Here is a 57,671-nt window from a genome sequence, read left to right on the forward strand (position 1 = left end):
CGGCGAAGACGGCAACTCCGAAGTCGAAGCCCGCGTCCGCGCCCAGGTCGCAGATCTCTGCAACCGCTTCCCCATCTACCCGAACCTGTAAGCCGAAAGGTCCCAACCATGAGCTTTCACCCAATTGAACAAGCCCCCGCCCGCCTGAACCGCAGCGAGCTTGCCGTGCCCGGCAGCCAGCCCGGAATGTTTGAGAAGGCCGCGAAATCGGACGTGGATGTCATCTTTCTCGATCTGGAAGACGCCGTCGCGCCCGATGAAAAGGAACAGGCGCGCAGGAACATCATTCAGGCGCTGAACGAAATCGACTGGGGCAACAAGACCATGTCGGTGCGGATCAATGGTCTGGACACCCATTACATGTACCGGGACGTCGTGGATGTTGTCGAACAGGCGGGCCAGCGTCTGGACCTGATCATGATCCCAAAAGTCGGGACAGCCGCAGATGTGTATGCGGTCGACATGCTGGTGACCCAGATCGAAGACGCCAAGGGATACAAGAAACGGATCGGGTTCGAACACATCATCGAAACCGCGCTTGGTATGCAGAATGTCAGCGAGATCGCGGCGGCATCAAAGCGCAATGAAAGCCTTCATTTTGGTGTCGCGGATTATGCGGCCTCGACGCGCGCGCGAACCACAATCATCGGGGGCGTGAACCCGGACTATTCGGTTCTGACCGACCCGGATGCCGACGGAGGCCGCCTGACCCACTGGGGCGACATGTGGCACTATGCACTTGCCCGCATGGTGGTTGCGGCGCGCGCCAATGGATTGCGTCCCATCGACGGGCCGTTCGGTGATTTTCAGGACCCCGACGGCTATAAGGCCGCGGCCAAACGTGCCGCTGTTTTGGGATGCGAAGGAAAATGGGCCATCCACCCCAGCCAGATCGCGCTGGCCAACGAGGTGATGTCGCCCTCGGATGCCGAAGTTACCAAGGCACGGCGTATCCTTGTCGCCATGGCCGAGGCCGAGGCGGATGGGAAAGGTGCCGTGTCTCTGGATGGCCGTCTGATCGACTATGCCTCGATCCGTCAGGCCGAAGTGCTGGTTGAAAAGGCAAGCCAGATCGCTGCGGCCTGATCGCCCGCACCAAACCTGACTTGCGTGGGCGCACTGTCCACGCATATTCTCCAGCGCTTTGACGGGCGGACTACGGCGCTAACGTAAATCAGCTGTCCGCGTTTCGCGAAAATTGCCTCCCTAAAACGTTTGTCACATTTTGACCAGCAAACGGATGCTGCCTTAAATCGCTACGACAAAAGCAAGGGATGTTTCCGAGTTCAACACCTGAAACCGGAACCCTGCCAATCCCGGTTCACTGCCCCGACAGGTTTCCGTTCCGAAATGCGGTCGGCGTCTGACCGAACTCGGCCTTGAACGCACGGGTCATGGCACTGGCGTTTTCGTATCCACAGCGCCCCGCGATCTCGGCGATGGATTGTTCCGTATCCTCGGCCAGATTACGCGCGCGGTTCAGGCGCAGACGCCGGTACAGCGCTTGCGGAGTTGTTTTCAGTTCCGCCTGAACACGCGTTTCGAGCCTTTTCTGTGAACATCCGATTTTCCGGGCCACGCTTCGGACTGACAGCGGAGCTTCAAGATGCGCCTGCATGACGGTCAGTGCGCGATTGACCAGCGTGTCCTCGGATTTCAGAGGCAGGTCATAATGACCACGCCCGTTCCGGCTCATGAACAGGTGCTCGACCTCCATCGCCAGCAGCGGGCCGTGATCCCGGCGGATAAGGGTCAGGGCCAGATCGAAGGCTGCCATGGCCCCGGAACAGGTCAGCCGGTTGCCATCAATGACAAACCTTTCCCGCACGGCCTCCACCGCCGGAAACCTTTCCTCGAACCGCGAAAACTCGTCCCAATGAATGGTCGCCCTGTGGTCATCCAGCAATCCGGCACTGGCAAGCAGCCAGCTTCCCGTATCCAGCCCGGCCAGATGCTTGTGTTTCTTGGCCGCTGCCAGCACGGCACGCATGGTCGACCGCGTATCCAGCTTCAGGTATCCATATGACGGCATGACAACAAGAAAATCCCCCTGTTGATCGCCGATGGCCCCGTTCGGGGTGACGACAAGGCCGCTTGAGCTTTGAACAGGGTTGCCGTCAAGCGAACAGAAGCGCCACGCATATAACGCCTGCCGCGACAGGGTGTTCGCCGCCCGCAACGGTTCGACCATGTTCGCAAGGCAATGGTTCGAGAACCCGTTGAACAGAAGGACATTGTACTGCTGCGATAATATTTTCGAATTTAGCATGAAACTGATCTATCTCTGCATGTCGTGACCATGAGCGATGGCGTTTGGTTGGTCAACCACCGATCCAGGGAACACGCGCCATGCAGTTTGGTCTGACAGAAGAACAGGACATGATCGTCTCGACGGTCCGCAGCTTTGTAGAAAAAGAAATCTACCCGCATGAAGACGCGGTCGAACGCAGCGGAACGGTCCCGCTGGAGCTTGGCAATGAGATCAAGCAGAAATGTATCGATCTTGGGTTCTATGCCTGCAACTTCCCCGAAGAAGTGGGCGGCGCGGGCCTGTCGCATCTGGATTTTACGCTGGTCGAGCGTGAACTGGGCCGTGGGTCGATGGCGCTGACGCATTTCTTTGGCCGCCCGCAGAACATCCTCATGGCCTGCAACGACGAACAGCGCGAACGCTATCTGCTGCCCGCGGTGCGCGGGGAAAAGATGGACGCGCTGGCGATGACCGAACCGGATGCCGGATCGGACGTGCGCGGCATGAAATGTCAGGCAGTGCGCGACGGTGGCGACTGGGTCGTCAACGGTTCGAAACATTTCATCTCGGGCGCGGAACACGCGGATTTCTTCATTGTCTTCGTTGCCACCGGCGTGGATGAGACCCCGAAAGGCCCCAAAAAACGCATCACCACCTTCCTGGTGGATCGCGGCACACCGGGCTTTGAAGTGCGCGACGGCTACAAATCCGTCAGCCACAGGGGTTATAAAAACTGTATCCTGTATTTCGATAATTGTCGCCTGTCTGATGCGCAGGTTCTGGGCGAGGTCGATGGCGGCTTTGCCGTGATGAACGAATGGCTCTACGCGACCCGGCTGACGGTTGCGGCCTTTTCGGTCGGGCGCGCGCGGCGCTGCTTTGATTATGCGCTGAACTACGCCGCCGAGCGCAAGCAATTCGGCCAGCCCATCGGCAAGTTTCAGGGTGTGGGCTTTCAGATTGCCGACATGATCACCGAGATTGACGCCGCCGACTGGCTGACCCTTGCCGCCGCTTGGCGCCTGGACCAGAACCTGCCCGCAAACCGCGAGATCGCCTCGGCCAAGCTCTATGCCTCCGAGGCATTGGCGCGGGTCACCGACACGACGCTGCAAATCTTCGGCGGCATGGGCCTGATGGATGATTTCCCGATCGAACGGTTTTGGCGCGACGCCCGGGTCGAACGGATCTGGGACGGCACCAGCGAGATTCAGCGCCACATCATCAGCCGCGATCTTCTGCGTCCGCTGGGCGCCTGACCATGACCAAAGACCTGACCCGGCTGCTGCGCCCGAAATCCATCGCTGTCATTGGCGGCGGTGCATGGTGCCAACAGGTTATTCTGCAATCCGAACGCATGGGATATGCTGGTCAGATCTGGCCGGTCCATCCCAAGGCTTCTGACATTGCGGGCCACAAGGTTTATGGCCATATCGAAGACCTGCCCGACGCACCTGACGCGGTTTTCATCGGCATCAACCGCCACGCCACAGTTGAAGCGGTTCAAGTCCTGTCCAGCATGGGTGCGGGTGGCGCTGTCTGCTTCGCCTCGGGCTTTTCCGAAGCCGTGGCCGAGGACGACACCGGCGGGGATTTGCAGGATCAACTGATCAACGCGGCCGGCGACATGCCCATTCTGGGCCCGAACTGCTATGGCTTCATCAACGCGCTGGACGGGGCATTGCTGTGGCCGGATCAGCACGGGGTTGTGCCCGTCGACAAGGGCGTGGCGATCCTGACGCAAAGCTCGAACATCTCGATCAACCTGACCATGCAGAAACGCGGGCTGCCGATTGCCTATATGGTGACCTGCGGAAATATGGCTCAGACCAGTCAGGCGCAGATCGCCTCGGCCCTGATCGATGACCCGCGCGTGACCGCAGTGGGCCTGCATATCGAAGGCTTCAAGAACATCCGCGAGTGGGAGGCGCTGGCCGCCAAAGCCCATGCAAAAGGCGTCCCGCTGGTCGCCCTCAAGGTCGGCGCATCGGAACAGGCGCAGGCGGCAACCGTTTCCCATACCGCGTCACTGGCGGGCAGCGATGCCGGGGCGCAGGCGCTGCTTGACCGGCTTGGCATTCCACGCCTTTCGGCGCTGCCTGACTTCCTTGAAACACTCAAACTGTTGCACTGCTACGGGCCGCTGCCGGGGGGCAACATCGCCTCGATCAGCTGTTCGGGGGGCGAGGCGAGCCTGATTGCCGATATGGCCGTTGGCACTGGGCTGCAATTTCCACGGCTGAGCGGTGAAAAGCTGACCCGCCTGCGCGGCGCGCTCGGGCCCATGGTCGCGCTGAACAACCCGCTGGATTATCACACCTATATCTGGCGTGACGAACTGGCGATGACGCGGGCTTGGTCGGGCATGACAGGCGACGATATCGACATGACATTCTCGATCGTCGACTACCCGACCACCGACTCCACCGATTGGGCCTGCGCAACGCAGGCAGCGTTGAACGTACGGGCAGAAACCGGCGCCCGGTTCGCGATTGTCGCCACCTTGCCGGAGCTTTTACCGGAAGACATCGCACAACAGCTGATGGCCGGGGGTGTTGTACCCTTGATGGGCCTGCGCGAGGCGCTGTCTGCGACCCGCGCCGCAGGGCAGGTCAAGGCCCCATCCGCAACGCCCGTTTTGCAGCCGGGTATGATGGAACCAACCCAAATCCTGACTGAAGGCGCCTCGAAGGCGGCGCTGGCGGAATGCGGCCTGCGCGTCCCGCAAAACCGGACGGTGCGGGGCGCGGAAGCTGCCCGTGCCGCAGCGGACCAGATGGAAGGCCCCTTTGCCGTCAAGGGTGTCGGGCTTGCGCATAAATCCGAACACAGCGCCGTTCGGCTGGGCATCCGGGCCGGCGACGTCGCGGCTGTCGCGGCTGATATCGGCACCGAAGACATCCTGATCGAAGAGATGGTCACCGGAACCGTTGCCGAGCTTCTGATTGGCGTGGTGCGTGACCCTGCGCATGGGTTTGTTCTGACCCTTGGGGCAGGGGGCGTGCTGACCGAACTGCTGCGCGACACGGTATCCTTGCTGGTGCCCAGCCCGCCCGGAGACATCCGCTCCGCCCTCGGTCAATTGAAGATCGCCCCACTGCTGGCGGGCTATCGCGGCCAACCGGCGGCTGATATGGATGCGATTGTTGCCGCGGTCGAGGCCGTTCAGACCTATGTCATGCAAAATGCCGACACGCTTGGCGAGGTCGAGATTAACCCGCTCCTGTGCACGCCGGATAAGGCTGTTGCCGTGGACGCCCTGATAAGAAAGGCCTGAGATATGGACCCGATCAAAACCCGCCGCGATGGTTCAATCCTCGAGGTCACGCTGGACCGCCCCAAGGCAAACGCGATTGATCTGATCACCAGCCGCAGAATGGGCGAGGTCTTTGCTGAATTCCGCGACGACCCGGACCTGCGCGTGGCCATCCTGACCGGTGCGGGCGAAAAATTCTTTTGCCCCGGCTGGGATCTGAAAGCTGCCGCCGACGGCGACGCGGTGGACGGAGATTACGGCGTCGGTGGGTTCGGAGGCCTGCAAGAGCTGCGCGACCTGAACAAGCCCGTGATTGCCGCCGTCAACGGTATCGCCTGCGGTGGCGGGCTGGAGCTGGCCTTGTCCGCGGACATGATTCTTGCCGCTGATCACGCCACTTTTGCCTTGCCGGAAATCCGCTCGGGCACTGTTGCGGATGCCGCCAGCGTCAGGTTGCCCAAGCGCATCCCCTATCACATCGCGATGGAGCTGCTGCTGACAGGCCGCTGGTTTGATGCCGAAGAAGCCAACCGCTGGGGTCTGGTGAATGAGATTATTGCCGCTGATCAGCTGATGGACCGCACGTGGGAACTCGCCCGCCTGCTGGCGTCAGGGCCGCCGCTGGTCTATGCGGCCATCAAGGAAATCGTGCGCGATGCTGAAGACGCCAAGTTTCAGGACGCCATGAACCGCATCACCAAACGGCAATTGCGCAGCGTGGATGTCCTCTATTCCAGTGAGGACCAGCTTGAAGGCGCGCGTGCATTTGCTGAAAAACGTGACCCGGTCTGGAAAGGTAAATAGAAACACGGTGTGTTTGTCGCGCGGATCCTGTAAATTTCCCATTTACTGATCCGCGCCACAGGTGCACAGTTGGGTATGCCTTATTTCGAACGAAAACCATACGTTAGCACGCCGCTTCCGGTCAGCCCGATCGCTCCGCAGCCGGACGCGCAACCGATCTCGGATATCGCACGCCGCGTGCTTGGGGCTGAACGGGGCACGAAACAGCCGCTTGAGGGGCCATTTGCGTGCCGCAAAACTTGCCACCCCGGCGGCACCGCGACCATATTGCTGTCCTTTGACGCACCAAACGGTGGCGGGCCTGTCGCATTACAGTTCGAACCGGGTGACCTGATCAACCGGAACGGCGACACTCTTCCAGCAAACCGGGTTAATGTTGTCCCCCCGCAAATCCAGCTAAACCCCGGCGAGTCAACGGATGTTGCCGTCATTGTAACCGTGCCGGACCTTGCCGATCCCGGCGAATATCACGGCCGGATTGCCTGCACGGGTACAGTGCAAACTTCGATCCTCGTGATGTATGAGGTCGCGAACGCTCAAACCTGACGGGTTACGAGGTAGTCCATGAAATGGCCCAGAAACGCGCGGGGTACTTCTTCGGTGGCCGCAAAAACCTGCGCAAACTCCTGACGGGCCGAGGCCAGCAAGTCATTGGCCGCGTCCTGTGCATATCTGATGCAGCCATAGTGATCCATGCGATCCAGAACCCAGCCCACATCCTGCGTCGAGCGGCTGTCGCGCGGGTTTGACAGCATATCCGACAGGCGTGCTTTTTCGGGCTCGTCCGCCTGAAAGCTAAGCCGCCCCAGCATCAGCGTGCGTTTGCCTTCGTAAATGTCCCCGCCGATCTCTTTGCCATATTTGTCCTGCGAGCCCACGAGGTTCAGAACGTCATCCTGTATCTGAAACGCGGCGCCCAGAAAAAACCCAAACGCGTTGAAATCGTCCAGGTTCAACACCCCGGACGCGACATCATGCGGTCGGGCAATCAGCGCCCCGATGCGCATGGGGTGAATGAAGCTGTACCAACAGGTCTTTTTCAGACACATCATCAGATAATCCGATGCATCCACGTTCAGCCGGTTGTCCCGTATCCAGCCAAGCTCCAGTGCCTGACCTTCAATGGACTGCTGCAACAGATGATCAAACTCGTCCACCACGCGCATGCCGGTTTCAGGGCCAAGTGGCCCAAGGTTCTGGCGCAACAGGCGCAGGGCCAGCGATTGCATCCCGTCACCGGTATTGATGGCCAAAGGGACCCCAAGACGCTTGTGCATACACGCGCGCCCGCGCCTGAAATCGCTTTGATCCTCGATATCGTCATGGATCAGAAACGCGTTGTGCAGCAGTTCAAGAACAGCGGCTGACACCCTCGCGGTCTCGCTGTCACCGCCGAAAGCCTCGCAGGTGGCCAGCAACAGTGCGGGCCGCAACCCCTTGCCCGAGGTTTCAATGTAATCTCGCATCGGCCCGTACAAATAGGCCTGCGGCTCGCCCGTCGGCAACAGCTGCAAAAGCGTCTCACGGGCCCGATCCCCGTAAGAGGTCAGCGTTTTTAGAAAATCCTGCTGTGCCGCAGGATCCAAATGTGCTGTGCCAGTGGCCACAAGGTCATCCCTTCTGGGTGATGATCACACGGGTTTTGGTCTCGTTCCTGCCCGTCTCGGCAAGGTTGGGTCCGGCCGCCGAAAAAGGTGCATCCGTCAGCGGCAAGGCTTTGGACAACACCCCCGACTGGCCGCTGTCCCGGCCCAGATCAAAGGCAACATCCTCTGCAATCTCCTCTCCGGGGATCGGAAGATCAGCCGTCGGCTCGTAGGCCACCATCAGGTCAAGCAGCTCTTTCGGAGGGCAGATCATACGCAACGCGTCTGCAATCGCAGGGTCTTCGGTAATCCCGCCGGGTTTTGAGTATTCCGTAGCCGGTTTCGCAATGACGGCAAGCGGCCCTTCGCCGCCACGCTCAACACCCACTGCATCCTGTCCCATCCTCAGCGCCGCCTCGACCGCAACCGCAAACCGGTTGTCCCAGGGTAGGCCGGCCTGATAGCGGGCAAAATCATAGGCGCGCAGCGGTTTCAGGATATCCGGTTCGTGCAGGTCCCAGATTTGGCAGGGCTCTGCTTTTGATCCGCCGCGTTGCAGGATGGCATTGACCGCCCGACGTGCCGCTTCGTTTGCTCCTTCCATGGTGGCAAGGTCGGTGTAGGTGCGTACATAATCCGACGCCAGCATGAAGTTCGGGATCAACGTGGCCGCCTCAGGGCGCAACCGCCAGCTGTTGATGCGGTTGACCAACAGCGGCTCCACATTGGTTTGGCGCTTGGGGTCGTTGGGATCCTGCACAATATCCGGATCAAGGAACCAGTAATGCATGTCCTCGTCGCGCAGGACGGTCTGGCCATCCACGTTGACGCTGCGCTTGAGCTGTTCCCAAACCTCGTGCGCAATCTCCTCGCGGCTACAATCACGCGCGGTTTTTCCGTTCAGCCCCGGCTTGTCCCATTCCGAGATATCTATTGAAAGCAGGCCCTTGGTCTTGCCTTCTGCCCAGTTTTCAAAGTTGATGGCCGACCAGAACTGCTTTTGTGAAACCGCGGTCAGGGCCCAGGGGCTGTCAATGAAAATGACATGGCCATGGGTCAGTTCAACATCCTTGGTCAGATAGAACTGAATTCCGTTCATCCATTGCACGTCTTCGGCCAGCAGGGGCAGCTTGGCCAGAGACGGGTCGATTGCCGTCATCGCAGGGGTGATGAGGGGCGCGATCCGTTCGATCGGCATCGCACTGATGAACCAATCCCCGGTGACCTGCTTTTCTTCGCCATCCTGTTCAACCGTCGCGCTGACGATGCGGCCATCCTGGCAGTCGATGCCCGTGACCTTTGAGTTGAACTTGTACACGACCCCCTTGCTTTTGAGGTAATCCAGCCACGGCTGTATCCACACAAGGTTTGTTGGGCCGTTCAACAACCGGTTGCCATGCGGCTCGGGCGTCGCGATACCAAGCTGAAGTTGAACCGCAATGTCGCCCACGGTCTTTGTACTGGCAGTTGTCGCCTTCGCGGCCACCAGCGAACGGGTCAGGCCAATGGCCAGAAACTTCTGATACGCTTCCGAGCGCTGCTCGGCACCGATGAAATCCCACCACCCGATGCGTTCATATTCATCGAACCGGCGCTCCTTGCAGGATGTCGCGATGCGCCACATGCAGGCGATGAAATGTTCGACATCCTCATAGGCGATCTGGTCCCGTGGCGAGAGCGTGAATGCAACCGTCTTGAGCACGTCGGCCACGTCTTTCAGCGTGCGGGGAAACCGTTCGGGAACGATGATGCCTGGGTCATCGAACTGGCTGACCAGAACCTGAGTGGTGGACACCAGATTATCGTAACAGGTGCCTTTGCCATAATAGGGCGTGCGCGCCATCGTATCGGTGATATGGCGGTAGAAATTCGGAAAGAACCGGAACCCGTGCTCGCCGGGCAGCCAGGGGCGTTTCACACCGGGGGGATAACTGGCGCCGTCCATCTCGGCCCATTGTTCAAGCGCCTTGATGTGTTTCGCCTTGGACCCGTGATCGCCTTCGCCCTTCATCACGGGGATGCTGCGTGCCTTGCCGCCGGGGATCAGCTGGCGCTCGTGAATCTCGACCTCGTACCCACGCTCGATCAGCTCATGCGCCGCGCTCATTCCGGCCACGCCACCGCCCAGTATGACAACCTTTTCAGCCATCGGATGTTCCTTTCGCGGAATAGACGTCAAAGCGCAGGGTGATATCGGACAGGCTGGCTTCGCCGATGCCGAACCCCTGCAACCTGTTCATCCAGGCATAATTCGGGTTTGATGTCAGGTATCGCGGTGCCAGCCGGACCGGGGCCGAGGCGGGCAGATTGCCCTTCGCCAGCCCGGCATACCCATCCGGCCCAAAGTCACATACGCCGGTATCTTCAAACAGGATCGGCGCACCCCCTTCAACCGGTTGAATAAGCGCTCGGGCGTGCAAAAGCCCCACACCGTCGGACCGCACGCGCATCCAATCGCCCCCCAGCGGATCGATCGTCCCCTTCAGATGAGGCCCGTCAACTGTTCCGCCGTTTTTGATCCCGAAATGCAGCCAGATACCGTCGGGCGTTTCACCCGAAGGATAGAACTCGTCGTTGAACGGCACCACAAACCTGCCCACATGTTCCAGCGCGGGCACTTGCGTGATTGCCTTTGCCGGGCGTGGCGGCGCAGGTTCGGGGGCCTTTCCGCGGCCGGGATCATATTCGCGACCACCGGTCGTCAGCACCGGTCGCCAGGTCAATGTCTTTTCTTGGGTCACAGATGGCAGCATGGCTGCAAACTGCTGAAACCCGGTCTTGGGGTCGCATTGCAAGGGCCAGCCGCGAATGGCGCGCTCGGGGCCGCCATCTTCGGAACAGATCACGCGCACCACGTCATGCGAAGACACGGCGGGTCCGGCTTCGATCAGCACCCGATTAAGCCCATTTTCGTTGATCAGCTCGGACCAACGCAATGTCACGCCCCGGTCTGTAAACTCCCCCATGACCAGATCTCCGGTCAGCACGTGATGGTGCAGATCGCCTGTGCTTCCTTGATCCTCAGATGGAATTTCTGCTGCACGCGGAAGATATGTTCGCCGTCAGACGAGGTTTGCAGATATTTCACCGCGATATCCGAAGGCACGACAATCTCGACCGGCGCACCTTGCAGTGATACAAGTGCCGCCTTGTTTGCGGGCAGGGTCCCCGATCGCAGCAACGGGCCGTCAAGGAACGGAAGAATACTGTCACGCGGCAGCACCATCGAGTTCTCAATCGGCGTGGTCACGGCCTGAAACAGCCCATTGCCCATCACGCAGGCAAAAGGCCCAAGGTATCCGTGCGCTTCCAGTTTATTGATGCCCGCGACCACGGCCTCGAAAACCTCGGGGCCGGAACAGGGCTTTCTCTTCCCGTTGATCGAAATGGACTGACCTTCACCAGCCTCCAGCAGCCCCGGGTATTTGCCGCCACCGCTGACGGTATAGATCGGCGGCAGATCGGCAGGTGCGCCACCGGCATGTCTGGGGGCTTCGCCGGTGCCCGGCTGGCCGTTGAAAATGATGTCATCCTCAACCTTGGCCACGACGGCGGCGGCCCGGCGGAACATGATCATGGCCGCGGCCAGTTCCGGATCAGCCACCTGCGCGCCTTTCAGGTAGACGTTGACGGAAACCGTCGTCAGCCGCAGGGTGTCATAATCATTTACTTCCAGACGTTTGGCCGCGCCTGACGCGTTGTCAATCAGACCCAGCTTGTTCAGGGGAACAGATTGCGTGTCCGCTGGCAGCGGCCCATAAAGCGGCAGAAAACTCGCAGCCACCCGCGCGCGCAGCGCCTCATCATGGACGGCCTTGTTAACGGCATTCCACTGTTCGGTGTTCCAATCCAATGCATCGGTCATTGTAAATCCCTCTTGGTGATGCTGCCCTGTTTGGCCGGGCAGTCCGTCTCGTTCATTCGGCTTTCGTCAAACTGTCCAGTAGTGCCCCGGCGCGTTGTTCCTGAACAACGGCACCACATTCGCGGGCAAGCGCCAATGCCAGTTCAACCTCGGCAATCGCGCTGTCCCGATCACCCTTGGCAGCAAAGGCCTTGGCCCGCACGCGGTGATATTCCGGTTTGTTCAGCGTTTCTCCTCGTTCCCAACCGGGGGCACACACGGTTTCCAGCCGGTCCAGGGCCTGATCAATATCCCCCTGATCGATCATCAACTCAGACAGAACAATCTGATTCTGCGGAAAAGTAAAGTTTCCACCAGACTTTGAGATCAGGTTCATGCACGCTTCGGTATGGGCCGGAACGCCCTCGATGTCGCCTTTTCCCGCCTGCGCAAGACCCATGTAGATATCCTGCATGGCGTGAAGATACAGGAACCCTTCCTCGTCGGCGATCTTGCGGGCTTCCTTCATGGTCACGTCCAGCCGGTCCCATTCGCCTGCGTAGGGCAGGAACATGCTGCACGCGCCCATGATGTAGACAAGGTTGGGCGCGTGGTTCAGTGCCCGGCTGACGTCGATGGCTTTCAAGCGCGCGGCCTCCGCCTCATCGAACTTGCCCTGCTGCCACAGAAGGCACCCCTGAATGGCCAGCAATGACGCCGTGGTCGAGGACTGGGTCATCGGCATCATGGCCATGTCCAGCTCGGGCGTGATCAGGGCAAAGGCACGGTCAAGCTGCTGCTCGCAATCCGCGAATTCCCCACGGAAGTAATGCGTGAAACTCAGCGCGCGGGCTGCCAGCACGTTGGGAACAGTGTCGCCGCTCATACCGGCCATCGCGTCCAGGGCTTGTCCCATCTCCATTGCGCGGTTCATCTGGCCCGCGACAAAGAAATTGGTCCAGCGGCAGAAGGTGGCCGCAAAAAGGGTTTCGCCATCGCCCAAAGCATGGGCAAGCTCCATCGCGCGGGCGGCTGTCTCTCCGACCTGATCGGAGGACCATCCATAAATCGCCATGTAAGCCGGCAGGATATTCATCTGCACCCGAAGCTCGAACCCATCACGCTCGGCATTGGCGGGCATCGTTCCGATATTGCGCAGGGCCGCGCGAAAGGCCGAGATCGCAGGCAGGTTCGCCAACCGCGACAGGGCTTGTTCGCCTGCCGTAAACCAGTTGGACACCGCCTCATCCTTCAACCCGCCATGGTCGCAGTGATGCGCCACGGTATCGGGGGCGGGGCTTCCGAATGCGTTATGTCCGGCCAGCAAGGCCCGTGCGATTTTCAGGTGAACCTTCTGCCGGTCTTCGCGCAGCAGCGAGTTATAGGCCGTATCCTGAACCAGCGCGTGGTTGAACGTATAGGTGGCCGTTCCGGCTTCGCCCGTGATCAGCACAACGCCAGCCGCCATCAGCTGCATCAGCGCGCTTTCCACATCCATGTCTTCCTGCGCCACCGCCTGGATCATCGCCGAGGTGAAACTGCGCCCGATAACAGACCCAAGCTGCGCAATGGGCTTGGCGTTTTCCATCCGGTCAAGACGCGACATCAACGAATCCTGAAGGGTTGCGGGGATACTCAGGGCATCCAGAACCTCGGCGTTGATCGGCGCATCTTGCGGCAGCTGGTCCAGAACCGCCTTGGTCATCTCTTCGATGTAAAGCGGCACGCCATCGGCTTTCTCGACAATCTGCCTGATCAGGATGACCGGCAAACTGTACGGCTCAGCCACGCGCCGGACCAGTTCCGAGGCTTCACTGCTGGCCAGAGGCGTCAGATCGATGCGCGCCGCGCGGCCTTCGTAATGTTCTGGCGGCTCATATTCAGGGCGATGCGACAGGACCACCAGTATCGGGAACCCGTCCAGTCCTGATGCCAGCGCCTCCAGCACGTCCAGCGTGGTTGCGTCAGCCCAGTGCACGTCCTCCACCACCAGCAGCAAGGTGCCGCGCCTGTCGCACAGGCTGCCAATGCTGCGCAACAACACGTCCAGCGACTTGCGGGCCTTCTTCAGGGGGTCCGGATCCGGCGCTGCGCCCGTTTCGACCCCGGCCATATCCAGAAGAACAGGCAAATCCGCGTCGCTCAGACGAGAGGCGGCCTGAACAAAGTCGGAAATCGCGCCTCGGATGCTATCATCGGACTTGTCTCCTGAAACCCGCCTCAACTCTCCCACGATCGGATGAAGCGGAAGGCTGGCCAGATGCGGAATACACTGCAACGTAAAGGGTTTGACGCCAATTGTTTCAGACAGGGACTTGATCAGCCGCGACTTGCCAATGCCTGCGGCGCCGCCGACAAACGCGAACCTGCCGGACCCCGCCTGTGCATCTTTCCAAAGCTGCGTTAGGACTGAAAGATCGTCGCCCCGGGCGACAAGATCAACAGCTGACTGTCCGACACGCGCATCGAACCGGCTGGTCGCGACGCTTTCGGAAATGGCGCGATAGACAGTGCGCTGATTGTCAAATCCTTTCAGGTTGTGGCTGCCACGGGGCTCGAATTCGAATGCGCCTTGTGTCAACCGCCACGTCTCTGCGGAAACGACCACCTCGCCCGGCTCGGCCAGACCTTGCAGGCGGGATGCGAGGTTCGCGGTTTCACCGACCAGAAAGTCCTGCGACCCAAGACTTGTTGACGAGACCACCCCCACAACGACCATACCGGTGGCAATTCCCGCCCGCAGATCCAGTTTTTCGCCAAACCTGTTTTCAAGGTTTTGTACGGCTTCAATGGTCTCCAGCACGGCGCGAACGGCGCGTTCGGCATCGTCCTCCATGGCTTTGGGATATCCGAAATAGACCATGATCCCGTCGCCCTGCCTGTAGGCCAGGTGACAGCCATGCTGTTTCAGGGTGCCGATCGCCGTATCCAGATACAGGTTCATAATCTGCATCAGGTCTTCCGGGTCATACCGCTGAGCCAGCTGCGTGGACCCCACTAGATCGCAGAAAACCAGCGTAAGCTGTCGCCGCTCGGCTTCGGACCTAAGCTCCTGCCGGGTCGATGCCTCCTCAGATTTCAGACGGGCCTGCGCCTTGCGAAACCGCTTTCTTTCGCCAACCGTCAGCCCCAGATCGCGCAGTTCGGGATCTGTCAACTCGTCCAGAATATCATCATCCACGCCTTCCTGCCGAAACAGGGTGGCATGGTTTTCCAGATCAGCCAGTCGAAGAACTTTTGAGATACGCGGCGATGCCTCAAGGACCCCCGTCATCGTTCTGCGCCCCCGCCCATTTTCCTTCTCCCCTTATTCCCCTCAAAACATATTGTATTTGTATAAGCAAAAATAGAGAGGAATTTACGTTCAATCCACATGACGCAGGGACACCATTGTTAACTTGTTATCTGCTGTGACAGATGTAGGGTTGAATTTCCACTCCACTTTGAGTTTTTCGTGTCAAATCATTGGCTTTCAGTTTCATATTGATTTTTCACGCGCAAAACTGGGCCCGGCATGCTGCCTTGCCGCGCGTAATGGGGAAGGGTGTTTTCCCATAGGCGCTAGGGCCTCGTGCGCTTTTATCGAAGTTGTGGAAATGCGAAAATCAGACCCTGCCGATTTTCGACACTGCCGCGCGCTTTTACCGCTTCCCCCTACGTCAATAGTCGCGTCGCGTGCGACACAAGCACCCGCTTTGGCGCTGGAAACGTGACCCGGCAGGATACCGGTTCCACCAAATGGGCAGAACCGGTGTCTTCTTCAGACGGTTGCGCCTTTCAGGCGGATGGCAGTGCCAAGGCTGCCCGCGCAAAGCCCGACCAGAACCGAGATGCCCAGTTCCACCGCTTCCACATGAGCAAACTGAAAGCCCGCAAAAACCAGCGTTTCCAGCATGCCGACAACGGCCCCCAGTGCCGCGCCCAACCACAGCTTGCGGGTCATCATTCCAAGCGCCAGCCCTAGTATGCCGGGCAGGCCCAGGACATTGGCGCCGATTGTTCCAAGTAAGTCTAGCATGTCCGTCCCCACATCAATTCGAGCTGTTGTTCAGAAACGCGCGAATGTCGTCGCCAGAGGCGAATGCATGTTCCTGCAGAACCTCGCCCTCCACGGCCTCGCTTATTTTCTGGTACTGTTCCAGATAGTTTGCGGGCAGATTATGCGCGATGCCCTGATGGCAGTCGATACATGTCATGCCGGTGTCAATGGCGCGCTGGTGTTCCGACGCGGCCCGTGTTTCCTGAATGGTAAAGTCCATGTAGTCGAAGTTATGACAGTTGCGGCATTCACGGCTGTCCGATTCCTTCATCTTCTTCCACACGGCCGAAGCCATGCTCAGGCGATGCGCCTCGTATTGCTCGGGTGTGCTGATGGTTCCGGCCAGCTCATGATAGACGTCTTTGACGGCCATGATCTTGGCTTTGATCTTGTGGCTCCATTCATCCGGCACGTGGCAGTCGGAACAGATCGCACGAACGCCGGAATGGTTGTTGTAATGGACCGTTTCGCGATATTCGCCCAGGTTCGTTTCCATCGTGTGGCACGAAGTACAGAATTCTTCGGTATTCGTCAGCTCAAGGGTCCAGTGAAATCCACCCCAGAACAGGATACCGGCCAGAAATCCGGCCAGGACCAGAAAGCCTGAACTGAACAGCACCGTCGGCGTCCAGATCGCGTTCCAGAGGCGACCAAGCAAGCCGCGGTTTTCAGGGGAGTCGGCCATGTCGGTGCTCCTTTCAGTCTTGCGTTGGATCAATTGCCGGCGGAGGGCTGGAACACGTTGTCGACCAGCGGCGGGGCGTCGGCCTGCGGTACGTGGCACTGGTTGCAGAAATACCGGGTTCCGGCGATCCGATCCAGTTCGCGGCCTTCGCGGTCCAGATAATGGGTCATCGACAGCGTTGGTGCGTTGCGGTCACCGGCTTTGGTCCAGTCATGGCAGGACAGGCACTGGTTGGTACGGATGTCGATCTGGTACTGTTCGACCGAATGCGGGATCAATGGCGGCTGCTGTCGGTAATTGCGCTGCTGCCGCCCTTCGACATTGCGGTGGATCTGGTCCAGCGGCACCGGCTCATCCACGTCCGCACCACGCAGGGATTCAACCTGAGCAGATTGCGCGACGGCCCAACCGCTCAGCAATAATACGGGTAGAAGGGCAATTCCGCCTGTAACGATCGATTTTTTCATCTTGGCACTCCCCTAGATAGGTCTGGCGGCGCGCGGCTCGGGCGCGGCAACTGGATCGAAAGGTTGGACGACGTGGTCGTCGAACCGGTGAGTAAAGGTAAAGACGTCGACCGCGCAGACATCGATGCAGCGGCCACAATTCGTGCAGTCGGGTGACAGGATCAGCGGGGTACTTCCCGGTTTGCCCTTCAGCGCGGGCGAGATCACCTGATTTTCCGGGCAGATCGCGTAACAATCCATGCAGTCATCGCAGGCGGCGCGGTTTGCGGCGCTGATCCGCAGCAGGCTTTTTGCTCCGATCAGGCCATAGAACGCGCCCACCGGACACAGGTGCCCGCACCATCCGTGGCGCGAGACGAAGACGTCAAAGACAAAGATGGCGGCGATCAGGGCCCAGACAAAGCCCATTCCAAAGACCAGCCCGCGATGCAGCATGGTGATCGGGTTGATCAGTTCCCACGCGATCATGCCGCTCAGACCCGAAACAAGCAGGACGGTTGCCAGAATCCACAGGCGCGTGCCGCGCTTTGGTTGCCAGCCCTTCGGCAGGTCCAGCTTGCGATGCAGCCAGTTGGCCGCATCCGTCACCGGATTGATCGGGCAGACCCAGGAACAATAGACCCGCCCGCCGATCAGCGCGTAGATCACCAGAACGATCGCCCCGCCGATCAGTGCCGTCACCTCGGGCCAGTGGCCTGCAACCATGCTCTGCAACAGGATGAACGGATCGGTCAAAGGCAGCACGTCCAGCGTCAGCGACCCGGCCAGCGTGCCCTGAACGATCCAGATGCCGAACCATGGGCCCAGCAGAAACAGAACCAGAAAGAACAGCTGGCTTGCACGGCGCAGCAGCAGATAGCGATGCGCGCCGATCCAGCCCTTGCTGGCGATGGCCTCGTGACCTGTGGGCATATCTGTGCGGGCGCTCATTGTCCCACCCCCGGCAGATCATATCCCGGCGCAAAGCCGCCGGGCGTGACCAGATTGTCCGTGCCCGGTCCGGGCAAACGGTCCGGCAGATCGATGATCCCCTCGACCACCGGCGCGCCTTTCGCGGCCTTTTCTTCCCAGCCCTTGCGGTAGTGCTCTGCCGAACTGCCCCGCGCCAGCCGGGCAGGCAGCACCTTGATGGCGGCCTCGGGCAGAACACAGCTTTTCTCGCACATGCCGCAACCGGTGCAGCGGTCGGCGTGGACGGTCGGGATGAACATCGCGTGATGGCCCGACCGCGTGTTGTGCGTGGTGTCCAGCGTGATCGCCTCGTCGATGACGGGGCAGACGCGGTAACAGACATCGCAGCGCAACCCGAGGAAGTTCAGGCAGTTCTCCTGATCGACCAGAACCGCGACCCCCATCTTCGCATCGTCGATATTGTCCAACGCGGGATCCAGTGCCCCGGTCGGACATGCGGCGACACATGGGATGTCGTCGCACATCTCGCAGGGAATATCCCGAGCGGTGAAAAAGGGTGTTCCCGTCGCCACCGCGTCCGAGCCCAACTCGGCCAGTTTCAGGGTATCGTATGGGCAATCCCGCACGCATAATCCGCAGCGGATGCAGGCCGACAGAAACTCCTTTTCCGGCAGCGCGCCGGGCGGGCGCAAAGCCTCGGCTGGCAGGGCGCGGGCGTCGCGGGCCAGATAGGCCAGCACCGTCCCGGCGACCACGCAGCCGCCCGCCGCCCGCGCCGAATCCTGCAGGAACCGGCGCCGCTGCGGCGAAAGGGGTTTGTCGGCAAAAGACATGAGGATTTACCCGTACGATCCTTGTTGCCTATGCGCGCTCGACCTTGCAGGCGCATTTCTTGAAGTCGGTCTCTTTCGACAGCGGGCAGGTCGCGTCCAGCGTCAGCTTGTTGGTCAGCTGGCCTTCATCAAACCACGGCATGAACACCAGACCGCGCGGCACCTTGTTGCGCCCACGGGTTTCGACCCGGCTGGTGACCTCGCCCCGACGGGTGGACAGAACAATCTCCTGACCCCGGCGCAGATCCCGATCCTTGGCGTCCTGCGGATGCATGTAAACCACAGCAGCGGGATAGGCGCGGTGCAGTTCTGGCACACGGCGTGTCATCGACCCCGAATGCCAGTGTTCCAGCACGCGACCGGTGCACAGCCACAGATCATATTCGGCATCCGGTTCCTCGGCCGCAGGTTCGTAAGGCGCAAAGATGATGCTCGCCTTGCCATCCTTCTTGCCATAGAACTTCACGCCCGCACCTTCGGGCACATAAGGGTCATAGCCTTCGCGGAAACGATACAGCGTTTCCTTGCCATCCACGACCGGCCAGCGCAGGCCACGGGCTTGGTGATAGGTTTCAAACGGAGCCAGATCGTGCGCGTGGCCGCGCCCGAAGTTGGCATATTCCTCGAACAGACCCTTCTGAACGTAGAACCCGAAATGCTCGGATTCGTCGTTGTCAAAGCCCTCGGCCGTTTCCGACAGCGGGAACTTGTCGACGCTGCCATTGGCGAACAGAACCTCGTACATGGTCTTGCCGCGATGCTCTGGCATGGTGGCCAGCAACTCTTCGCCCCAAACCTCTTCGACTGTAAAGCGTTTCGAGAATTCCATCACCTGCCACATGTCCGACTTGGCCTCGCCGGGTGCCTTGACCTGCTGCCGCCAGAACTGGGTACGGCGTTCCGCGTTGCCATAGGCACCTTCCTTCTCGACCCACATGGCGGTAGGCAGGATCAGGTCGGCGGACACGGCCGTGACGGTCGGGTAGGGGTCTGATACAGTGATGAAGTTTTCGGGGTTGCGATACCCGGGATAGCCTTCTTCGTTGATGTTCGGTGCGGCCTGCATGTTGTTGTTGCACTGCACCCAATAGGCGTTCAGATCGCCATCCTTCAGCTTGCGGTGCTGCTGCACGGCGTGAAAGCCGGGCTTGGCCGGAATGGTACCCGCAGGCACGTTCCAGGCGGTTTCACAAATCTTGCGGTGCTCGTCATTCATGACAACCATGTCGGCAGGCAGACGGTGGGCAAAGGTGCCAACCTCACGCGCGGTCCCGCAGGCCGACGGCTGACCGGTCAGCGAGAAGGGCGAGTTTCCGGGCTCGGAAATCTTGCCCACCAGCAGGTGCACGTTGTACATCAACGAGTTCACCCACGACCCGCGGGTATGCTGGTTGAACCCCATGGTCCACAGGCTCATGACCTTGCGGTTCGGGTCGGCATATTGCTGGGCCAGACGCTCCAGCTTGTCCGCCGGAACACCGGACAGTTCCGAAGTGTATTCCAGCGTGTATTCCGATACCGCCTCGGCATATTCCTCAAAGCTGATCGGTTCCATCTTGCCGACATTGGGGTTCGCGGCCTCTTGTTGCAGCGGATGATTGTCGCGCAGGCCATAACCGATATCGGTGGCTGTTTTGGTGATATTGACGTGGTTCTTGACGAACTCTTCGTTCACCGCGCCATTCTGGATGATGTAATTGGCGATATAGTTCAGGATCGCCAGATCGGTCTGCGGGTTGAACACCATGCCATTGTCGGCCAGCTCGAACGAGCGGTGCTCGAAGGTCGAAAGAACATGCACTTCGCATCCCGGCTTGGTCAGGCGCGTATCGGTCAGACGCGACCACAGGATCGGGTGCATCTCGGCCATGTTCGACCCCCACAGAACAAACGTATCCGCGTGCTCAAGGTCGTCATAGCAGCCCATAGGCTCGTCGATGCCGAAGGTGCGGATAAAGCCGACCACGGCAGAAGCCATGCAGTGACGCGCGTTGGGGTCGATGTTGTTCGACCGGAACCCGGCCTTCATCATCTTGGCCGCCGCATAACCTTCCCAGACGGTCCACTGACCAGAACCGAACATGCCCACGCTGGTCGGGCCTTTCTTGGCCAGCGCCTCTTTCCACTTGGCAGCCATGACGTCAAAGGCTTCGTCCCAGCTGACCGGCTCAAACTCGCCATTCTTGTCATATTCGCCGTTGGTTTTGCGCAAAAGCGGCGTGGTCAGGCGGTCCTTGCCATACATAATCTTGGACAGGAAATAGCCCTTGATACAGTTCAGACCCCGGTTGACCGGCGCATCCGGGTCGCCCTGCGTGGCGACTACGCGACCATCCTTGGTGCCCACCAGAACCGAACAGCCCGTACCGCAGAACCGGCAGGCGGCCTTGTCCCAGCGGATATCAGGCGCGGCGGCCTGAGCGCTGGCCGAACCAGCGGCCAGTGGGATGCCGGCAGCCGAGGCCGTGGCAGCCGCTGCGGACGCTTTCAGGAATGTACGACGGGATTCAGAGATGGTCATTGCATGGGCCTCCTGCTGGACGGTTGGCTTGGAGCATCAGGACGCGGAGCAACCTCCGCGGGATCTTCGAAATGGTGATAGGTCAGCGACAATGAGATCACGCCGGGGATCTGGTGCAGATCCATGATGGTTTCCGAGGCCAGCCGGTCGGCTGTATCCTCGACAACCACGACGAACCGGCCATCCTCGGCCTCCGCATGAAGCTCGACGCCATCGGTGCCGGTTATCGCCGCGCGCGCGGCGTCGGTGTGATCGGGGGCGATGTGGACAAGACAGCCACAGATATTCATTGGGTCACCTCCGGGTGCAAAGGGGCGGGGCGGTGCATCGTGATGGCCCCGGCAGGGCAGGCGGCAGAACATATGCCGCATCCGATACAGGTTTCGGTTTCAAGCGCCGGTTCAGCCCGCCCGCCCAGTTGCAGGCGAAAGCGGATGGCTTCCTGTTCGCAAGTGTCCTGGCACAGGCGGCAGCTCACCCCGTTCATCGACAGGCAGCTTGCGGCCTCGATCCGTGCGCGCCACGGCCACTCGGCCACACGCTCGGGCAACAGCGCCGGGGTCGGGCAGATTTCGGCACATGCACCGCATAAGGTGCAGCCGCCTGCGGAAAGATCCAGAACCGGAAAGCCGCTGTCGTCGAATGTGATGATGTCTTCCGGGCAGGCCCCGGCGCAGTCTTCACAGCCTGTGCACAGATCGGCAAAGCCTGTCACGCCCGCGCCCGGCGGTCGGATCGCATCAGGATCCTCCCGTAGGATACGTGCGCTCAGAAAAGCGCGTCTGCTGGTCAACTGGCTCATGGCTGGCGACTCGAGTGTGGATAGATTGGTTCGCGTCCTTACTTCCTAACTGCGCGAAGCAGCGCACGAATTGACCTATATCATGTTTTTCGCGAATATCATGTTCTTGGTGAATTTTCCTGACCCACCTGAGATTTGCGACCATGCGTCATACATTCAGCTCGACACGGGCTCCGATAAAATATCTCAAGATTTCAGCTACTTGGCTTTCGGGCGCCGCGCATATCGCAGTAGACAGCCCATCTGCGATCACCGCGTCAGGGGCAGAAACCGAAACCGTTCTGTCCCGGTTTGCAGGCCCGTCCGGGGTGATGATGTGGCCCAAACCCTGTCCCAGCTGCGTCCCCAGCGACGATGATGTCGCGACCGCGCGGTCACGCAGCTCGACCCGTTTCAGAACCCGCTGGTCCGGCGCGGCCAACCCGGCTTTCCAGGGCGTGCCGTCGCCACGCACACCCAAGGCGGCAACCTCTCCCATGTCGACCAGAACATCACGCAAGCCAAGGCCACGCAGCAGCGCAGCGATCCGATCCGTGATCGCTCCCTGGGCGATACCGTTCAGCGTCAGGGCCGACTGACCCGGCACCGGCAGTCGCACCGACGCGGCATCGAAAGACACCCGTTCCCAGCCCACAGCAGCGCGGGCGGCAGCCAGATCTTCGGGGCCAGCGCCTGTTGCCATGGCATACCACAGGGGCTGAATGCTGGGGTCGAATGCGCCGCCGGATGCCTGATGCAGCGCACTGCTCAGGCTCAGCACATTCAACAGCTCAGGCGCGGGTGCGGTCAAAACACCATCGCGGTTCAGGCGGCTCAGCTGTGACTGCGGACGGTACAGGCTGAAGATATCCTCCAGCCGGGTCACCTCACCCTCGACGGCGGTGATGATCGGTGCGGCCTCGGCATCCGTCAGCCCAACCAGCCGCAGGCTGGCCGCAGCCCCAAGGGCGGTGCCGCGCCAGTGCGTGTCAAAGGCCATGGCCGGGGAGGCCGCACAGGCGGCCGAAATGATCAGAAATCGGCGACGGGACAGGGCGATCATACGGGGGTCTCCAACTTCAGATCAAGATCGACCGGGCCAAGCACTTCGGCATCAGGAATGTCGGGCAGGCGCATCGCGGTCCCGCCATAGGTATCCGCGAAAACCTGGGCATCGGCAGGATCGGCAAAAGGCACCACTTCGCGCGCGCCCATGCCGCCGGCCACATCGGCACCAACCACAAAAGTCGCACCATCCGCAGCGATCCAGTTCGAAATCCCCGGCTGCCGCCAGCTTGGCGCAACGCCCATATCGCTGACATAGATGGCCGTGATATCCGCATCGCGCTCGGGGCTTTTCAGATAGGCCACCAAGTCCCGCACCTGTGCAAAGAAAAGCGGGGCCGGATAGCCTTCCAGATGAACCTGCCCCTTGGGGCCGCCATGCTCGGCGACATTCATCTGGCAGAAATAGCTCAGCGCATCGGGTGTCAGGTCGACCGGATCGGGGGCCTCGGCCAGCTCTTCCTTGCAGGCCGCCAGTGCGAGCAATGCGATCAGGGCAAGACGTCTCATGGCTCAACCCTCCGGAAAGCCAGCCGGGCGAGGGCAAAGCCCAGCACCGGCCAGATCAGCAGCGACGCGGGCGCGGCCCAGACCGGCAGGGCCTGTGCGGCCCCGGTCATGCCCGAAGCCATGGCAACACCCTCGGTCGCGGCGATGTTCCACAAACGGAAAGCGTCGGCCGGGTTGGCCACCATCACCCATGGAAAGACGGATTGGGTGAAGGCGCCGCCCTTGTCCATGACGACGGCCCCCAACAGGCCCAGATCATAAAGGACGACAAAAACCAGCCAAAGCCCGGCCGACAGACCCGCTGCCGCCGTGGCGCCCCTCGCCAAAGCGGACAGCAGGTATCCAAGCGCCAGAAACACGGCGCCCAGCAGGATCGAGGTCAGGACAAGTCGCACCAGCGCCATCAGGCTTTCCGGTCCCGCACCACCAAAGTACGCGGCTACCGCACCTGCGGTGCCAAAACCGACGGTCATGGCAAAGGCCAGCGCGGCCAGATGGGCGCAGAACTTGCCCAACAGAATTTCCCCGCGCCCGGCCGGATAGGACAGCAGCAGCGACAGGCTGCCCCGGTCCACATCGCCCGCGATGGCATCGAAGGAAATCATCAGCGCCAGCAAAGGCGCAAGATAGACCGACAACGTGGTCATCGACGCGACCGATACGGTCAGCATATCGACACCCAATGTGCCGGTGGGCGCACTGCCCGCAAAGGTCAGCGCCAAGGCGAACAGCACCATGATCAGCGTGGCAACCAACAGCCAGCGGTTGCGGCGCAGGATCAGCATTTCAGTTCGGGTGATGGCAAGGAAGCGGGTCATGTCCTCTCCTCCTGTGCATAGTGGCGATAAAGGTCCTCCAGCTTGGGCGGTGTCATTTCCACATCCGCCACCGCATCGCCCAACCCGGCGATCCGGCGCAGGGCCTCCATCTTGTCTTCGGGTGTGCAGAGCAGCTCAACGGACGCGCCGTTGATCCGGTTGCCGCCCAGTTCGGCGGCCAAGGCATCCGCATTGGCGCTGGCACGCACCTTCAGGCGGATCGGCAGCCCGGCCAGCGCCGAGAGGTTGTTCAGCGTGTCATCGGCGACCATCCGACCCTTGCGCATGATGGCGATCCGGTCGGTGCGCGCCTCAACCTCGGTCAAAGCATGGCTGGCAATCAGCACGGCGGTACCCTGCGCGGCCAATTCATCAATGATGGCATAAAGGTCCTGCCGCGAGATCGGGTCCAGGCCGGATGTCGGCTCGTCTAGCAGCGCCACTTTCGGCTGTCCCAGCAGCACCTGCGCCAGCCCCAGACGTTGCCGCATCCCCTTGGAATAGGCCCCGATCCGGCGGTCCAATGCGTCGCTCAGACCAACGCGCTCCAACAGGCCGGGCACATCGGCTTTTGACCCGGACAGTTTTGTAAACAGCGTCAGCTGCTCGCGCCCCGTCAACGCCGGGTGAAACGAGACCGCCTCGGGCAGATACGCCGTATCCCGTCGCGCCTGCGCGCTGCCAGGGGTGGCGTCCCCGATCCGAATGGCCCCGTCCCGAATGGGCGTCAGGCCAAGGATGGACTTGATCAGGGTCGACTTGCCCGCGCCGTTATGGCCCAGCAGCGCCACGCGCTGACCGGGGGCAAGGGATAGGGTGATATCGTCAAGAACGCAGGTTTTCCCCCGGTTCTTGCTGACATGGTCAATTGACAGGGCCTTATCCGTCATGAGGCACCTTTTTCATAGCTGGGGGTTCAGGGGCTTGCATCAATGGGTTGCTGTCCATCACACCCCCCGGCAACAGTGCCGGGAAGGCCGATTGCGACCAGCGTACCAGCTGTACGGCAGGCGAGCCGAGCAGCAATTTGGCTGCGGGTTGGGTCCACAGCACATGGTCCATACTGTCATTGGGTCGATAGGGGACATCGGCGATGCCGTTGCCATCCACATCATAGGCGGCAAAATCGGACCAGTAGTTGCCGCGGCCGTCTTCGGACCACTCGACCCACTTGGTCGAGACGTATTTCACCTGCGTCCGGTTGCCGATGAATGAATTGCCAACGATGCGGTTGCGTTCACTGCCAGCGGTAAAGTGGATACCGATGCCGCATCCCTCAAACCAGTTGTCGGTGAATTCGTTCTTGTTCGAGTTATAGAGGAAGGTGCATTTTTCCTTGGCACCTTTCACCACATTGCCGGTGATGACGCTCTTGTTGGCGTAATTCAGCATCACGCCATGTTCGCGGTCCCCGATCGAGACATTGTTGGCGACCCGCACGTTGGTCGTGAACATCACCGCATAGCCCAGATCGTTGCCGATCGAGACGTTGTCGCTGACGACCGAGTCATCGGCATACATGTAGTGAACGGCAAACCGCAGATCGCGGAACAGGTTGCCGGTAAAGGTGTTCTTCTTGGACGAGTTCACAAAGATCCCGTCGCGGCCATAGCGGATGTCATTGCCTTCAACCACCGCACCCGGCGCGTTCCAGACATAGACACCATTGCCACGCGCGTTCATGTGGCGATCCTGTCGCCCTTCAATCCGGTTGCGTCGTACGATGCTGTCCTTCGCACCGTGGATGTCGATGCCGTAAAGATTGCCCAGCATCACGTTATCCTCGACCACCGGCGCGCGCGCCGTCTTGGTCAGCTGGATGCCGCTGTCGATCCCGTCATGATCCGAGCCTGATCCGATCACCGTCAGCCCGCGCAGGGTCACGCCCGGCCCGGTCACTGTGATCACGCTGCCTTGGCCTTGTCCGTCGATGGTGGCCTGTCCCAGCCCGTCGAGGGTCACGGGCCGGTCCAGAACCAACTGCTCGACGTAAACGCCGGGGCTCAGGCGAAGGGTGTCCCCATCCGCCGCCTGCGCCAGTATCTCGTTGATGGCCCCCGCCCGGTTGGGCACATCCCAGTCCGCCGCCCAAAGGGGCGAGCCGAGCAGGAGCGGTATGAGCAGGGGCCAACGCATGTTTATGCGCTCCGCGGCTCAACAAACATCCGGCCGCGCATCTCCATGTGCAGCGCGTGGCAGAACCACTGGCAATAGAACCAGTGCACGCCCGGACGGTCGGCAATGAACGTGACCGAGGCCGTGGCCTGCGGTGCAACTTCCATCGCGATACCGAAGTTCGACAGGCAGAAGCCGTGGGTCACATCGTCCACGTCATCCAGGTTGGTGACATAAACGGTCACTTCGTCACCCTGTTTGACGGTGAACTTCTCCATGCTGAACACGGGCGCGGTCGAGGTCATGTAGACCCGCACCTTGTTGCCGTCCCGGATCGGTTCCTCGGCACCTTCGTCCAGATCGACGCCGTCAGCGGCAGCCTGCGCGCGCGCCTCTTCCCACATTGGGTCGTTGCGGTCCCAGACATTCACCGGGTTCACCTTGGACCGGTGAACAATGATCGAGTCATGCGGCTCGGCAAAGGTCGGGCCGTCATGGACCACCTTCATCTTGTCGCCGGAAATATCGATCAGCTGCTCATTTTCGGGCTTCAGCGGGCCTACGTTCAGGAAGCGGTCTTTCGAGAATTTATTCATCGAAATCAGCCACTTGCCATCGGCTTCGGCAGTTTCACCCATCGAGGTCGAGTTGTGGCCCGGCTGGTAATGCACGTCGACCTTGTCGATGATCGGGTCAACATCAGCACCCGCATAGGCCTCGATCGCCTTGGCGATGTCCCACTTCACCACCTGGCTGTCCAGGAACAGGGTGGTATAAGCGTTGCCCTTGCCGTCGAACGCCGTGTGAAGCGGGCCAAGACCCAGCTGCGGCTCGGCGACAACAGCGGAACGCGGATCGGCGTTTTCGCTGAACAGTGCATCGACCTTTTCCACATCGATTACGGACACGGTCGGCGACAGCTTGCCGTTGATCATGATGTGTTTCTTGTCAGGCGCTGCGTTCACACCGTGTGGCGAGTTCGGGATCGGGATGTACCGGGTCAGGTTTCCACCCGCCTCTTTACGCCCGTCCACGACCTTGACGCCGTTCAGTTCCTGATAGTTCCCGGCCGCTACGGCCTCTTCGATACCTTTGAGGTTGAACACGACCACATGGTCCAGCTCGTTCTCGGTCATCTCGGCCAGGTTCATACCCATTTCCGAGTTATACGAGGTCGAGAAGGCGTATTTGCCCTGATAGTCGCAGTCGGTGTTATCGAGGTTACCCGACACCATCACCTGCCATGCAACTTCCATGGTGTCGCCGTCGATGGCCGTAAAGATGTTCACATATTGTGACGGATCATCAAGGATCTGGCCGTCATTGACCAGCGGGGCCTCGTGCTCACCGTTGGCAAAGACATAGCCGGTGCGCGGGAATTTCTGCGGACGCAGGCCGTGGATGTCATGCGCGTTCGGGATCTCGATGATCTTGTCGCATTTCATCACGTCACAGCGCACACGGGCCACGCGGGTGTTGGCCTTGTCGTTCATGAACAGATAACGGCCATCATAGGTGCCGTCGGTGAACGACATATGCGGGTGGTGCAGGTCGCCGTTGTCATAGGTGACCTTGCCGTTTGCAGCCAGGAACTCCTTGGTTTCAGGCAGCAGGCCCTCGGTCAGAACCTTCAGCGACTCGTTGGTCTGGCCCCAGCCCGTGGCCGAGCAGCGGTTGAACACCGGCACCCGCATCAGCTCGCGCATGGACGGCACGCCTAGAATGCGCAGTTCGCCGGTCTGGCCCGACGACCAGAAGCCGTAATATTCGTCCAGCTCGCCCGGCTCCAGATGCTGCTTGGCGGCAGCGCTGGCCTCTTTCGCGGTCATCAGGGTCGATCCCAGACCGGTCCCGGCGATGACGGCACCGGTGGCAGTGGCCCCCAGCATACCGCGGCGCGTGATGTTCAGTTTGTTTTCTTGGTCCGACATGGTCGTTCCTCCTTTTAGGAAACGGTTTTCGGTTTGGCGTTTGGATGGTTCGCCGGTGGTTGCCCGAGGGGGGTCTTAGGTGTGACCGACCCGGTCTTGGCCCGCCGTTTCAGTTGGCGGATAACGACGGGACATTTGTCCTCGGACTGATAGAGCACCTGACAATGCAGGCAGGTGACGCACTCGTTCGGATTGATCTCACCAGTGGGGTGGATCGCCTGAACGGGGCATTCATTGGCGCAGGTCTGACAGGGCGTGCCACAATCGTTGTAGCGGCGCAGCCAGTCGAACATGCGGATACGGGCAGGGATCGCCAGCGCTCCGCCCAGCGGGCAAAGATAGCGGCAATAGAACCGTTCGATGAACAGCCCGATCCCCAGCAGGACCAGCGCAAAGACCACAAACGGCCAGTCGCGCATGAATTTCAGAATGATCGCGGTCTTGAACGGCTCGATCTCGGCATATTGCTCGGCCAGCGGGATCGACACGAAACTCAGACCAAAAAGACCCAAAAAGATCATGTATTTCGCAGGCCAGAGCCGCTCGTTCAGACCCCAGGGCAAAGTCCATTGCGGCACTTTAAACGCCCGTGCGATCTTATTGGTCAGCTCCTGAAGCGCGCCAAACGGGCACAGCCAGCCGCAATAGGCTCCACGACCCCAGAACAACAGGGCGGCGGCCACGGCAAACCACTGGATAAAGACCAGCGGATCCAGCAGGAACGCGTCCCACGAGAACCCCGTGCGTAAACTGCCCGCCAGCGCCATCAGGTTCACCACGCTCAGCTGCGCATTGGCATACCAGCCGATGAAGAACAGGGTCATCGTCAGGTACCCGATGCGGAACCAGTAAAAGACGCGCGCATTCATCGTGGCGTGGAACTGGAAGAAGAACGTCGCCGTCAACACCAGCAGCATGACACCAAGCCCGGCGATCTCGACGGTGCGATCCTTCCAGATACGCTGCCACAGGGCCGCCTTGGCGGCCGCTTCGCCGGTTGCATCATCCACAACCGATGGGGTGGTGACGGGCAACAGGTACTGTTCCGGCAGCTTGTATCCCAGATCGAAGGTCAGAAAGGTCTTTTCAACCGCCCCGACGGCACGCTGCACCAGCAATTGCAGGCGGAACGGCTCGGCCGGGTCAAACTCGGCATCAGCGGGGATCTTGAAGATATCCAGTTCGGTAAAGCTGGGGGCATCTGGCGCTGCAACCTCACCCAGACGGCGCTGCTGCTTGTCAAAGAACCGCACCGAGCTGTCGCCCTGGATGAGTTGAATCCGGTCAAATATCCCACCCCGGACATAGCCGGATCCCTTGAAGCTATAGGCCCCGCGGCCCAGAACCAGAATGGCCTGTTCGCCCTCATCCAGCCAGTTGGTCAGGTTCTGGTATTCAGCCTCACCCAGCAGCGACTTGCCGATCGACGGGACCGAAACAAGCGCCATATGCATGTCGATGAAGGTGTCATCCGGCTCGCCCGGTTCGGGTCGCTTGATCGCGCGCTGATCCCCTGTGGCTTCAAAGGCGGCATTGACCTGCCCGACATCCAGCGTCATCCGCCGGACCGAGCCGTCTCCCGACAATGTGGTCCAGTCGTAAATGGCATCCTGCGCCATATCGACTTCGCGTTGCGGACCTCCAGCTTGTACCGGAGACAATCCACCCAGCCCCAGCGCGCGGGCCACTTTGATCCCGCCGCGCACAAGGCTGTCATCGATCACCATGATCGTCACGGTCGCGCCCGAGATAATGTCGAGGTCATGCCCCTCACCCCCGGTCTCGGCCTCTCGTTTCAGGTCAAGGCCCGCATAGCCTTCGGTCAGTTCGACCATGCGCGAATTGGGAATGCCGATCAGCACGATGGGTTCGGAATGCTTGACCAGCTGAACGCCGGTCAGAACAGCGTCCGCATCAATGGCGGCAACCACGTGAATGGGTTTGCCGGAATAGCCGGTCGTGCCGACAAAGTCCGAAGTCAGAAAAGCCCATGCGATCGTCTCGCCACCCCGAAGGACCGGGGCAACCTTCACGTCGCTGCGTACCGGGCCAAACGCGTCGGCGCCTGGGGCCAGGTCAGCCGGATCGATATCAGGAAGAAAGCTGGCAAGACTGTCGGCGCGTGCACTGATTGCAACACTGCAGGACAGAACGAGGGCCAGAAGGAAATGGATTGCGCGACTTACGACCACGGCGCACCTCCGATCAATTGGGTGGACGCCATGGACGCGCGCGGGGCGCGTTCAGATTCTTCTCGGGTCGCAAACGGGGGCCCTCGGGTTTCGGGCCACAGGTGTTTGGGGCTGTACAAAATGCACTGCTCCCCATGTTCAATGCGTACACTTTGAGCATTTCCGACGCTTGCGGACAGCAAAGCGCCCGGCATCGGTGCTGACGCCTTCACCGCACAAAGCGCACAGTCCGCGCATTTCGGGCAGGGCGCGGTTGGATCGTCGTGCCCTTCTTCAAGGTCAACTTGGACCCAGACCGCGCCCGCCTCCGAGCAGATCTCCACCCACATGCTCTCACCGGGACTCGCCAGCACCGGACCAAGCATTTGCAAAAGCAACAGGAAAATGCCCACCAAACCACACACCGCACGGGACACGCGATCAAACAAGCTATGCGAGGGGTGGAAGGTGGGCATTGAGAATCCAACTCGGCGTTCTTTCCCGAACCCTATGGGATTCTGTTAGGCGGAGACTTGACTTAGATCAGGTGCTCGCGAATTTGCAGCTACCCGTCAGCTTCATCCATCAACCCTCGAACCCAGCGCCCGGCCAACCATGTCGCCGGAATGCCCAACGGGATTGACCACAGGATCGCCGGAACCGGTTTTATCGCTGAGAATCCGGCACTGTGCAGGATCAGCCCGGCCAGAAACAGGTTGATAGCCACGGTCAACATGGTGGCCGGATAAAGCAGAATGGCCAGTTTCCAGACCGGCCATTTGCCCTCAGTGGCTGGTGCCTTCCGAGAAGGTGATTTTGTTCCAGACATTGTACTTCCCAGATGGTTTACGCATCGGCAGGCGGCGCACTTCTTCCAGCGTCTGCGCGTCATAAACGATCACCGCGCCGTCATCTTCCCAGATCGACACAAGCGCGTGGCGGCCATCCTTTGTGAACTCTACATGTGCCACGGTCTTGCCCGGGGCAGGGCGCAAAGTCTTTATGATTTCAAGGCTTTGCTTGTCGATCACATGCATGGCATCCTTGTTGGGGCCAAAGAAGACATCGGCCCAGACGTAAGGCGAATTCTCGTGGCTCCGCATGAAGAATCCCGGCCCTTCGGTCTTGATCCGCTTGACGGTTTCCCAAGTCCCCATGTCGATCACCGACACCGTGCCGTCAGTCAGATGCGGCGTGGCCATAACGGTCGTATCGCCATGCTTCCACGTAATCCCCGAGCCTAGATGCGGCATCCCCGGCAAGTCCAGATCGGCCACCTTGTGCCCAATAACAAGGTCGATCACCTGTCCGCCCTTGCCATCGCGCGCGGCACCCATGACGTATTCATAGCTCTGATCGAAAAAGAAATCGTCCAGATAGTCGGGCGTTGTGATCTTGCGCACCGGGAAAGGATCGGGGTTCTTGAACTGCCCTTCGATGCGAAAGTCGTGACCCAGCCCGGATTGCGGCGGGTTGGCTCCGTAGAAGACCTCCCAGATCTCGGGAACATCCTTGAGCGCCAGAACAAAGCTCTCACGCGGGGGGGCCTGATACACCGCGGATACGCGGCTGGATTTTCCCGCTTTTCCTTTGATCGCAATGACTTTTGCCACCGACAGGTCTTCGGTCGACAGCAAGGTCAGACTGTTGGGCAAATAATTCGCAACGGCCAGCCACTTGCCGTCGCCGGACATTGCGATGTTACGGCTGTTAAGCCCTGCCCGTACGCGCCCCACCTGTTGCAGGGCCCAGATGTCGTATTTCTGAACCCAGCCATCCCGGGACATGATGAATACGTAACGCCCGTCCGGGCTGAACTTCGGCCCGCCGTGAACCGCGAAGGGTGTCTCGAACCGGTCCAGAACCTCAAACGTGTCACCGTCCAGCACACTGACATGATGATCCCCGGTTTCGACCACCAGGGTGATGTTCATCGGGTCACTTGACCACACTGGCGCCTCAACGGGGATGTAACCGTCATCCAGCGTGCGGCTGTTCATGATATGGGCCTCGCCCCATTCGGGGTCGGTTTCCAGCGGTGATTTTAGCCAGCCGGCCAGCTCTTCAATCTGCAAAGCGTCAAGTTCGTGCGAGAAAGCAGGCATTTGCGTCGCCGCGCGCCCTTCGGCTATTACCGCTGCGATGCGGGGCCCGCGCATGCGCTGGAGCGTCTCGGGGATCAAGGCCGGGCCGACGCCGCCCAAGCGGTTTTCACCGTGGCAGGACGCACAATGTTCAGCATAATCCGTTGGTGCATCCGCCCAGGCACCACTAGCGCCCAGCACAGAACACATCAACACGAGCTTCATCTTTTCAAAAATACTCCCGCCGGAGGCCCCCTTAGGTGTCTCTGGCGCCCATGTCGAAGGCTCAGAGCAGACGGAACTAAAAGAATTGATGCGCCGGATCATGGCTTTTCCCCCGGAACGGCGTAACCTGCAGACGCTCGCCTGCGTCGTCAACACCGATTTCTTCGTTTGTCAGGTAACAGGCCGGATCTTCGGCCCAGGGATCACCGGTCAGTTGCAAGGCTCGGATGCGGGTGTTGCCACCGCAGACATCCTTTAGCTCGCAGGCCCCACAGCGCCCCTTAAGGGGGCGCGGACGCGTGCGCAGCATGGCCAGCATCGGATCATCGCTGGTCCAAAGCTCGGAAAACGATGTCGTCTTAACGTTGCCTACTGTGTAATCGGACCAGTACGTGTCAGGATGGACCCGGCCCAGATTATCGATATTGGCCACGCCCAAACCGCTGGAATTTCCTCCCCAAGCGGCCAGATGCTCGCGGACATGCGCGGCCTTGTCAGCGTCGAAATGCGCACGAATCCAGTTCAGGAAATAACCCGCATCTGCGTCATTGTTGCCGGTCACGATATCCAGCGGGCGACCGCCCGAGGCAGCCTCCCACGCGCGCTCCAACAGCAGATCCATTCCCTTGCGGGTGCGCTGATGTTCGGCATCCTCGCCGCGGTTCTTGTCACCGCGCCCGGCATAAACCAGATGCGAAAGGTAGAACTTGTCGACGCCCTCGTCGTCGCATAGCTGAAGCAGGTCCGGCAGGTGATGCTGCGTGCCTTCGGTCAGGCAAAACCGCAAGCCAACCTTGATGCCGCGCCTCTTGCATTCACGCACACCGCGCAGGGCGTCTGCAAAAGCCCCTTCAACACCGCGGAACCAGTCATTCGTGGCCCCGATCCCATCCAACGAGATGCCAACATAGTTGAATCCGACATCGGCAATCATGTCGGCGGTCTCATCATGAATTCGTGTCCCGTTGGTCGACAGCGCCAGCATCGGCACAAGGTTTCGGGCACGTTTGGCAATGTCGAAGAAATCGAACCTGTCCAGTGGTTCCCCACCCGAGAGGATCAGGGCCGGGACGCGAAACTGGCCCAGATCCTCAAGGGTTACCATGGCTTGCTCGTGGCTGAGCTCGCCCGGGAACGCAACATCCGCCGAGACGGTATAGCAATGACGGCACTTCAGATTGCAGCGCCGCGTCAGGTTCCAGATCACCACCGGCTTCACAGGGCCGGGGCGGCGTTTTCGCACCGGGGTCGGTTTGACCAGCTGGTGCATGTATTCGGTCAGGCGAAACATCGTCTCAGCCTTTCTTTTTCAGGCGCAAACCGGTCTTTTTCAGGATGCGCGTGGAATAGAGGATATCCTTGGCCCGGCAGGCGTCACCCAAGATCGCATTGATCTGGGCGCGTTTTTCCTCGACTTCATCCCGATCCGAACCGTGAACCATGGCAAACAGGTTATAGGGCCAGTCGGGCAAGGCGCGCGGGCGTTCATAGCAATGGGTGACAAAGGGTAGAGCACCGATCTGAGCGCCCAATTCGGCGATGCGGTCATCTTCGACATCCCAGACAGTCATGCCGTTCGAGGTCATTCCCAGCTTGTAGTGGTTAGGGGCGGCTGCGATGCGGCGGATTACGCCGCGTGCTTTGAGGGCTGACAGCCTCTCAAGCAGGTCGGCTTCCTGCATCCCCAGATCATCAGCAACCTGAGCATATGGGGCGGTAACCAGCGGCAATCCGCCCTGCAGTGCTTGGATAATCTGTCTGTCTGTTGCGTCGATCATGCCGCCACCCGAAAGCCGATGTAGAATTCCTGAAGTTTGGGGAAACAAAGAACCTCGATCCCCGTTTCCCGTTCGATTGCATCGGCTGCGGCCTCGATCCCTTCGGGCGTTTCCGTGGCCAAAACGAACCACATGTTCAGCCGGTGCGTACGTTCATAATTATGGGCGACCTCGGGATGTGCATTGACTTTGGTCAGGACCGCTTCGAATTCCCCAGCCGGAACGGCCATCGCACAGAGGCAAAAGGCACCGCCCATTGCTGCGGCATCGAAAAACGGCCCAAAACGTGTGATGACACGGGACTCTTTCATGCGCGTCAGGCGTGCCAGTAATTCGGCCTCGGTCAGTCCAAGTTCTTTGGCGACTGTTGCGTAAGGATGTGAAACCAGTGGCAGATCGTCCTGCATACGGTTCAGAATCGCACGGTCGGTTTGGTCCAGCGTCATGCGGCGACCTCCTTGGTTTGAATCAGCGCACCGGTCTGCTTGAAGCAGCGGGTTGAGAACAGAACCTTGTTCCGTGCACCCGTCAGTTCGGGCAAGGCCGTCGCACGGGCCAGTACGTCCAATGCTTCGCTGCGGGACCGCGCGTGGATCATGGAATACAGGCGATATGGCCACACACCGGGCACCGGGTTGCGCTCGTAACACAATGTCACACCGGGGAAAGCCGCCAAAGCGGGGCCGGCTGTGTCGATCTGCTCTGCTGGCAAGTCCCAGACAACCATCGCATTGGCGGACCAGCCAAGAGCCCGGTGACGTACGATGACGCCCAGCCGCGAAATGATACCGGCAGTATGCAACGCGATGACTCGCGCCATCACATCATCAACGTCCCGGTTCAGTGAATGTGCCAAATCTGCATAAGGTTCGGCGACCAGAGACAAACCCGAGCTCAGCGTCTGCAGCAGACACCGATCACCCTCGCGCATCGCAGACGCATCCACCTGACGTGCTGTGGGCACGGTTTTGACCCCGCCGATCATGCGGAACCCGAGATCAACGTTGAAAGGGCGCACCAGCCGCAAATCCAGAACACGCAGCCCGGTGACCCGGCTGATCCGTGTGAGGGTATCATCCACATGTGCCCGATCAGGGCCGGTTGCGACGAACCAGAGGTTCCAGGCGTCCTCGCGCTGATAATTGTGGTTTACACCCGGTTCGGCGTCGATCAGGGCGGCGACCTCCTCCAGCCGCTCCTCCGGGACGGAGACTGCCGCCAGCGTACTGGCCGTCACCACGCCGGGTGTAATGGTTGCGCCAACCCGCGTGATGCGGCCCGTGGTGCGCATTCTGGTCAGGCGGTGGATGACTTCGCTTTCGTCAAGCCCAACTGCGTTTCCAAGAACCTGAAACGGGCGTTCGATTACCGGGAAATCGCGCTGAAATTCATCCAGCAAGCGACGGTCGATCGGGTCTGTAATGTGTTGCATGACTTACAGACCCGTTTTGTGCGCACGCGCGGTAAAGAAGATGCCGGACGGGCTTTCGGCCTCGATCTCACGCAGTTTTTCGAAACTACGCGTGTCATAAACCATGACCTTGTTCGCATCGCGCACACTGATCCAGACTTCGTGCCCGCGTGGTGTGAACTCCATGTGCAAAACGGCCGGGCCGGGCTTGAACTCGTGAATTATCTGTTTGCTGACAGTATCGATGACCTGAATGGTATCGTTCAGCGGGTGGGCAAAGTTAACCCACACCTGTCGCCCGTCCGGGCGGGCCATGGCAAAGACCGGCTGTCCGTGGGTTTGTGTGCGTCCGGTCTCGGTCAGAGTGGCGGCGTCTACCCACAAAACCTCATGGTGGCCAACGGCGGGCAAGACGAATTCGGACCCTGTCAGCGCCCAACCTTCCAGATGGGGCATCTTGTAGACCGGCATTTCCTCCTGACCACGGCCATAGCCGGGCAGAACGCGGATCGGTTCCGGGTTGTCGGACCACAGGTCAAGCGCGGTCAGGCCATCCTCGCCAAACAGGCCGGCGATATAGGTGCGGCCATTGGCAGTGATTAGCGCGTCATAGGGGTTCTTGCCGATATCGGTGATCCTGGTGATCTCAGGCGCCCCCCGTGCAAAATCCGCGATCCATGTTTCGCCGGTGTCCCACATGGTGAAAACGAAGCGGCGGCCCGGCGCGTCGACCAAACCAATCGTTTTGCTGCCAGTGGGAATGTCAGCCACCATCTCCAGCGTTTGCGCATCAAACACGCGCACACCGCCGGGTTCGTAATTCGATACCGCCACAAGCGTACCATCGTCCGAGATCGCGCCGCCAATGGCGTTTCCGGACTGCACAACGCGGTTCACGATCTGGCGGGTGACAATGTCAACCTTGGTCAATCCACCGTCGCGGCCAAAGACAAAGGCAAAACGTTCATCCGGTGAATAGACCAACGAGGCGTGGGACAGGTCGCCCAATCCTTCTATCCGGGCCAGAGCGGCACGGTCGGACTGGTCCACCAACAGGACCGATCCGCTGGCACGTTCGATCACCAGCCCAAGGTCTCCTGTCGCCATCGGCTCGGCCTGGGCCGCGGTCATCATCAATGTCGCCGCAAGGCTGAGGATAAGGTATTTCATCGTGCCTCCTGTTCCAGCAGGTATCGGGCAATCCATTCGGCCTCTTCTTCGCTGATCAGAGGCCGCCACGGGGGCATCGCCGTATCGGGGATGCCGTCAAGGATGACGCCGGTCAAAACCTCGGCGTCATAATGCTCCAGTGTTTTCGAGCGCAGATCGGGCCCCAGGCCGCCTTTCAGCGACAGCCCATGGCACGAACCGCAATCCTGATGCACAAGTCTTTTCAGTGCGTTGGGATCAATAACATCGGCAGCAAAGGCGGACGTTGCAGCCAGAACCGCAGTTGTCAGAAAGGTTCGGGCGACCCACCCCGTGCGGCCAGGCACATTTCTGTTCGGCGCGGGGCACGGCACATGTTTTCTGCACCCCAGCTTAGCCATGGGCCCGTTCCAGAATGTCCGCCACGGGCTGTTCGGCATAAAGTGAAACAACCTTGCCGATGATGAAAAGCGTTGGCGCCTTCAGCCCGGAGGTGCGCACGTCGTTGGCCAATTGGTCCAGCCGTGACACCAGCCGGCGTTCATCAGGTGTCGTTGCATTTCCGATGGCCAGAACCGGCGTCGATCCCGGCAGGTTTTCGGTCATCAGCCCCATGGCGATCTGGCCGATGTTGGCCACTCCCATATAGACCACCAGCGTCGTGTCTGGGTCGGCCAGGCGTTTCCAGTCCAGATCCAGCACTTTGTCTGCCTGCCGGTGTCCGGTGACATATTGAACCGAGGTGGCCAGACCGCGATGGGTCAGCGGCACGCCGGTCGAGCAGGACGCGCCCTGCGCCGCCGTTATCCCCGGTGCGTATTCGACCGCCACGCCATGGGCCATCAGATAAGCGGCTTCTTCCGAGCCGCGGCCAAAGATCATCGGATCGCCACCTTTCAGACGGGCGACCGTGTGACCTGCGCTGGCCTCTTCCAGAAGGATTTCGTTGATCCGGTCCTGTGGGACGGTGTGGCATTTGGGCGCTTTCCCAACAGGGATCAGCCGCGCGCCTTCGGCGTGCAGATTCAGGATGTCGGCAGACACCAGTCTGTCATAGACCACCACATCTGCTTCCTGCAGCATTCGCAGGGCACGCAGCGTCATTAGTTCAGGGTCGCCGGGGCCTGCACCTATCAGAAAAACTTTACCGCTCATGTTCAAACTCGCTGGGTCTGAATGTCTTCGAAACCCGGGGTTTCCTGCGCGAGTCCAATGCTTTTGCGGGACGTTGCTGGGTAGGCCGGGCGTGTCATGAGGGCAGATTGGCGCAATCGAAAACCAACCTCCTTGACATAAGTTAAGGAGCGCGGGATTTGCGCCCGCGCTCCGTTTTCAGCCTGTAGGAATAGCTCAGATCAGGGCTCGACAGTGATCATCCCGATCATGTTCTGTGTCTCCCAATGGGGCCCGCAGAGATAATCCTGAGGTCCCGGTGTCAGGAAGGTTATTTCAACCGTTTCTTCCGGGAACAGCCGGTCGCTTTCGGGTTCGCTGCCATCTTTGAGCAACACACTGTGGCTGGTGCGCTTGTCGACGTTCACCCATCGGACAGTTGTACCTGCCTTTACGGTCAGTTCGAACGGGCAGAAATTGTAGTTGTACATCAAAACCACCTTGGCGTCCTCGACCGAGGCCGAGGGGTGTCCGAACAGCTCGACATAACGCTCTTCGGCTTCAGCACAGATTTCGGCGGTTTCATCTGACCAGGCTGGCGCGGCAAGAAGCAGCAGCGCGGGAAGAAGGCGGTGGGGTTTCATGGTCCATGTCTCCTTTCCAAGGTGTTTGGGGCCGGGTGAACCGGCCCCAAACTGTTATTGCTTGACCACGTTGATAAGCGCGCTGTCATCATCCAGCGCAAGGCTGGTGTTCAGCGTCACGTGATGGAACCTTGCGTTGGCGAAATCGTCATGAATGGCAAAACCGACGGTATAGGTCCGGCCAGCCTCCAGTGGAATGTCGCCCGGCGCGCCCGAGTTCAGCGGACGTGTGAAGACAACAGTCCACACGCCACCTGACAGGTTTGCCGAGGCCGCGATCTCACCATCATTGACTACACGCTGTTCCAGCAGATAGCCATTTGTGGCGCTGCCGTCCGCGTAGACACGCATCAGGTCAAGATAGGTGCCATCAGCCAGATACTGTTCGATCTGTTCTGCGGCCTGCAACTTGTCCCAACCGCCCAAAGCCTTGCCGCCCCTGCCTTTGATTTCGATCTCGGTGCGGCTTTCGCTGAGGTACTTGGTCACGGTGTCCTGAGCGGTCAGGCGACCGGAAACATCCCCGTTTGCGGCAATTGCATCCGCCTCAGGCGCAAAGGGCATGTAGGTGTTGTCGGCGTGGCACGACGCCCAGCACCCGACCTGATCGCCCAGCTCGATGCCGGTTCCGGTGATCATCATTGCGACCTTGATTTGGTTTTCGGGGTCCATTTTGCCGCCATCAACAAACGGAGCAGGGTTGTGCCCTGAATCCGGCCATTGCAGACGGATGTACAGGTTTTCGTCATCATGTGCCGCCTGAACGGTTGCGTCGATCACACCGCGTTTGCCGGGGATCGGAGTGGGTTCCAGTTCGCCACCGGCAACGATCTTGTTACCAATCGCATCCAGTTCCTTGGCATGACAGGTCGAACATTGATCGCCACCTTTGGTCAGCGGACGGGCCCCGCCATGGGTTTTTCCGTTCTGCACCCATTCAAATGACGCCTGGCCTGGATAGAACAGTTTCAGTTCCGCACTGGCCACCGCATTCCAGTCGATGTTGCCACCGACATCGCCGCTTTCACTGCCGGCAGGTGTTGTCGAACCATCGGTTGCAGCCGTTGCCCGCTCTTCCGCGACAGCCGCGTCAACTGCTGCCGCAATCTGGGCCTGAACGGCCTCCTGCTGGGCTTTCTTTGCAGCTTTCTCAGCTTCGGCCTCGGCAGCTTCCTTGGCTTCGATCCGCTCAAGACTGGCAAGGTATTCTGGCGGTATTTGTCGGATGAAGGCCGGATTTGGCGCCTCAAGCTCCTCCAGATACTCGTCGGTTGCGCGGTCTCGGATGTTCGAGTGGGCAATGCCCTTGTGGCAGTCGATACAGGTCTGACCGGTTTCCATTGCGTTCAGGTGCTGCTGACGCGCACGGGGACGCTGGAATTCGGGCATCATCGATTCAAAGTCATGGCAGTTTCGACATTCACGCGAGTCCGTCGATTTCATCCTCTCCCACTCATTCATGGCAAGATGAATGCGCTTGGCTTCGAATTTCTCGCGGGTGTTGATGGTGCCGACCATCTTTCCATAAAGCTCTTTCGAGGCTTTTATTTTTCGAATGATCTTATGGGTCCAGTCCTTGGGCACGTGACAGTCCGAGCAGACCGCACCAACGCCCGACCGGTTCACGTCGTGGATCGTGCCCTGGTATTCCGCATAAACAAAATCCCGCATCTCGTGGCACGAGACACAGAATTCCTTGGTATTCGTGGCTTCCATGGCGGTGTTGAACCCACCCCAGAAGATGATGCCGGCGGCGAAAGCCGCAGCAATACCGGCCACGGGCATTCCCCACAGGAAATACCGGCGCCAGATCGGTTTTTTCTTATCCGGTTCGGAAGTCATATCCGGGCTCCGTTTTGGCTGTCTTGTCTGGCCTTAGGTGGCAGGCCGGTGAGTTTGGCGGATCTGTCAAACGAGGAAAGGGCGGGCGAGGGGCCCGCCCTTTCCGGTTTAGGTTGCGAACCCGTCAGGTGACGTGGTTCGACCGGTTGTAGACATTGAATTTGCCGGTCGGGGCGTAAAGTCCGTCAATCCGACCGATCTCTTCCAATGTCTTGGCGTCGAAGATCACAATCTGACCGTTGGGTTCCTTCGAGTCCGACAGGTTCCACTTGGAAACCCAGACCTCGGTACCATCGGCGTTGAATTCGAAGTGAACAGCGGCACTGCCTTCGTCTTCGGTGATCTGGATGGTTTTCACGATCTCGCCGGTCTCTTTCGAGATGACCTGAACCGATTGCTGAATTTCCGGCTCGGGGTGTTTGGTCTGATCAGCCCAGATGTAATCCGAGTTCGGGTGGGTGCGGACAAACAGGCCGGGGCCGTCGGTTTCCACCTCGTAACAGGTTTTCCAGGCCTGATCCGGATGACCTTCTGGGTCGTTGCCCCAGACTGTCACGGTACCGACACCCAGGTGGGTTGTGCCCGCCACAGGTCCGCAGTTCGGGTCAATCCAGTTCGCGCCCGGGCCGGGGTGCGGCAGGGCAGCGGTGTCGATCATCGCCTCAAGCTTGTGCGTTTCAGTATCGACAACGACCATCTTGTTCGATGCGTTAGCCGCGATTTGGAAGTACCGGCCTGTCGGGTCGAAGAACCCGTCATGCAGGAATTTGGCCGAGTTGATCTTGTCAATCCGCAAGTTGTCGAGGTCGGTGTAGTCAACCTGCCAGAGCTGACCCAGCTCTTTCACGGCAACGATCCAGGTGGGTTCGTTCGGCGTGGTGTAGATAGCGGCCACACGGGCTTCTTCCACATACTCGCCATCTACGTTGGTGCCACGGGTCGATACGACTTTGACCGGCTCCATGGTCTGCGCGTCAACGATCGCAAAGTGAGGCGGCCAGTACCCACCGCCGATGACGTATTTGCCGTCACCGGACACGGCGACATCGCGCGCGTCATAGGCGATCTTGACTTCCGAAACCAGCATCTTGTCCGGCGTTTGCCAGAGGTCGATCTTGGTCATCTTGCCGTCACGGCCCATTGTGTACCAGAAACGGCCCGGCGTTTCGGGTTCGGTGATATTGTGATGCTCCGAAGCCTTCAGGACGTGCACGGCATAGCCGGTCGGAATATGCGTCAGCACTTCTTTCGTGTCGCCGTCAATGACTGCAACCTTGCCGACGTCACGTTCAATGACGACAAAGAAGTTTTCCCAGTTGCGGCCGTGCAGCGGTTCGGTCGGATAGTCCGCTTCTTCGACGTAGACCTTGCGGGTTGCCTTCATCTGTTCCAGCGACATTTCAGGCGGCTTTGGGGCCTCCATCATGATGTATGTCGCCATATCCTTGATTTCCTGCTCAGACATGATGTCCGAGAAGTTGTTCATCCCGCCTTCAGTTCCCCAGGCGATGATTTTCTCAAGGCGTTCCTGACCCAGTTTCAGGGTGCCGCCTTCGGTTACGGTGCCGTCGGCTGCGGTCTTCTTCCAATGCGGTTCCAGGTTTTTACCGGTAGCGCCTTTGCGCAAAACCCCGTGGCAGCCTGCACATTGTTCAAAGTACAGTTGTTTCGAAGCTTCAAAGGCTTCGTCGCTAAGTGTTGGCTCGTCGGCAAAAGCTGGAGCAGCGACGCTGCCCAACAACATTGCCAATCCGACCCCAAAAGCGCGGCCGGTCTTGTTGTAGCTGATTCCAAGTGACATGATCACTCTCCATTTGCGTGGTGAGGCAATGCGGAGACTGATCCATCACGGGATTGTCATCCTTGACCAAAGTCAACGGGCGCGGCGCTAACTTCGCTCTTTGGACAAAAACCAGGTGCAGATTTCAGCAATAAAACCTGTTTTTTTCGCACATGTTTTTACGTCTTGATTTCGGTTAAGTGCCTCAATCCCGTCGGACGGTACTGCTTGTTGAAGGACGAGATGGGCCATGGAGAGCAGGCATGTCATCTGCAATATCGCGCATTTTCAGCGAAGGATTTCGGGTATTTTTCCTTTCCGCCGGTCTTTATGGCGTATTTGCTGGAGTCGCCTGGGGTATTTGGCTGGCCTCACTGGATGGGCTTTTACCTTATGACGAGCAAAGTTATGGAATGCCCCCGGTCATGTGGCATGCCCATGAGATGATTTTTGGCTATGCAACAGCAGCGCTGGGTGGGTTCTTTCTGACGGCAGTTCCGAACTGGACCGGGACGCCCGAAGTGCGGGCGCGTTTTGTCACGGTCGTAGCGCTGATCTGGATGGCGGGGCGGCTGGCTGTGTGGTTATCAGGGTCGCTCTCTCCGACTACCGTCGCAATTATCGATCTGAGCTTTGTTCCAATTCTTGTCCTGAAAATTGCCAGCCAGCTGGTACGCAGGCCCAAGCCACAGAACATGATATTTCTGTATCTTCTGAGTTTGGTATGGTTGGCCAACCTGATGGTTCATCTGGAATGGATTGGACTCACCACAGACACGCTGAATACCGGAGTTCGTGCAGGGCTACTGACCTTGTGTTCAATGATAGCGATACTGGGGGGGCGTATCACACCGGCCTTTACGCGCAATGCAATGAAACGCGACGGTGTGCCCGAAGCCTTGTGGCCGGTTTCAAACGCGGTGCTGGAAAAGGCCGTGATGGCGCTTGCCCTTATGCTGCCGTTGTTGGTGCTGACCTTGGGCAGTGTTTCCTTGGCGGGTATCTGCGCGTTGCTGCTGGGCGGCGCCCAACTGATGCGCATGGCACGGTGGAGAGCGGGTTGGGCGCTGCGGCAGCCGATCCTGATTGCTTTGCACCTGGGCCTGATGATGCTGGCCCTTGGGTTGTTGCTGTGGGGGTCTGCCGTCATCGGATATGGTAATGAGATCGGCGCGCTTCACATTTTGGGGATCGGGTGCGTTGGTGGCATGACCCTTGCCGTCATGAGCCGCGCCGCCCTTGGCCACAGCGGCCGGCCCCTTGTTGCACCGTCGCCTATGGCGGTCGGATACGGGCTGATGGCGGCGGCGGCTTTGGTCCGCTGGTTGGGGTCCGGGCTGGCAGGTGGATATATGACGGCCATGCTGACGGCTGACGGGTTATGGATTGCCGCAATCGGGTTGTACCTGTTTGCCATGTGGCCCGCGCTGACAGGCCCGCGCGCAGCGAAGCACGGCTGACACGGAACCTTAACCGCGTATTACTATTCAGAATATCAAGGGGCGTTCGTTCTTTACATGGCGGGACACGAGCGCACGAGCGCGTCTTCCGTTTTCAGGTATGTGCCGCACAGCTTGAGGAACGTACATTGGGGTCTCTAGTTCCGGAAACAGGTCGAAGATTTCCGCCCTTGCTTCTGGGGGAACGCTGGACAGAGCCTGTGCGCCGACAAAAAGGCTTTCTGACTGGGCACCTTCTGCGTAGATGATTTCATGGCGGTCGAACAATAGATGGAAATATGTGACTGACACGGTGTCATCTGCAACGCTGATACCAGGGCTGGCAACAAGTATGTGGGCCGGAACAAGGATTTCCTCTGCGTCAAACATTCTGACGGCGATTCGGGATCGAACCAGCATGCGGTGCTGTGGCGAAACAAGCAGGTCGCGTTTTGGCAAGTCACACCCCAAGGCCCCGGCCTTGATGAGGATTGGAAGCAGCTTGGGTTTTTTCACCAGCTCTTCATGCGATAGGTTTCGCGTTCCGATCCAACGTATGTGTTGCGGTCCATTGTCCGCAGTGACGACCATGTCACCCACCTTCAGATCCTCGATGGGCATCGGACCTTCTGGCGTCATGATAAGTGTTCCGGCAGCAAAGCACGGCACGTCAATGATGGCAGCAGGGTCAGTTGTGTCGGGGGCATTGGTCGGCGTGACATTCACGATGTTCATCGAGTAGGTCGTGCCGGGCACAAGAGGTTCAGAGGTAATATAGCCGCCCAATATGCCGTCAACTTCGACGCGATATACAGTAATTGTGCCTCCGCCTGGTTTGGACAGCACGTACGATTCTTCTAAGTATATTGGGCCGCTTAAAAAGGTGGTCGAACCATCGAGGGTGGTGATAGTACCGGTCTGCGTCAGGTCATCGCCGTCTTCGTCGTCAAAGCGGTCACCGTTGAAAACATCCCCTGTATCGACAACAGGTGCTCCACCTCCGTTTTGAATAAAACCACCGGCTGCGTCAGTCACACTAAACAAACGACGATCCGTGTCGGGATCAAAATTGACATCCAACGTAACCGTGTCCGGCCCAATCGTATTCACCGTGATTACACCAGGGGTATAACCGATATAGGAATAGTTCGCCATTTTCACCCATCAATCTTTGAAACGGAATTTTTCACCATTTTCTCAGGTGGTTGAATAGGTCCTTCATGTCAAAAAGTCGACGCGAAAGTGTTCACAATTGCCTCAGATTTAAAGGCAACCCCAAGGTCATTTCGTTATTTTAGCTGTTTGCGGATGTCTGATCTCGTTCCTGAGGATACTTTAGAAGTCTTGACTTTCGTTAAGGCAGCCCTGTGACCCGCACGTCATGTTGCCTGCACTAGCTAATCTGCGCAAAGGAGAGCGCGATGCGAGAAGTCATGACAAAGAGCATGGCTCGCAATATTTTCTATGGCGGGTCACTGTTCTTCATCCTCATCTTTCTGGCTCTATCAGCCCATTCACACCTGTATATCGTCAATTCTGAAAATGCCGCGAAGCTCGACGAAAGTGTGGTTCGGGGTAAACATGTTTGGGAAAAACACGCCTGTATCAACTGTCACACGATCCTTGGTGAAGGGGCGTACTTTGCCCCTGAGGTCGGCAATGTGATGACACGTTGGGGCGTGTTGGACGACCCGGAATCGGCCTTTGAATCCCTCAAGGGCTGGATGGAGGCACAACCCACCGGCATTCCCGGTCGTCGGCAGATGCCGCAATTCAACCTCAGCGACGAAGAGATCCGGGATCTGACCAACTTCCTGATCTGGACGGACAATATCGACGCTCAGGACTGGCCGCCCAACGAGGCTGGCTGAGAAGGGGAATGGAGCAATGAAATACGAATCCCAAAAAATCGCCTATGCCTACTTTGCGGTAGCCATGGCACTGTTCGCGATACAGGTGATCGGCGGCCTGCTGGCCGGCTTCATCTATGTATTCCCGAACTTCCTGAGCGAGCTTCTGCCGTTCAACATCGTGCGGATGCTGCACACCAACGCGCTGATCGTCTGGTTGATACTGGGCTTCTTCGGTGCAGCCTACTTCCTTATTCCGGAAGAAGCCGAGCGAGAAATCCATTCGCCCAAGTTGGCTTATCTGCAGCTGATCATCCTTGTGGTCGGTACGTTGGGCGTGGTTCTGACCTATGTCTTCAACCTGTTCGAAGGCAACTGGCTGCTGGGCAAAGAAGGGCGCGAGTTCCTTGAGCAACCCAAATGGGTCAAGGCCGGTATCGTCGTCGCCGCGCTGATGTTCCTTTACAACGTGTCGATGACCGTTCTGAAGGGCAAGAAGACTGCAATCACCAATATCCTGTTGTTGGGCCTGTGGGGTCTGGCGCTGCTGTTCCTGTTTGCCTTCTACAACCCGGGCAACCTGTCCCTGGACAAGCAATACTGGTGGTATGTTGTCCACCTGTGGGTCGAAGGTGTGTGGGAACTGATCATGGCCTCAATTCTGGCCTACCTGATGCTGAAGCTGACCGGTGTGGACCGTGAGGTGGTTGAAAAATGGCTCTATGTCATTGTCGCCGCCGCGCTGTTCTCGGGCATTCTTGGAACAGGTCACCACTACTATTGGATCGGTACCCCCGGTTACTGGCAGTGGATTGGGTCGATCTTCTCAAGCCTCGAGGTGATCCCGTTCTTCGCAATGATGGCCTTTGCCTTCGTCATGGTCTGGAAGGGCCGTCGTGACCATCCCAACAAGGCCGCTCTGCTATGGTCTCTGGGATGTGCAACGCTTGCCTTCTTTGGTGCCGGCGTCTGGGGTTTCTTGCATACGCTGCACGGGGTAAACTACTATACCCACGGCACACAGATCACTGCGGCCCACGGTCACCTGGCCTTCTACGGTGCCTATGTCTGCCTCAACCTGGCGATCTTCAGCTATGCGATGCCGATCCTCAAAAACCGTGATCCTTACAATCAGGTGCTGAACATGGGATCGTTCTGGCTGATGACCAGCGGTATGGTCTTTATGACCTTCGTGCTGACCTTCGGCGGAACCGTGCAGACGCACATGCAGCGTGTGGTCGGAGATTACTTCATGGACGTACAAGACCAGATCGCAATCTTCTACTGGATGCGTCTGGGTTCCGGTATCGTCGTGGTTCTTGGTGCGCTGCTGTTCATCTATTCGATCTGGGTTCCCCGGAAAGAAGTTATTGAACCCGGCGCCGCCGAAACCCCTGCGGAGTAATGGATATGGATGGCTCCATAAAACTGAAAGAGGGGGCGGCAAACGCCCCCTTCTACCTGCCCCAAGGCGATGAATGCGATGTGTTCACCGCGGCTTATAACAACGACTTGCCAGTTCTGCTGAAAGGTCCGACGGGCTGCGGAAAGACCCGCTTTGTGGCCCACATGGCCGCAAAACTTGGCCGCCCGCTTTATACCGTCGCCTGCCATGATGATCTGGCGGCTGCCGACCTGATTGGCCGTTATCTGCTGAAAGGCGGGGAAACCGTCTGGGTCGATGGCCCCCTCACCCGCGCAGTGCGCGAAGGGGCGATTTGCTACCTCGACGAGGTGGTCGAGGCCCGTAAAGACGTCACTGTCGTTCTGCACCCGCTGACCGATGACCGGCGCATCCTGCCAATCGACCGCACTGGCGAAGAGCTTGAGGCCGCACCTGGCTTCATGCTGGTGGCGTCGTACAACCCCGGATACCAGAATATCCTGAAAACCCTGAAACCTTCGACTCGGCAACGCTTCATCTCTTTGGAGTTCGATTTCCCGTCCGCGCAGATGGAAGCCGAAGTGGTTGCACAGGAAAGCGGTCTGCCGCTGGAACGTTGCAAGCCGCTGGTGCGGCTGGCGGGTAAGCTGCGCGGGCTCAAGGGTCAGGATCTTGAGGAAGGCGTTTCCACCCGACTGGTTGTTTATGCCGCGACACTGATCGCACAAGGCATGTCCACCGACCGCGCCATTCTTGCCGCTATGATCGAACCTCTGACAGATGACGAGGATATCAAACGCGGGCTCCTCGATCTTGTTACGGCTGTCTTTGGGTGAGGCCGGCCGATGGTCAAGATCGATTTTGAGCCATGGGAACCCGAAGAAACGATCGGGAAACTGTGGCACACCCTTGCCAGCCGCCTCGATGCACCCCTGGTGCACGATGGAGCCGCGGTCGACCTCTCTGAGGTCGCGGGGCGGCTGGCCGTCCTCTTTCGAGGGCTGGGCGGTGGTCCGGGCGTAGAATTGCGCCCGGTCTCGCCCGAGGTTTCACACCACCGTCTGGGTTGGCGTCGTCGTCTGGCGACAGAGGCAGAACTGATGCCACGCGCCTCGTTCGACGGTGAAGTTCTGCGCCTACCGGACCGGCTGGCGGTTTTTCCAGCCCGCGAAGCAAACGGCGCGCTGTATGTCTGGCTGGCCGCCGCGGCTGCCCATGCTGGAACGCGAATTGATGAAGACGATCCGCTGCGCGCCGACTTGCGCGCACTGATCGCCGCGCAGAGCATGGTTGATGCGACCCTGGACGACGCCCCCGGCCTGCGTCCGCTATATACCGAGCTTTGCAAGGGCGTGCTGCATCAGCGCGATATCCCCAACCTGCCACCGGTTGAGGCGGCAGTCGAAGAACTTATCCAACATAGGCTGGGTGACCCTCAACCGCTGTCGGCGAAAGCCGAGCAGCTTCTGACACTGGACGAAGACCTGATCGCCCCCCGCGGCTATCAGCCTATGCGCCCGGTTCCCCTATGGCCCGAACTGCGCGCGGTTGGCTTTTCCGAACATAACGAGGTGGAAAACCCCGAAACCGAAGGTCCGCCCGAGGAATCCGGTGAGAAAACCCACCGCGCCCGCCGTCGCAAATCGGATCAAGCCGAGCGCAGCGACAGTTTCATCCTGCACAAGTTCGAAGCCATCCTCAGCTGGGCCGAGTTCCTGAACATCAACCGCCGCATCGACGATGACGATCCCGACAACGCCAAGAAAGCGGCCGATGATCAGGAAGAGATTGGCCTTGGTCAGATATCAAAAGCCCCCCCAACGCGGCTGAAGCTGCACCTTGATCTGGCACCCGAGGATGTGAATCGCGAGCGTCTGTCCGGTCGCATCCTCTACCCCGAATGGGACGTGCGCTCGGGCCGGTATCTGCCAGATCACGTCAACGTCCTGCTGTCGGATGCGGATATCCGCGACGACGCTGCCGCCTTCGGCAAGGACCCTGCCACCGCCCGCCGCATCCGCGCGGTCAAACGCCAGTTCGAGGCGCTGCGCCCCGGTCGTGTGATGACACGCGGCCATCTTGATGGTGACCAGCTGGATATCGAAGCCGCCGTGCGTGCCGAAACTGACCGCATGGCCAGTGGCGAAAGCAACGACCGCATTTGGCAACAATCCCGCCCCGAGGCGCGCGACCTGGCAGTCTCGATCCTGCTGGATGTCAGCCGTTCCACTGAAAGTGCCGTAACCGGTCGCGCCGTGATCGACATTGAACGTGAAGCTCTGGCCGCTTTGGCCTGGGGCCTGAACGCCTGCGGCGACGATTTCGCCATTCATGCCTTCAGTTCGCTGAAACGTCAGCGCGTCTATATCCAGCGATGCAAACGGTTTGATGAACCGATGGGTGCCAAAGTTGAACAACGTATCGCATCGCTGCGACCCGGTCATTACACACGACTTGGGGCCGCGATCCGCCACTGTTCAAAGGATCTGGCAAGCCAGACCCGCAAACGCCGCCTGTTGCTGGTGATCACCGATGGCAAACCCAATGACCTTGACCATTACGAAGGGCGCCACGGTATTGAAGACACCTGCATGGCCGTGCGCGAAGCACGCCGCGCCGGGCAATCGGTTTTTGGCGTTACCATCGACAAAACTGGCAAAAGCTGGTTCCCGCGCATGTTCGGACAGGGTGGGTTTGCGGTTATCCCTGACCCACACCGCCTGACCATGGCCCTACCGCAGATCTACCGCCAACTGGTCGGAGCATGAGCGAAACTTCTTTCATCGACGAGCTTCCGGGCGAATTGCTGATGTGGGTTCTGATTATCAGTGAGCTGCTGGTTTTTGGTGCCGGGCTGATCGCGTTCATGGGCGTTCGCCTGACCGACCCCGCAGGCTTTGCCGAGGCGCAGTCGCATCTTTATCGAACAGGGGCAGCCTTCAATACTGCAATACTGGTCACATCTGGTTATCTGGCCGCACAGGCCCTGAACTGGCGCCGCGCAGCATTCCGGTTCAAGGCCAGGCTGGCCCTGACAGGTGCGGCTGTACTTGGGATTGCATTCCTGGTTGTCAAAAGCGTGGAATACGCTGGAAAGGCGGGGCAAGGCATTACCTATGAAACCCACCCGTTTTTCATGTTCTACTACCTTCTGACGGGGTTTCACGCGGCGCATGTTCTGGCCGGGGTGGGTATCCTGTTGCTGGTCGCGTGGCGCGATGATCCTCGTAACATCGAGGCGGGCGCACAGTTCTGGCACATGGTTGACCTGGTCTGGATCCTGCTGTTTCCCGTGATTTATCTTCTGGGATAACCAAGATGTCGGCAATTTCATCTTTTGCTAAATACTCCCGCCGGAGGCGTCCGAACTCACTCACCAGCGCATGGCTGGTGCTTCTGGCACTCAGTCTGGCCTCAACGCTTTTGACCCTGATGAAAACGCCCGGCGAACTCATTGCAGGTGGTATCCTGCTCCTTGCCCTGATCAAAGCCCGTGTGATCCTGGCCCGATATCTGGACCTGGCTGAAAGCCCGGGCTGGCTGCGAGGTTTCACCATAGTTTTGACGGGGTTCTCTGCCGTGATCTTCGCACTTTACCTGATCTGAAAAAAGCCGCCCCAAAAGGGGCGGCAGGTTACCAAGCAAAGGGACGCTTAGGTTATTGTGCGGCCATTGGCATCCGCGCGATCTGACAGCGCTGCCACAGCGCCGACAATGCGCCCACCAGATGATCGATATCCTCGTCCGTATGAACGGGTGACGGTGTGATCCGCAGGCGCTCGGTTCCTTTTGGAACTGTGGGATAGTTGATCGGCTGAATGTAGATGCCAAACTCCTCAAGCAGCGTGTCCGAAATGAACTTGCACTTCACCGGGTCGCCGACCATTACCGGGATGATATGGCTGGGGTTGGGCAAATGCGGAATGCCCTCGGCATCCAATCGGGAGCGTACCTGCGCCACACGGGTTTTTTGCAAATCACGCTCGGCACTTGAATGCTTCAAATGCCGGATCGATGCGGCGGCGCCGGCTGCAATCGATGGGGGTAGGGCAGTGGTGAAGATGAAGCCACTGGCAAAGCTGCGGACAAAATCACACAGCGCGGCTGAGGCTGCGATATACCCACCAACCACGCCGAACGCTTTGCCCAACGTGCCTTCGATGACCGTCAGGCGATCCATCAATCCTTCGCGTTCGGCAATTCCGCCCCCGTGCGGGCCGTAAAGGCCGACGGCATGAACCTCGTCCAGATAGGTCATCGCGCCGTACTTGTCCGCCAGATCGCAGATTTCCTTGATGGGGGCGATATCGCCATCCATGGAATAAACCGATTCAAAGGCGATCATCTTGGGTGCGTTGGGATCAGCTGCGGCCAGTTTGGCGTCCAAATCCGCCAGGTCGTTATGTTTCCAAATCACCTTCTGGGCACGCGAATGCCGGATACCTTCGATCATCGAGGCGTGGTTGAGCGCATCAGAAAACACGATCAGCCCGGGAATTCGCGCGGCCAATGTCCCCAAAGCAGCCCAGTTCGACACATATCCCGAAGTGAACAGCAATGCCGCTTCTTTCCCATGCAGATCGGCCAGCTCAGCCTCAAGCAGAACGTGATCATGCGTGGTGCCCGAGATATTGCGCGTACCGCCAGCGCCTGCTCCACAGCGATCCAGAGCGTCGTGCATGGCAGAGATCACCGAAGGGTGCTGCCCCATGCCCAGATAGTCATTCGAGCACCAGATCCGCACATCCCGCTGGACCGGTCCGTCGGTTTGGCGCGCGTTCGGAAACGCGCCACAGCGGCGTTGCAGGTCGATGAAAATCCGGTAGTTGCCTTCGTCTTTCAAAGTGTCGAGGCTGTGGCTGAAAAATCGCTCGAAGTCCATCTGGCGTGCTCCCCGGATAACTGAAATTTCGTTGAACCTATGCCAGTGGTTCGCGCCCTTACATGACAATAGTCAAGTTGGAGACCGAGAAAAGGGTGGCACCCCCGCGCTGGCTTTGGCATAGCATGTCACGGGGTTGATCATCCGGGGGTGTTCCCGGAACGGACGAATAAGGGGCTGCCTTCTTGTCACACGAGGCACAAAAGATAGTTGCACGGCAGTCACTGCTCTTGCGAAGCCTGCCAGAGCAACATGTCGATACTTTGCTGCGTCAGGCCGTCTGGCGGCAATACGATCGGGGCGAGACAATCTTTCTGCAAGAGGAAGAAGCCAGGGCTGTACATGTTGTACTGGCTGGTTGGGTCAAGCTGTTTCGCATTTCCCCGACCGGTGCCGAAGCCGTGGTGAGTGTTTTCACGCGCGGTGAAAGCTTTGGTGAAGCCGTTGCGCTGCGCAATGTGCCCTATCCCGTTTCGGCCGAGGCGGTATCTCCCTGCGAGATCATGCACATTCCAAGTCCGGTGCTGCTGTCGCTGATGAAGCAAGATTCGGAAATCTGCGTGTCGATTCTGGCGGCCACATTCACGCACCTGCATTCCCTTGTGGCGCAGCTCGAACAGCTCAAGGCCCAGACAGGTGCGCAGCGTGTCGCGGAATTTCTGCTGAATCTGTGTGATAGCGATGCCGGCCAGTGCGAAGTTGAACTGCCGTATGACAAGATGCTGATCGCCGGACGTCTGGGGATGAAACCCGAAAGCCTGAGCCGAGCGTTTTCGAGGTTGAAACCAGTCGGGGTGAAGATCAACCGAAACCACGCGGAAATTGCAGACATGGATGTATTACGGAATTACGCGGAAAGCGACCCGAGCGAGAAATAGAGCCGCGTGACGGTTGCTCTGTATAGTAAACTGGCCATTCCCGGTCTGCGATCTTTCCGGCAATCACTATCTTTCCTATTCTTGCTGGATATGCCCTATCGGGCGTGATGCTGAATGGGTGAGTTGATGGAACACAGGCATGACGATTGAACAGCTACTGGCCGGTTTTCCCCGCGCGAGACTGATGACAGCTGCTACACCGATCGAACGGCTCGACCGTCTGTCCGACCAGCTTGGTCTGGATCTGTGGATCAAGCGGGATGATCTGACAGGGTTGAGCTTTGGCGGCAACAAGACCCGACAGCTTGAATTCTATATGGGCGAGGCACAAAAACAGGGGGCAGATACCATTCTGATCACCGGCGCTGTGCAGTCCAATTTCGTGCGCACGGCTGCCATGGCTGCGTCGAAGCTTGGGATGGAGGCCGTACTTCAATTGGAAGAGCGCGTGCCCGATATGGGAGAGCACTATTATTCCTCGGGGAATGTTCTTCTGGCCCGGATTCTGGGTGCCGAGCACATGCACTACCACACCGGAGAAGACGAGGCCGGGGCCGACAATGCCCTTCACGTGCGGGCAGATCAGCTGATCGCTGAGGGCCGAAAGCCATATGTAATTAACTTGGGCATCGATCATCCGCCCTTGGGGGCGTTGGGTTATGTGGCCGGGGCTGCCGAACTACTGGATCAGATCGCCGATTTCGACGTCGCAGTGGTGCCATCCGGCAGCGGTTCGACCCACGGCGGGTTTCTGGCCGGGCTGCGTCTGGCTGGCATCACGGCACCTGTTTATGGCATTTGTGTTCGCCGCGACCGTCGCCAGCAACATGCACGGTTGCAAAAGGTATTGGAACGGTTGGCGGGTATGATGGAGTTTGACCCGGCTCTGGTCATGAAAGACATCCTCACATGGGACGGCGCATTACCCCCTGGATACGGGCGGATAGGCCCGTCCACACGGAAGGCGCTTGCACAGATGGCGCGCGCCGAGGGTATTTTTCTGGATCCGGTCTACTCGGCTAAAACCTTTGCGGGATTGTTGGAATTACGTGAAAACGGCACCATTCAACAGGGTCAGAAAGTTGTACTGTTGCATACGGGTGGGCAACCGGCGCTGTTTGCATATCAGGAAGAGCTGATCCCGGCCTGAGAGCCATCCGAGAAGCCACTGTATAGGAAGCCGCGCTTAGCCCGCCAACTCTTCGTTTCGAAGCACGCAACGCGGTGACACGTGACCTATGTCAATGACAGTACCGCGGATGTCGTGTCGGTTGAGCGAACCTAGTCCACCTTAGAATGGGTGGAAGACATGTTCGCAGAGTTGGAGGCTGGATATGGCTGATGGATGCGGCTGTGATCGACACGCGCATATGTATCTGAGCGTGGATGAGGCCTTGCGCCGGTGCCTGTCCGCTGCTGATCCGGTCAAAGAAACCGAAACGCTGCCTTTGGCCGCTGCAATAGGGCGAATATTGGGCCGCGACTGTTTCAGCAAGGTCGATATGCCCGCTTTCGACAATTCGGCAATGGATGGTTATGCGGTTCGAACTGCTGATCTTGGCGATGACGACCTGTTCCAGATGCCGGTGGAGGGTCGCATCGCGGCGGGGGACAGCGGGTCTCATGCTGCACCTGCGGGCAGTGCACTGAGGATTTTTACCGGAGCGCCTGTTCCTTCTGATTACGACGCCATCGTCATGCAGGAAGATTGTGATGTTGTTGAGGGGCAAATTCGCTTCAGCCGCCGTCCAAAGCCCGGACAACATATCCGGCGCGCCGGTGAAGACCTTCATGCCGGAGCGCCGATCCTGCGGCGCGGCTGCGAGATTGGCCCGCGCGAGGTGGCAGCCCTTGCATCCGCCGGGTGTGGCGAGGTCGTGGTTCTCCGCAAGCTGAAGGTTTCGATCTTTTCAACCGGCAGTGAGTTGCGCCAACCGGGTGAGCCCCTTGGCCCGGGGCAGATCTATAACTCGAACCGTTACATGCTGCTTGCGCTGTTGCAGAAGCCCTGGATTGAACTTACGGACCGGGGGCCGGTTGAAGATGACCCCGCGCTTTTGAAACAGGTCTTGCTGGACGCGACTGAAACCTCTGACCTGATCATCACGACCGGTGGTGTTTCTGTCGGCGATGAAGATCATATGCCGCGTCTGTTCACCGAGATCGGTGGCGTGACGGATGTGATGAAAGTCGCAATGAAACCGGGTAAGCCCATCATGTTCGGTCGGCGTGGCAGTGCACTTTACATTGGCCTGCCGGGCAACCCGGTTTCTGCTTTTGTGACCTGGCAGATAATCGGATCGCAGATGATGGCGCGCCGCGCCGGTCTGCACCACACCCCGCAGGCAGCCGTGCAGGCAGTTCTGTCGGAACCCTTGTACCGCACCGCGGGCCGTCAGGAATATCGTCCGGTTCAGATTGACAGTCATACACCGGACGGACGGCCCCGATTGCGTCTGATGGAACCGTCCTACAGTGGTCGTGTTGCTTTGCTTGCGCAAGCGGATGGATTAGCGATCATCCCGGCAGAGGTGACGGAATACCCCGAAGGACAAGGCCTTGAGCTATTGCGGTTTTAAGCCCTAAGCGCTTTTCCCGCGGCATCAAAGGGCGGTTCATGCAGGATTGTGGCCCTGTGCGGTCGCCCCAGAACCATAACCTCGACCTCATCACCTGGCTGGGCGTTTTTTACATATCCCAAGGCCAACGACATTCCGACAGTGTAGCCATAGGTGCCCGAGGTCACCCGACCGATCCCTTCACCGTTCTTGAAGATCGGCTCACCACCGGTCGCGTCGGCGTTAGATGCTGTCACATCCGCTTCGTTCAGGTGCAGAATCACCAGGTGTTCCCGAGCCGGGTTCTGCAATACTTTCTGCGCAGCTGCCTTGTTGAGAAAGTCCTTTTCGAATTTGCAGAGGCGATCAAGACCCACTTCATGCGGCCAGTATTCCGGGCTGTATTCGCGACTCCAAGACCCATATCCCTTTTCGACCCGCATAGACATCAGTGCCCGGCTGCCAACAGGGCCAGCCCCGAACTCTTTACCTGCCTCAAGCAAGGCATTGTACAGCCGGGCCTGATTTTGGGTTGCGCAATGCAGCTCCCACCCCACGTCGCCAGTAAAGGAGACGCGCAGGGCAAGGACCTGGACTCCCGCCAGCTCGATCTTGGCAGACCGCATGAACGGGAAATCTTCGGTTGCCAGCGATGTGTTGGTCAGACGTAGCAGGATGTCGCGGGACTTGGGGCCGGCCACATTAAAGCCGCACATCGCTTCGGTTTTGCTTTCGAAAGTGGTGCCTTCAGGTAGCGGAACCTGTTTGAAAAAGCGTTTGTGATACCGTTCTGCCATGCCCGAACCAATCACCCAGAACTCGTCATCAGCCACGCGGGTGACGGTAAAGTCGCCTGCAATACCGCCGCGTTTTGAAATCAGTGGGGTCAGACAGGACCGACCAACGGTTTTCGGCATGGTGTTTGCAAAGACGGCATTCAGCCAGTCTGCTGCACCCGGACCCTTGCAGACATATTTGGCGAAGTTCGAGATATCGATGATCCCGGCACGGCCGCGCAGCATCCTGCATTCTTCACCTACCGGTCCCCACCAGTTCTGACGGGTAAAGCCGTTGGTGTCTTTGGTGCCGGGCGTTGCGGCAAACCACAGCGGATGTTCCCAACCGGCGTTCAGGCCAAAAACCGCACCCATGGCTTTCTGCGCCTCATAGATCGGGCGAACCCGTGCCGGACGACCGGCGCTGCGTTCTTCATTGGGGAAATGGATCGCGAACCTATGACTGTATTGATCTGCCACGCGCGCTTTGGTGAACGCCTTGGTGGCCCAGCTGTCAAAACGCGCCAGATCCCAGGCGAACATGTCGTATTCCATTTCACCCTCGATGATCCACTGCGCCGCCATCAGGCCCATGCCGCCCGATTGCGAGAAGCCGGGGATGATCCCGTTGCAGCAGAAATAGCCGTCGACCTCAGGCACCGGCCCCATCAGAACATTTGAATCCGGCGACCAGATCATCGGGCCGTTGATGACACGCTTGATCCCGGCTTCACCAACCGCAGGCAGGCGTTCGATGGCGTTCATCATGTTCTCTTCGATCCGTTCCAGATCATCAGGGAACAGATCGTGGGCAAAATCCAGCGGCGTGCCTTTTTCGGCCCAGAACCTCATATCTTTCTCATAAGCGCCGACCAGCAGGCCGTTGCCTTCCTGACGCAGGTAATACTCGCCATCCCGGTCTGACACAGATGGCAGACGGGTGCCGTGGCTTTTCACATCAGCCATGGATTCGGTTACGAAATACTGGTGCTCTGTAGGTTGCAGCGGCAGTTCGATTCCGGCCAGTGCCGCAACCTCGCGCCCCCACAGGCCCGCTGCGTTCACCACCCAGCGTGTCCTGATGTCACCTTTTGGCGTTCTGACGATCCAGCTGCCATCCTCCTGCTGCTCGGTTGCAGTGACCGGCGTGAAACGGTGAATCTGCGCCCCGCGTTGACGTGCGCCGACCGCATAGGCGTTGGTCACGCCCGACGGGTCCACATTGCCGCCATCGGGTTCGAACATCACGCAACGGATGCCGTCGTAATTGACCAGCGGGTTCAGCTTTT

General features: G+C 59.3%; 52 protein-coding genes (1 of these 52 running past the window's edge). 15 read left to right on the plus strand and 37 right to left on the minus strand.

Annotated features, from left to right (window positions below; all coding sequences use genetic code 11):
• Positions 1–108 precede the first annotated feature (108 nt).
• On the plus strand, positions 109–1,086 hold the full coding sequence (locus tag ACR0NZ_RS16665; RefSeq protein WP_480520437.1) for an HpcH/HpaI aldolase/citrate lyase family protein: 978 nt from the start codon (positions 109–111) through the stop codon (positions 1,084–1,086).
• A gap of 235 nt (positions 1,087–1,321) precedes the next feature.
• Here ACR0NZ_RS16665 and ACR0NZ_RS16670 read toward each other — a convergent pair whose 3' ends face one another.
• Positions 1,322–2,269 (minus strand): GlxA family transcriptional regulator, encoded by a 948-nt coding sequence (locus tag ACR0NZ_RS16670; RefSeq protein ID WP_480520439.1) that lies wholly within the window; start codon positions 2,267–2,269, stop codon positions 1,322–1,324.
• A gap of 80 nt (positions 2,270–2,349) precedes the next feature.
• On the opposite strand from ACR0NZ_RS16670, the gene ACR0NZ_RS16675 reads away from it, so the two are divergent.
• The 4 genes from ACR0NZ_RS16675 to ACR0NZ_RS16690 all read left to right on the plus strand — a co-directional run bounded on the left by ACR0NZ_RS16675 (position 2,350) and on the right by ACR0NZ_RS16690 (position 6,857).
• Positions 2,350–3,510 carry an acyl-CoA dehydrogenase family protein gene (locus ACR0NZ_RS16675; protein WP_480520441.1) on the plus strand — a complete coding sequence of 387 codons (1,161 nt, stop codon included), beginning with the start codon at positions 2,350–2,352 and terminating at the stop codon, positions 3,508–3,510.
• Between the two features lie 2 nt (positions 3,511–3,512).
• A complete protein-coding gene (locus ACR0NZ_RS16680) occupies positions 3,513–5,528 on the plus strand; it encodes an acetate--CoA ligase family protein (protein WP_480520443.1) in 2,016 nt (671 codons plus the stop codon).
• A gap of 3 nt (positions 5,529–5,531) precedes the next feature.
• On the plus strand, positions 5,532–6,311 hold the full coding sequence (locus tag ACR0NZ_RS16685) for a carnitinyl-CoA dehydratase (protein WP_480477431.1): 780 nt from the start codon (positions 5,532–5,534) through the stop codon (positions 6,309–6,311).
• Between the two features lie 75 nt (positions 6,312–6,386).
• A complete protein-coding gene (locus ACR0NZ_RS16690) occupies positions 6,387–6,857 on the plus strand; it encodes a hypothetical protein (protein ID WP_480477429.1) in 471 nt (156 codons plus the stop codon).
• On the opposite strand, the gene ACR0NZ_RS16695 is transcribed toward ACR0NZ_RS16690, so the two are convergent.
• The 33 genes from ACR0NZ_RS16695 to ACR0NZ_RS16855 all read right to left on the minus strand — a co-directional run bounded on the left by ACR0NZ_RS16695 (position 6,848) and on the right by ACR0NZ_RS16855 (position 42,636).
• Positions 6,848–7,918, minus strand: a complete 1,071-nt coding sequence (locus ACR0NZ_RS16695) for a polyprenyl synthetase family protein (protein ID WP_480520445.1) — start codon at positions 7,916–7,918, stop codon at positions 6,848–6,850. The genes ACR0NZ_RS16690 and ACR0NZ_RS16695 overlap by 10 nt on opposite strands.
• 4 nt (positions 7,919–7,922) lie before the next feature.
• Positions 7,923–10,046 (minus strand): hydroxysqualene dehydroxylase, encoded by a 2,124-nt coding sequence (locus ACR0NZ_RS16700; RefSeq protein ID WP_480520447.1) that lies wholly within the window; start codon positions 10,044–10,046, stop codon positions 7,923–7,925.
• Positions 10,039–10,863, minus strand: a complete 825-nt coding sequence (locus tag ACR0NZ_RS16705) for a DUF3237 domain-containing protein (RefSeq protein ID WP_480520449.1) — start codon at positions 10,861–10,863, stop codon at positions 10,039–10,041. Before ACR0NZ_RS16705 ends, ACR0NZ_RS16700 begins: the two co-directional genes overlap by 8 nt.
• Before the next feature lie 14 nt (positions 10,864–10,877).
• On the minus strand, positions 10,878–11,762 hold the full coding sequence (locus ACR0NZ_RS16710) for an encapsulin (protein ID WP_480520451.1): 885 nt from the start codon (positions 11,760–11,762) through the stop codon (positions 10,878–10,880).
• 52 nt (positions 11,763–11,814) lie between these two features.
• Positions 11,815–15,015 carry an adenylate/guanylate cyclase domain-containing protein gene (locus ACR0NZ_RS16715; protein ID WP_480520453.1) on the minus strand — a complete coding sequence of 1,067 codons (3,201 nt, stop codon included), beginning with the start codon at positions 15,013–15,015 and terminating at the stop codon, positions 11,815–11,817.
• A gap of 486 nt (positions 15,016–15,501) precedes the next feature.
• Positions 15,502–15,759 carry a hypothetical protein gene (locus ACR0NZ_RS16720; protein ID WP_480520455.1) on the minus strand — a complete coding sequence of 86 codons (258 nt, stop codon included), beginning with the start codon at positions 15,757–15,759 and terminating at the stop codon, positions 15,502–15,504.
• Between the two features lie 13 nt (positions 15,760–15,772).
• The gene (locus ACR0NZ_RS16725; RefSeq protein ID WP_480520457.1) at positions 15,773–16,465 is read right to left on the minus strand and encodes a NapC/NirT family cytochrome c; all 693 of its coding nucleotides are present in this window, start codon (positions 16,463–16,465) and stop codon (positions 15,773–15,775) included.
• A 29-nt stretch (positions 16,466–16,494) separates the two neighbouring features.
• Positions 16,495–16,932 carry a nitrate reductase cytochrome c-type subunit gene (locus ACR0NZ_RS16730; RefSeq protein ID WP_480477413.1) on the minus strand — a complete coding sequence of 146 codons (438 nt, stop codon included), beginning with the start codon at positions 16,930–16,932 and terminating at the stop codon, positions 16,495–16,497.
• A 12-nt stretch (positions 16,933–16,944) separates the two neighbouring features.
• Entirely contained in the window at positions 16,945–17,862 is a 918-nt protein-coding gene (gene napH, locus ACR0NZ_RS16735) for a quinol dehydrogenase ferredoxin subunit NapH (protein ID WP_480520459.1), read from the minus strand.
• The gene (napG, locus tag ACR0NZ_RS16740) at positions 17,859–18,677 is read right to left on the minus strand and encodes a ferredoxin-type protein NapG (protein WP_480520461.1); all 819 of its coding nucleotides are present in this window, start codon (positions 18,675–18,677) and stop codon (positions 17,859–17,861) included. The genes napH and napG overlap by 4 nt, the downstream gene beginning before the upstream one ends.
• A gap of 28 nt (positions 18,678–18,705) precedes the next feature.
• On the minus strand, positions 18,706–21,198 hold the full coding sequence (napA, locus tag ACR0NZ_RS16745) for a nitrate reductase catalytic subunit NapA (RefSeq protein WP_480520463.1): 2,493 nt from the start codon (positions 21,196–21,198) through the stop codon (positions 18,706–18,708).
• On the minus strand, positions 21,195–21,488 hold the full coding sequence (locus ACR0NZ_RS16750; protein WP_480520465.1) for a chaperone NapD: 294 nt from the start codon (positions 21,486–21,488) through the stop codon (positions 21,195–21,197). The genes napA and ACR0NZ_RS16750 overlap by 4 nt, the downstream gene beginning before the upstream one ends.
• The gene (napF, locus tag ACR0NZ_RS16755; RefSeq protein ID WP_480520467.1) at positions 21,485–22,000 is read right to left on the minus strand and encodes a ferredoxin-type protein NapF; all 516 of its coding nucleotides are present in this window, start codon (positions 21,998–22,000) and stop codon (positions 21,485–21,487) included. The genes ACR0NZ_RS16750 and napF overlap by 4 nt, the downstream gene beginning before the upstream one ends.
• 148 nt (positions 22,001–22,148) lie before the next feature.
• A complete protein-coding gene (locus tag ACR0NZ_RS16760; RefSeq protein ID WP_480520469.1) occupies positions 22,149–23,042 on the minus strand; it encodes an FAD:protein FMN transferase in 894 nt (297 codons plus the stop codon).
• Positions 23,039–23,554 carry a nitrous oxide reductase accessory protein NosL gene (locus ACR0NZ_RS16765; RefSeq protein WP_480520471.1) on the minus strand — a complete coding sequence of 172 codons (516 nt, stop codon included), beginning with the start codon at positions 23,552–23,554 and terminating at the stop codon, positions 23,039–23,041. Before ACR0NZ_RS16765 ends, ACR0NZ_RS16760 begins: the two co-directional genes overlap by 4 nt.
• Entirely contained in the window at positions 23,551–24,372 is an 822-nt protein-coding gene (locus ACR0NZ_RS16770) for an ABC transporter permease (RefSeq protein ID WP_480477397.1), read from the minus strand. Before ACR0NZ_RS16770 ends, ACR0NZ_RS16765 begins: the two co-directional genes overlap by 4 nt.
• Entirely contained in the window at positions 24,369–25,262 is an 894-nt protein-coding gene (locus tag ACR0NZ_RS16775) for an ABC transporter ATP-binding protein (protein WP_480520473.1), read from the minus strand. The genes ACR0NZ_RS16770 and ACR0NZ_RS16775 overlap by 4 nt, the downstream gene beginning before the upstream one ends.
• A complete protein-coding gene (locus ACR0NZ_RS16780; RefSeq protein ID WP_480520475.1) occupies positions 25,252–26,508 on the minus strand; it encodes a nitrous oxide reductase family maturation protein NosD in 1,257 nt (418 codons plus the stop codon). The genes ACR0NZ_RS16775 and ACR0NZ_RS16780 overlap by 11 nt, the downstream gene beginning before the upstream one ends.
• Before the next feature lie 2 nt (positions 26,509–26,510).
• Positions 26,511–28,418: a TAT-dependent nitrous-oxide reductase gene (gene nosZ, locus ACR0NZ_RS16785; protein WP_480477391.1), complete on the minus strand. Its 1,908-nt coding sequence runs from the start codon at positions 28,416–28,418 to the stop codon at positions 26,511–26,513.
• Positions 28,419–28,432: 14 nt separating this feature from the next.
• On the minus strand, positions 28,433–30,610 hold the full coding sequence (locus ACR0NZ_RS16790) for a 4Fe-4S binding protein (RefSeq protein ID WP_480520477.1): 2,178 nt from the start codon (positions 30,608–30,610) through the stop codon (positions 28,433–28,435).
• Entirely contained in the window at positions 30,601–31,065 is a 465-nt protein-coding gene (locus ACR0NZ_RS16795) for a DUF2946 family protein (protein ID WP_480520479.1), read from the minus strand. The genes ACR0NZ_RS16790 and ACR0NZ_RS16795 overlap by 10 nt, the downstream gene beginning before the upstream one ends.
• A gap of 89 nt (positions 31,066–31,154) precedes the next feature.
• A complete protein-coding gene (locus ACR0NZ_RS16800; protein ID WP_480494072.1) occupies positions 31,155–31,418 on the minus strand; it encodes a hypothetical protein in 264 nt (87 codons plus the stop codon).
• On the minus strand, positions 31,375–32,898 hold the full coding sequence (locus ACR0NZ_RS16805; protein ID WP_480520481.1) for a cytochrome D1 domain-containing protein: 1,524 nt from the start codon (positions 32,896–32,898) through the stop codon (positions 31,375–31,377). Before ACR0NZ_RS16805 ends, ACR0NZ_RS16800 begins: the two co-directional genes overlap by 44 nt.
• A 76-nt stretch (positions 32,899–32,974) precedes the next feature.
• Entirely contained in the window at positions 32,975–34,189 is a 1,215-nt protein-coding gene (gene nirJ, locus ACR0NZ_RS16810) for a heme d1 biosynthesis radical SAM protein NirJ (RefSeq protein WP_480520483.1), read from the minus strand.
• A 4-nt stretch (positions 34,190–34,193) separates the two neighbouring features.
• Complete coding sequence (ahbB, locus tag ACR0NZ_RS16815; protein WP_480520485.1) at positions 34,194–34,676, minus strand: siroheme decarboxylase subunit beta; 483 nt, start codon at positions 34,674–34,676, stop codon at positions 34,194–34,196.
• Positions 34,673–35,122 carry an Lrp/AsnC family transcriptional regulator gene (locus tag ACR0NZ_RS16820; RefSeq protein ID WP_480520488.1) on the minus strand — a complete coding sequence of 150 codons (450 nt, stop codon included), beginning with the start codon at positions 35,120–35,122 and terminating at the stop codon, positions 34,673–34,675. The genes ahbB (ACR0NZ_RS16815) and ACR0NZ_RS16820 overlap by 4 nt, the downstream gene beginning before the upstream one ends.
• Positions 35,119–36,108: a siroheme decarboxylase subunit beta gene (gene ahbB / locus ACR0NZ_RS16825; protein ID WP_480520490.1), complete on the minus strand. Its 990-nt coding sequence runs from the start codon at positions 36,106–36,108 to the stop codon at positions 35,119–35,121. Before ahbB (ACR0NZ_RS16825) ends, ACR0NZ_RS16820 begins: the two co-directional genes overlap by 4 nt.
• Before the next feature lie 3 nt (positions 36,109–36,111).
• Entirely contained in the window at positions 36,112–37,257 is a 1,146-nt protein-coding gene (locus ACR0NZ_RS16830; protein WP_480477377.1) for a cytochrome D1 domain-containing protein, read from the minus strand.
• Positions 37,254–37,583 (minus strand): c-type cytochrome, encoded by a 330-nt coding sequence (locus ACR0NZ_RS16835; RefSeq protein ID WP_480477375.1) that lies wholly within the window; start codon positions 37,581–37,583, stop codon positions 37,254–37,256. The genes ACR0NZ_RS16830 and ACR0NZ_RS16835 overlap by 4 nt, the downstream gene beginning before the upstream one ends.
• Positions 37,584–37,629: 46 nt before the next feature.
• Positions 37,630–38,391 (minus strand): uroporphyrinogen-III C-methyltransferase, encoded by a 762-nt coding sequence (cobA, locus tag ACR0NZ_RS16840; protein WP_480520492.1) that lies wholly within the window; start codon positions 38,389–38,391, stop codon positions 37,630–37,632.
• A 200-nt stretch (positions 38,392–38,591) separates the two neighbouring features.
• Positions 38,592–38,993 carry a cupredoxin domain-containing protein gene (locus ACR0NZ_RS16845; RefSeq protein ID WP_480520494.1) on the minus strand — a complete coding sequence of 134 codons (402 nt, stop codon included), beginning with the start codon at positions 38,991–38,993 and terminating at the stop codon, positions 38,592–38,594.
• A 54-nt stretch (positions 38,994–39,047) separates the two neighbouring features.
• Positions 39,048–40,835 (minus strand): NapC/NirT family cytochrome c, encoded by a 1,788-nt coding sequence (locus tag ACR0NZ_RS16850; RefSeq protein WP_480520496.1) that lies wholly within the window; start codon positions 40,833–40,835, stop codon positions 39,048–39,050.
• Between the two features lie 124 nt (positions 40,836–40,959).
• The gene (locus ACR0NZ_RS16855) at positions 40,960–42,636 is read right to left on the minus strand and encodes a cytochrome D1 domain-containing protein (protein WP_480477367.1); all 1,677 of its coding nucleotides are present in this window, start codon (positions 42,634–42,636) and stop codon (positions 40,960–40,962) included.
• A 242-nt stretch (positions 42,637–42,878) separates the two neighbouring features.
• Between ACR0NZ_RS16855 and ACR0NZ_RS16860 the strand changes: the two genes are divergently transcribed.
• On the plus strand, positions 42,879–44,075 hold the full coding sequence (locus ACR0NZ_RS16860; protein ID WP_480477365.1) for an NnrS family protein: 1,197 nt from the start codon (positions 42,879–42,881) through the stop codon (positions 44,073–44,075).
• 27 nt (positions 44,076–44,102) lie between these two features.
• Here the strand turns inward: ACR0NZ_RS16860 and ACR0NZ_RS16865 are convergent, their stop codons facing one another.
• Positions 44,103–45,209: a Hint domain-containing protein gene (locus tag ACR0NZ_RS16865; RefSeq protein WP_480520498.1), complete on the minus strand. Its 1,107-nt coding sequence runs from the start codon at positions 45,207–45,209 to the stop codon at positions 44,103–44,105.
• Between the two features lie 266 nt (positions 45,210–45,475).
• On the opposite strand from ACR0NZ_RS16865, the gene ACR0NZ_RS16870 reads away from it, so the two are divergent.
• From ACR0NZ_RS16870 to ACR0NZ_RS16895, 6 genes are read left to right on the plus strand one after another with little or no spacing between them, the layout of a single operon-like run.
• The gene (locus ACR0NZ_RS16870) at positions 45,476–45,925 is read left to right on the plus strand and encodes a c-type cytochrome (RefSeq protein ID WP_209597154.1); all 450 of its coding nucleotides are present in this window, start codon (positions 45,476–45,478) and stop codon (positions 45,923–45,925) included.
• A 16-nt stretch (positions 45,926–45,941) separates the two neighbouring features.
• Positions 45,942–47,309: a cbb3-type cytochrome c oxidase subunit I gene (locus ACR0NZ_RS16875; protein ID WP_480477361.1), complete on the plus strand. Its 1,368-nt coding sequence runs from the start codon at positions 45,942–45,944 to the stop codon at positions 47,307–47,309.
• Positions 47,310–47,314: 5 nt separating this feature from the next.
• Positions 47,315–48,124, plus strand: coding sequence for an AAA family ATPase (locus ACR0NZ_RS16880; RefSeq protein WP_480477359.1), 810 nt, complete (start codon positions 47,315–47,317; stop codon positions 48,122–48,124).
• Positions 48,125–48,133: 9 nt separating this feature from the next.
• Positions 48,134–50,056 carry a nitric oxide reductase activation protein NorD gene (locus ACR0NZ_RS16885; protein WP_480520500.1) on the plus strand — a complete coding sequence of 641 codons (1,923 nt, stop codon included), beginning with the start codon at positions 48,134–48,136 and terminating at the stop codon, positions 50,054–50,056.
• Positions 50,053–50,601, plus strand: coding sequence for a cytochrome c oxidase subunit 3 (locus ACR0NZ_RS16890; protein WP_480477355.1), 549 nt, complete (start codon positions 50,053–50,055; stop codon positions 50,599–50,601). Before ACR0NZ_RS16885 ends, ACR0NZ_RS16890 begins: the two co-directional genes overlap by 4 nt.
• 5 nt (positions 50,602–50,606) lie before the next feature.
• Positions 50,607–50,894 (plus strand): cytochrome C oxidase subunit IV family protein, encoded by a 288-nt coding sequence (locus ACR0NZ_RS16895; RefSeq protein WP_480477353.1) that lies wholly within the window; start codon positions 50,607–50,609, stop codon positions 50,892–50,894.
• A gap of 52 nt (positions 50,895–50,946) precedes the next feature.
• On the opposite strand, the gene hemA is transcribed toward ACR0NZ_RS16895, so the two are convergent.
• Entirely contained in the window at positions 50,947–52,170 is a 1,224-nt protein-coding gene (gene hemA, locus ACR0NZ_RS16900) for a 5-aminolevulinate synthase (protein WP_480520502.1), read from the minus strand.
• Between the two features lie 185 nt (positions 52,171–52,355).
• Between hemA and ACR0NZ_RS16905 the strand changes: the two genes are divergently transcribed.
• The 3 genes from ACR0NZ_RS16905 to ACR0NZ_RS16915 all read left to right on the plus strand — a co-directional run bounded on the left by ACR0NZ_RS16905 (position 52,356) and on the right by ACR0NZ_RS16915 (position 55,627).
• Positions 52,356–53,048, plus strand: a complete 693-nt coding sequence (locus ACR0NZ_RS16905; RefSeq protein ID WP_480520504.1) for a Crp/Fnr family transcriptional regulator — start codon at positions 52,356–52,358, stop codon at positions 53,046–53,048.
• 139 nt (positions 53,049–53,187) lie between these two features.
• The gene (locus ACR0NZ_RS16910) at positions 53,188–54,198 is read left to right on the plus strand and encodes a D-cysteine desulfhydrase family protein (protein ID WP_480520506.1); all 1,011 of its coding nucleotides are present in this window, start codon (positions 53,188–53,190) and stop codon (positions 54,196–54,198) included.
• A 184-nt stretch (positions 54,199–54,382) separates the two neighbouring features.
• On the plus strand, positions 54,383–55,627 hold the full coding sequence (locus ACR0NZ_RS16915) for a molybdopterin molybdotransferase MoeA (RefSeq protein WP_480520508.1): 1,245 nt from the start codon (positions 54,383–54,385) through the stop codon (positions 55,625–55,627).
• On the opposite strand, the gene ACR0NZ_RS16920 is transcribed toward ACR0NZ_RS16915, so the two are convergent.
• Positions 55,624–57,671 carry the 3' portion of a GcvT family protein gene (locus ACR0NZ_RS16920; RefSeq protein WP_480520510.1) on the minus strand. It continues 373 nt past the right edge of the window, so the window shows 2,048 of its 2,421 coding nt (coding positions 374–2,421); its start codon lies beyond the right edge, outside the window; it ends in the stop codon at positions 55,624–55,626. The genes ACR0NZ_RS16915 and ACR0NZ_RS16920 overlap by 4 nt on opposite strands.

The organism is Ruegeria sp. AE3, from assembly GCF_056542225.1.

Bases quoted from the DNA above. Each gene is read 5' to 3' on its own strand.
- ACR0NZ_RS16665 (WP_480520437.1), top strand. From the start codon at position 109: ATGAGCTTTCACCCAATTGAACAAGCCCCCGCCCGCCTGAACCGCAGC.
- ACR0NZ_RS16670 (WP_480520439.1), bottom strand. From the start codon at position 2,269: ATGCTAAATTCGAAAATATTATCGCAGCAGTACAATGTCCTTCTGTTC.
- ACR0NZ_RS16675 (WP_480520441.1), top strand. From the start codon at position 2,350: ATGCAGTTTGGTCTGACAGAAGAACAGGACATGATCGTCTCGACGGTC.
- ACR0NZ_RS16680 (WP_480520443.1), top strand. From the start codon at position 3,513: ATGACCAAAGACCTGACCCGGCTGCTGCGCCCGAAATCCATCGCTGTC.
- ACR0NZ_RS16685 (WP_480477431.1), top strand. From the start codon at position 5,532: ATGGACCCGATCAAAACCCGCCGCGATGGTTCAATCCTCGAGGTCACG.
- ACR0NZ_RS16690 (WP_480477429.1), top strand. From the start codon at position 6,387: ATGCCTTATTTCGAACGAAAACCATACGTTAGCACGCCGCTTCCGGTC.
- ACR0NZ_RS16700 (WP_480520447.1), bottom strand. From the start codon at position 10,046: ATGGCTGAAAAGGTTGTCATACTGGGCGGTGGCGTGGCCGGAATGAGC.
- ACR0NZ_RS16705 (WP_480520449.1), bottom strand. From the start codon at position 10,863: ATGGGGGAGTTTACAGACCGGGGCGTGACATTGCGTTGGTCCGAGCTG.
- ACR0NZ_RS16710 (WP_480520451.1), bottom strand. From the start codon at position 11,762: ATGACCGATGCATTGGATTGGAACACCGAACAGTGGAATGCCGTTAAC.
- ACR0NZ_RS16715 (WP_480520453.1), bottom strand. From the start codon at position 15,015: ATGACGGGGGTCCTTGAGGCATCGCCGCGTATCTCAAAAGTTCTTCGA.
- ACR0NZ_RS16720 (WP_480520455.1), bottom strand. From the start codon at position 15,759: ATGCTAGACTTACTTGGAACAATCGGCGCCAATGTCCTGGGCCTGCCC.
- ACR0NZ_RS16725 (WP_480520457.1), bottom strand. From the start codon at position 16,465: ATGGCCGACTCCCCTGAAAACCGCGGCTTGCTTGGTCGCCTCTGGAAC.
- ACR0NZ_RS16730 (WP_480477413.1), bottom strand. From the start codon at position 16,932: ATGAAAAAATCGATCGTTACAGGCGGAATTGCCCTTCTACCCGTATTA.
- napH (WP_480520459.1), bottom strand. From the start codon at position 17,862: ATGAGCGCCCGCACAGATATGCCCACAGGTCACGAGGCCATCGCCAGC.
- napG (WP_480520461.1), bottom strand. From the start codon at position 18,677: ATGTCTTTTGCCGACAAACCCCTTTCGCCGCAGCGGCGCCGGTTCCTG.
- napA (WP_480520463.1), bottom strand. From the start codon at position 21,198: ATGACCATCTCTGAATCCCGTCGTACATTCCTGAAAGCGTCCGCAGCG.
- ACR0NZ_RS16750 (WP_480520465.1), bottom strand. From the start codon at position 21,488: ATGAATATCTGTGGCTGTCTTGTCCACATCGCCCCCGATCACACCGAC.
- napF (WP_480520467.1), bottom strand. From the start codon at position 22,000: ATGAGCCAGTTGACCAGCAGACGCGCTTTTCTGAGCGCACGTATCCTA.
- ACR0NZ_RS16760 (WP_480520469.1), bottom strand. From the start codon at position 23,042: ATGATCGCCCTGTCCCGTCGCCGATTTCTGATCATTTCGGCCGCCTGT.
- ACR0NZ_RS16765 (WP_480520471.1), bottom strand. From the start codon at position 23,554: ATGAGACGTCTTGCCCTGATCGCATTGCTCGCACTGGCGGCCTGCAAG.
- ACR0NZ_RS16770 (WP_480477397.1), bottom strand. From the start codon at position 24,372: ATGACCCGCTTCCTTGCCATCACCCGAACTGAAATGCTGATCCTGCGC.
- ACR0NZ_RS16775 (WP_480520473.1), bottom strand. From the start codon at position 25,262: ATGACGGATAAGGCCCTGTCAATTGACCATGTCAGCAAGAACCGGGGG.
- ACR0NZ_RS16780 (WP_480520475.1), bottom strand. From the start codon at position 26,508: ATGCGTTGGCCCCTGCTCATACCGCTCCTGCTCGGCTCGCCCCTTTGG.
- nosZ (WP_480477391.1), bottom strand. From the start codon at position 28,418: ATGTCGGACCAAGAAAACAAACTGAACATCACGCGCCGCGGTATGCTG.
- ACR0NZ_RS16795 (WP_480520479.1), bottom strand. From the start codon at position 31,065: ATGCCCACCTTCCACCCCTCGCATAGCTTGTTTGATCGCGTGTCCCGT.
- ACR0NZ_RS16800 (WP_480494072.1), bottom strand. From the start codon at position 31,418: ATGTCTGGAACAAAATCACCTTCTCGGAAGGCACCAGCCACTGAGGGC.
- ACR0NZ_RS16805 (WP_480520481.1), bottom strand. From the start codon at position 32,898: ATGAAGCTCGTGTTGATGTGTTCTGTGCTGGGCGCTAGTGGTGCCTGG.
- nirJ (WP_480520483.1), bottom strand. From the start codon at position 34,189: ATGTTTCGCCTGACCGAATACATGCACCAGCTGGTCAAACCGACCCCG.
- ahbB (WP_480520485.1), bottom strand. From the start codon at position 34,676: ATGATCGACGCAACAGACAGACAGATTATCCAAGCACTGCAGGGCGGA.
- ACR0NZ_RS16820 (WP_480520488.1), bottom strand. From the start codon at position 35,122: ATGACGCTGGACCAAACCGACCGTGCGATTCTGAACCGTATGCAGGAC.
- ahbB (WP_480520490.1), bottom strand. From the start codon at position 36,108: ATGCAACACATTACAGACCCGATCGACCGTCGCTTGCTGGATGAATTT.
- ACR0NZ_RS16830 (WP_480477377.1), bottom strand. From the start codon at position 37,257: ATGAAATACCTTATCCTCAGCCTTGCGGCGACATTGATGATGACCGCG.
- cobA (WP_480520492.1), bottom strand. From the start codon at position 38,391: ATGAGCGGTAAAGTTTTTCTGATAGGTGCAGGCCCCGGCGACCCTGAA.
- ACR0NZ_RS16845 (WP_480520494.1), bottom strand. From the start codon at position 38,993: ATGAAACCCCACCGCCTTCTTCCCGCGCTGCTGCTTCTTGCCGCGCCA.
- ACR0NZ_RS16850 (WP_480520496.1), bottom strand. From the start codon at position 40,835: ATGACTTCCGAACCGGATAAGAAAAAACCGATCTGGCGCCGGTATTTC.
- ACR0NZ_RS16855 (WP_480477367.1), bottom strand. From the start codon at position 42,636: ATGTCACTTGGAATCAGCTACAACAAGACCGGCCGCGCTTTTGGGGTC.
- ACR0NZ_RS16860 (WP_480477365.1), top strand. From the start codon at position 42,879: ATGTCATCTGCAATATCGCGCATTTTCAGCGAAGGATTTCGGGTATTT.
- ACR0NZ_RS16865 (WP_480520498.1), bottom strand. From the start codon at position 45,209: ATGGCGAACTATTCCTATATCGGTTATACCCCTGGTGTAATCACGGTG.
- ACR0NZ_RS16870 (WP_209597154.1), top strand. From the start codon at position 45,476: ATGCGAGAAGTCATGACAAAGAGCATGGCTCGCAATATTTTCTATGGC.
- ACR0NZ_RS16875 (WP_480477361.1), top strand. From the start codon at position 45,942: ATGAAATACGAATCCCAAAAAATCGCCTATGCCTACTTTGCGGTAGCC.
- ACR0NZ_RS16880 (WP_480477359.1), top strand. From the start codon at position 47,315: ATGGATGGCTCCATAAAACTGAAAGAGGGGGCGGCAAACGCCCCCTTC.
- ACR0NZ_RS16885 (WP_480520500.1), top strand. From the start codon at position 48,134: ATGGTCAAGATCGATTTTGAGCCATGGGAACCCGAAGAAACGATCGGG.
- ACR0NZ_RS16890 (WP_480477355.1), top strand. From the start codon at position 50,053: ATGAGCGAAACTTCTTTCATCGACGAGCTTCCGGGCGAATTGCTGATG.
- ACR0NZ_RS16895 (WP_480477353.1), top strand. From the start codon at position 50,607: ATGTCGGCAATTTCATCTTTTGCTAAATACTCCCGCCGGAGGCGTCCG.
- hemA (WP_480520502.1), bottom strand. From the start codon at position 52,170: ATGGACTTCGAGCGATTTTTCAGCCACAGCCTCGACACTTTGAAAGAC.
- ACR0NZ_RS16910 (WP_480520506.1), top strand. From the start codon at position 53,188: ATGACGATTGAACAGCTACTGGCCGGTTTTCCCCGCGCGAGACTGATG.
- ACR0NZ_RS16915 (WP_480520508.1), top strand. From the start codon at position 54,383: ATGGCTGATGGATGCGGCTGTGATCGACACGCGCATATGTATCTGAGC.